The 57671-nt window shown below is 53.6% G+C and carries 51 protein-coding genes, 2 tRNA genes, 1 other RNA gene and 1 pseudogene (2 of these 55 only partly in view); 20 read left to right on the top strand and 35 right to left on the bottom strand.

What is annotated here, in order from left to right:
- Positions 1–1252, top strand: the 3' portion of a protein-coding gene (gene adhE / locus AC0XWG_RS17355; RefSeq protein ID WP_475680856.1) for a bifunctional acetaldehyde-CoA/alcohol dehydrogenase. Its footprint begins 1427 nt before the window's first position; only the last 1252 of its 2679 coding nucleotides appear in the window; its start codon lies off the left edge, out of view; its stop codon occupies positions 1250–1252.
- A gap of 64 nt (positions 1253–1316) precedes the next feature.
- Here adhE and tdk read toward each other — a convergent pair whose 3' ends face one another.
- Complete coding sequence (gene tdk / locus AC0XWG_RS17350; RefSeq protein ID WP_049006865.1) at positions 1317–1931, bottom strand: thymidine kinase; 615 nt, start codon at positions 1929–1931, stop codon at positions 1317–1319.
- A 550-nt stretch (positions 1932–2481) separates the two neighbouring features.
- Here tdk and hns point away from each other — a divergent pair.
- On the top strand, positions 2482–2895 hold the full coding sequence (gene hns, locus AC0XWG_RS17345) for a histone-like nucleoid-structuring protein H-NS (RefSeq protein ID WP_008502781.1): 414 nt from the start codon (positions 2482–2484) through the stop codon (positions 2893–2895).
- 199 nt (positions 2896–3094) lie between these two features.
- Here hns and galU read toward each other — a convergent pair whose 3' ends face one another.
- The 3 genes from galU to rssA all read right to left on the bottom strand — a co-directional run bounded on the left by galU (position 3095) and on the right by rssA (position 6211).
- Entirely contained in the window at positions 3095–4003 is a 909-nt protein-coding gene (galU, locus tag AC0XWG_RS17340) for a UTP--glucose-1-phosphate uridylyltransferase GalU (protein WP_108089737.1), read from the bottom strand.
- 200 nt (positions 4004–4203) lie between these two features.
- Positions 4204–5217 (bottom strand): two-component system response regulator RssB, encoded by a 1014-nt coding sequence (rssB, locus tag AC0XWG_RS17335; RefSeq protein ID WP_028018768.1) that lies wholly within the window; start codon positions 5215–5217, stop codon positions 4204–4206.
- Between the two features lie 91 nt (positions 5218–5308).
- On the bottom strand, positions 5309–6211 hold the full coding sequence (rssA, locus tag AC0XWG_RS17330) for a patatin-like phospholipase RssA (RefSeq protein ID WP_108089736.1): 903 nt from the start codon (positions 6209–6211) through the stop codon (positions 5309–5311).
- A gap of 114 nt (positions 6212–6325) precedes the next feature.
- Between rssA and AC0XWG_RS17325 the strand changes: the two genes are divergently transcribed.
- The 5 genes from AC0XWG_RS17325 to AC0XWG_RS17305 all read left to right on the top strand — a co-directional run bounded on the left by AC0XWG_RS17325 (position 6326) and on the right by AC0XWG_RS17305 (position 8213).
- Positions 6326–6784 carry a YchJ family protein gene (locus AC0XWG_RS17325; protein WP_128347578.1) on the top strand — a complete coding sequence of 153 codons (459 nt, stop codon included), beginning with the start codon at positions 6326–6328 and terminating at the stop codon, positions 6782–6784.
- 48 nt (positions 6785–6832) lie between these two features.
- Positions 6833–7675, top strand: coding sequence for a formyltetrahydrofolate deformylase (gene purU, locus AC0XWG_RS17320; RefSeq protein WP_023335983.1), 843 nt, complete (start codon positions 6833–6835; stop codon positions 7673–7675).
- A gap of 157 nt (positions 7676–7832) precedes the next feature.
- Positions 7833–7917 (top strand) — tRNA-Tyr (locus AC0XWG_RS17315).
- A 35-nt stretch (positions 7918–7952) separates the two neighbouring features.
- Positions 7953–8037 (top strand) — tRNA-Tyr (locus tag AC0XWG_RS17310).
- A gap of 45 nt (positions 8038–8082) precedes the next feature.
- Positions 8083–8213, top strand: a non-coding RNA gene (locus tag AC0XWG_RS17305) — RtT sRNA.
- Positions 8214–8264: 51 nt separating this feature from the next.
- On the opposite strand, the gene AC0XWG_RS17300 is transcribed toward AC0XWG_RS17305, so the two are convergent.
- Positions 8265–8708 carry an Lrp/AsnC family transcriptional regulator gene (locus AC0XWG_RS17300; protein WP_028018764.1) on the bottom strand — a complete coding sequence of 148 codons (444 nt, stop codon included), beginning with the start codon at positions 8706–8708 and terminating at the stop codon, positions 8265–8267.
- 108 nt (positions 8709–8816) lie between these two features.
- Here AC0XWG_RS17300 and AC0XWG_RS17295 point away from each other — a divergent pair, with 108 nt between their 5' ends.
- A complete protein-coding gene (locus AC0XWG_RS17295) occupies positions 8817–9713 on the top strand; it encodes a DMT family transporter (RefSeq protein ID WP_475681116.1) in 897 nt (298 codons plus the stop codon).
- Here AC0XWG_RS17295 and narI read toward each other — a convergent pair.
- From narI to AC0XWG_RS17270, 5 genes are all read right to left on the bottom strand, one after another.
- Positions 9710–10387 carry a respiratory nitrate reductase subunit gamma gene (gene narI / locus AC0XWG_RS17290; protein WP_108089734.1) on the bottom strand — a complete coding sequence of 226 codons (678 nt, stop codon included), beginning with the start codon at positions 10385–10387 and terminating at the stop codon, positions 9710–9712. The two genes, AC0XWG_RS17295 and narI, sit on opposite strands and share 4 nt — an antisense overlap.
- The gene (gene narJ / locus AC0XWG_RS17285; RefSeq protein ID WP_028018761.1) at positions 10387–11097 is read right to left on the bottom strand and encodes a nitrate reductase molybdenum cofactor assembly chaperone; all 711 of its coding nucleotides are present in this window, start codon (positions 11095–11097) and stop codon (positions 10387–10389) included. The genes narI and narJ overlap by 1 nt, the downstream gene beginning before the upstream one ends.
- Entirely contained in the window at positions 11094–12629 is a 1536-nt protein-coding gene (narH, locus tag AC0XWG_RS17280) for a nitrate reductase subunit beta (RefSeq protein WP_128347577.1), read from the bottom strand. The genes narJ and narH overlap by 4 nt, the downstream gene beginning before the upstream one ends.
- Entirely contained in the window at positions 12626–16369 is a 3744-nt protein-coding gene (locus AC0XWG_RS17275) for a nitrate reductase subunit alpha (RefSeq protein ID WP_475680855.1), read from the bottom strand. The genes narH and AC0XWG_RS17275 overlap by 4 nt, the downstream gene beginning before the upstream one ends.
- Positions 16370–16749: 380 nt before the next feature.
- Complete coding sequence (locus AC0XWG_RS17270) at positions 16750–18147, bottom strand: NarK family nitrate/nitrite MFS transporter (protein ID WP_049005094.1); 1398 nt, start codon at positions 18145–18147, stop codon at positions 16750–16752.
- Between the two features lie 309 nt (positions 18148–18456).
- Between AC0XWG_RS17270 and narX the strand changes: the two genes are divergently transcribed.
- Both narX and narL read left to right on the top strand, forming a co-directional pair.
- Positions 18457–20253 carry a nitrate/nitrite two-component system sensor histidine kinase NarX gene (narX, locus tag AC0XWG_RS17265; RefSeq protein ID WP_108089732.1) on the top strand — a complete coding sequence of 599 codons (1797 nt, stop codon included), beginning with the start codon at positions 18457–18459 and terminating at the stop codon, positions 20251–20253.
- Positions 20246–20896, top strand: a complete 651-nt coding sequence (narL, locus tag AC0XWG_RS17260; protein ID WP_028018756.1) for a two-component system response regulator NarL — start codon at positions 20246–20248, stop codon at positions 20894–20896. The genes narX and narL overlap by 8 nt, the downstream gene beginning before the upstream one ends.
- A 3-nt stretch (positions 20897–20899) precedes the next feature.
- Here the strand turns inward: narL and AC0XWG_RS17255 are convergent, their stop codons facing one another.
- Positions 20900–22306, bottom strand: coding sequence for a YchO/YchP family invasin (locus AC0XWG_RS17255; protein WP_475680854.1), 1407 nt, complete (start codon positions 22304–22306; stop codon positions 20900–20902).
- A gap of 177 nt (positions 22307–22483) precedes the next feature.
- On the opposite strand from AC0XWG_RS17255, the gene AC0XWG_RS17250 reads away from it, so the two are divergent.
- The 3 genes from AC0XWG_RS17250 to AC0XWG_RS17240 all read left to right on the top strand — a co-directional run bounded on the left by AC0XWG_RS17250 (position 22484) and on the right by AC0XWG_RS17240 (position 25179).
- A complete protein-coding gene (locus AC0XWG_RS17250; protein ID WP_049005091.1) occupies positions 22484–22837 on the top strand; it encodes a DsrE/DsrF/TusD sulfur relay family protein in 354 nt (117 codons plus the stop codon).
- A gap of 106 nt (positions 22838–22943) precedes the next feature.
- Positions 22944–24728, top strand: coding sequence for a methyl-accepting chemotaxis protein (locus tag AC0XWG_RS17245; RefSeq protein ID WP_028018753.1), 1785 nt, complete (start codon positions 22944–22946; stop codon positions 24726–24728).
- A 211-nt stretch (positions 24729–24939) separates the two neighbouring features.
- Positions 24940–25179 carry a DUF1883 domain-containing protein gene (locus tag AC0XWG_RS17240; protein WP_010432930.1) on the top strand — a complete coding sequence of 80 codons (240 nt, stop codon included), beginning with the start codon at positions 24940–24942 and terminating at the stop codon, positions 25177–25179.
- A gap of 30 nt (positions 25180–25209) precedes the next feature.
- Here the strand turns inward: AC0XWG_RS17240 and AC0XWG_RS17235 are convergent, their stop codons facing one another.
- Both AC0XWG_RS17235 and chaB read right to left on the bottom strand, forming a co-directional pair.
- Positions 25210–25905, bottom strand: coding sequence for a gamma-glutamylcyclotransferase (locus tag AC0XWG_RS17235; protein WP_028018752.1), 696 nt, complete (start codon positions 25903–25905; stop codon positions 25210–25212).
- 177 nt (positions 25906–26082) lie between these two features.
- A complete protein-coding gene (gene chaB, locus AC0XWG_RS17230; protein WP_114976998.1) occupies positions 26083–26313 on the bottom strand; it encodes a putative cation transport regulator ChaB in 231 nt (76 codons plus the stop codon).
- 270 nt (positions 26314–26583) lie between these two features.
- Here chaB and chaA point away from each other — a divergent pair, with 270 nt between their 5' ends.
- Positions 26584–27684, top strand: a complete 1101-nt coding sequence (chaA, locus tag AC0XWG_RS17225) for a sodium-potassium/proton antiporter ChaA (protein ID WP_024907071.1) — start codon at positions 26584–26586, stop codon at positions 27682–27684.
- Between the two features lie 48 nt (positions 27685–27732).
- Here chaA and kdsA read toward each other — a convergent pair whose 3' ends face one another.
- The 6 genes from kdsA to hemA are packed head-to-tail and all read right to left on the bottom strand — an operon-like array spanning position 27733 to position 33036.
- Positions 27733–28587: a 3-deoxy-8-phosphooctulonate synthase gene (gene kdsA / locus AC0XWG_RS17220; protein ID WP_028018750.1), complete on the bottom strand. Its 855-nt coding sequence runs from the start codon at positions 28585–28587 to the stop codon at positions 27733–27735.
- 36 nt (positions 28588–28623) lie between these two features.
- Complete coding sequence (gene sirB1 / locus AC0XWG_RS17215) at positions 28624–29433, bottom strand: invasion regulator SirB1 (protein WP_028018749.1); 810 nt, start codon at positions 29431–29433, stop codon at positions 28624–28626.
- Positions 29434–29436: 3 nt separating this feature from the next.
- On the bottom strand, positions 29437–29829 hold the full coding sequence (sirB2, locus tag AC0XWG_RS17210; protein WP_028018748.1) for an invasion regulator SirB2: 393 nt from the start codon (positions 29827–29829) through the stop codon (positions 29437–29439).
- Positions 29829–30656: a peptide chain release factor N(5)-glutamine methyltransferase gene (gene prmC, locus AC0XWG_RS17205; protein ID WP_028018747.1), complete on the bottom strand. Its 828-nt coding sequence runs from the start codon at positions 30654–30656 to the stop codon at positions 29829–29831. The genes sirB2 and prmC overlap by 1 nt, the downstream gene beginning before the upstream one ends.
- Positions 30656–31738, bottom strand: coding sequence for a peptide chain release factor 1 (prfA, locus tag AC0XWG_RS17200; RefSeq protein WP_475680853.1), 1083 nt, complete (start codon positions 31736–31738; stop codon positions 30656–30658). Before prfA ends, prmC begins: the two co-directional genes overlap by 1 nt.
- Before the next feature lie 41 nt (positions 31739–31779).
- The gene (gene hemA / locus AC0XWG_RS17195) at positions 31780–33036 is read right to left on the bottom strand and encodes a glutamyl-tRNA reductase (RefSeq protein WP_028018745.1); all 1257 of its coding nucleotides are present in this window, start codon (positions 33034–33036) and stop codon (positions 31780–31782) included.
- A gap of 201 nt (positions 33037–33237) precedes the next feature.
- Between hemA and lolB the strand changes: the two genes are divergently transcribed.
- From lolB to dauA, 4 genes are all read left to right on the top strand, one after another.
- Entirely contained in the window at positions 33238–33849 is a 612-nt protein-coding gene (lolB, locus tag AC0XWG_RS17190) for a lipoprotein insertase outer membrane protein LolB (RefSeq protein ID WP_475680852.1), read from the top strand.
- Positions 33846–34715, top strand: a complete 870-nt coding sequence (ispE, locus tag AC0XWG_RS17185; RefSeq protein WP_475680851.1) for a 4-(cytidine 5'-diphospho)-2-C-methyl-D-erythritol kinase — start codon at positions 33846–33848, stop codon at positions 34713–34715. The genes lolB and ispE overlap by 4 nt, the downstream gene beginning before the upstream one ends.
- 125 nt (positions 34716–34840) lie before the next feature.
- Positions 34841–35788, top strand: coding sequence for a ribose-phosphate diphosphokinase (gene prs / locus AC0XWG_RS17180; RefSeq protein WP_003856663.1), 948 nt, complete (start codon positions 34841–34843; stop codon positions 35786–35788).
- A gap of 124 nt (positions 35789–35912) precedes the next feature.
- On the top strand, positions 35913–37592 hold the full coding sequence (gene dauA / locus AC0XWG_RS17175) for a C4-dicarboxylic acid transporter DauA (RefSeq protein WP_028018742.1): 1680 nt from the start codon (positions 35913–35915) through the stop codon (positions 37590–37592).
- On the opposite strand, the pseudogene AC0XWG_RS17170 reads toward dauA, so the two are convergent.
- Together AC0XWG_RS17170 and ychH are read right to left on the bottom strand one after the other, a co-directional pair.
- Positions 37578–37706, bottom strand: a pseudogene (locus AC0XWG_RS17170) (MerR family transcriptional regulator); the annotation flags it as partial. The gene dauA and the pseudogene AC0XWG_RS17170 sit on opposite strands and share 15 nt — an antisense overlap.
- Positions 37707–37763: 57 nt before the next feature.
- A complete protein-coding gene (gene ychH, locus AC0XWG_RS17165; protein WP_028018741.1) occupies positions 37764–38039 on the bottom strand; it encodes a stress-induced protein YchH in 276 nt (91 codons plus the stop codon).
- A gap of 274 nt (positions 38040–38313) precedes the next feature.
- Here ychH and pth point away from each other — a divergent pair, with 274 nt between their 5' ends.
- On the top strand, positions 38314–38898 hold the full coding sequence (gene pth / locus AC0XWG_RS17160) for an aminoacyl-tRNA hydrolase (protein WP_023336005.1): 585 nt from the start codon (positions 38314–38316) through the stop codon (positions 38896–38898).
- 126 nt (positions 38899–39024) lie between these two features.
- On the top strand, positions 39025–40119 hold the full coding sequence (gene ychF, locus AC0XWG_RS17155; RefSeq protein ID WP_010432886.1) for a redox-regulated ATPase YchF: 1095 nt from the start codon (positions 39025–39027) through the stop codon (positions 40117–40119).
- 75 nt (positions 40120–40194) lie between these two features.
- On the opposite strand, the gene comJ is transcribed toward ychF, so the two are convergent.
- The 14 genes from comJ to tssH form a co-directional block, all read right to left on the bottom strand.
- The gene (gene comJ, locus AC0XWG_RS17150) at positions 40195–40677 is read right to left on the bottom strand and encodes a competence protein ComJ (protein ID WP_128347568.1); all 483 of its coding nucleotides are present in this window, start codon (positions 40675–40677) and stop codon (positions 40195–40197) included.
- The gene (locus AC0XWG_RS17145; protein WP_241659971.1) at positions 40677–45020 is read right to left on the bottom strand and encodes an RHS repeat-associated core domain-containing protein; all 4344 of its coding nucleotides are present in this window, start codon (positions 45018–45020) and stop codon (positions 40677–40679) included. Before AC0XWG_RS17145 ends, comJ begins: the two co-directional genes overlap by 1 nt.
- Positions 45021–45023: 3 nt before the next feature.
- The gene (locus tag AC0XWG_RS17140) at positions 45024–45464 is read right to left on the bottom strand and encodes a DcrB-related protein (protein WP_128347567.1); all 441 of its coding nucleotides are present in this window, start codon (positions 45462–45464) and stop codon (positions 45024–45026) included.
- A 69-nt stretch (positions 45465–45533) separates the two neighbouring features.
- Complete coding sequence (locus AC0XWG_RS17135; RefSeq protein ID WP_028018733.1) at positions 45534–46613, bottom strand: hypothetical protein; 1080 nt, start codon at positions 46611–46613, stop codon at positions 45534–45536.
- A gap of 2 nt (positions 46614–46615) precedes the next feature.
- Positions 46616–47122 carry a hypothetical protein gene (locus AC0XWG_RS17130; protein ID WP_241659970.1) on the bottom strand — a complete coding sequence of 169 codons (507 nt, stop codon included), beginning with the start codon at positions 47120–47122 and terminating at the stop codon, positions 46616–46618.
- Between the two features lie 201 nt (positions 47123–47323).
- Positions 47324–49246 carry a type VI secretion system Vgr family protein gene (locus AC0XWG_RS17125; RefSeq protein ID WP_028018731.1) on the bottom strand — a complete coding sequence of 641 codons (1923 nt, stop codon included), beginning with the start codon at positions 49244–49246 and terminating at the stop codon, positions 47324–47326.
- 65 nt (positions 49247–49311) lie between these two features.
- A complete protein-coding gene (locus AC0XWG_RS17120) occupies positions 49312–49785 on the bottom strand; it encodes a hypothetical protein (RefSeq protein ID WP_128347566.1) in 474 nt (157 codons plus the stop codon).
- The gene (locus tag AC0XWG_RS17115; RefSeq protein WP_128347565.1) at positions 49782–50549 is read right to left on the bottom strand and encodes an ankyrin repeat domain-containing protein; all 768 of its coding nucleotides are present in this window, start codon (positions 50547–50549) and stop codon (positions 49782–49784) included. Before AC0XWG_RS17115 ends, AC0XWG_RS17120 begins: the two co-directional genes overlap by 4 nt.
- 31 nt (positions 50550–50580) lie before the next feature.
- Positions 50581–51069 (bottom strand): hypothetical protein, encoded by a 489-nt coding sequence (locus AC0XWG_RS17110; RefSeq protein WP_238934221.1) that lies wholly within the window; start codon positions 51067–51069, stop codon positions 50581–50583.
- Positions 51045–51800 (bottom strand): ankyrin repeat domain-containing protein, encoded by a 756-nt coding sequence (locus tag AC0XWG_RS17105; RefSeq protein ID WP_134708086.1) that lies wholly within the window; start codon positions 51798–51800, stop codon positions 51045–51047. Before AC0XWG_RS17105 ends, AC0XWG_RS17110 begins: the two co-directional genes overlap by 25 nt.
- Before the next feature lie 14 nt (positions 51801–51814).
- Positions 51815–52531 carry an ankyrin repeat domain-containing protein gene (locus AC0XWG_RS17100; protein ID WP_128347611.1) on the bottom strand — a complete coding sequence of 239 codons (717 nt, stop codon included), beginning with the start codon at positions 52529–52531 and terminating at the stop codon, positions 51815–51817.
- Positions 52532–52572: 41 nt separating this feature from the next.
- A complete protein-coding gene (locus AC0XWG_RS17095; RefSeq protein ID WP_134708085.1) occupies positions 52573–53991 on the bottom strand; it encodes a Tle-like phospholipase domain-containing protein in 1419 nt (472 codons plus the stop codon).
- A 36-nt stretch (positions 53992–54027) separates the two neighbouring features.
- On the bottom strand, positions 54028–55449 hold the full coding sequence (locus AC0XWG_RS17090; protein ID WP_049008635.1) for a serine/threonine protein kinase: 1422 nt from the start codon (positions 55447–55449) through the stop codon (positions 54028–54030).
- Positions 55450–55473: 24 nt separating this feature from the next.
- A protein-coding gene (gene tssH, locus AC0XWG_RS17085) for a type VI secretion system ATPase TssH (protein ID WP_475680850.1) crosses the window boundary here: on the bottom strand, positions 55474–57671 show its 3' portion. Its footprint extends 418 nt past the window's final position; the window shows 2198 of its 2616 coding nt (coding positions 419–2616); its start codon lies off the right edge, out of view; its stop codon occupies positions 55474–55476.

The following is a 57671-nucleotide window of genomic DNA, read 5'->3' as shown; positions in this document are numbered from 1 at the left end:
TGATGGCCACAAACGTGCGCTCATCGTGACTGACCGTTTCCTGTTCAACAACGGCTACGCTGACCAGATCACCTCTGTTCTGAAAGCAGCTGGCGTCGAAACTGAAGTCTTCTTTGAAGTTGAAGCTGACCCAACCCTGAGCGTTGTTCGCAAAGGTGCTGAACTGGCGAACTCCTTCAAACCAGATGTGATTATCGCACTGGGTGGTGGTTCCCCAATGGACGCCGCGAAAATCATGTGGGTAATGTACGAACATCCGGAAACTCACTTCGAAGAACTGGCGCTGCGCTTTATGGATATCCGTAAACGTATCTACAAGTTCCCGAAAATGGGCGTAAAAGCGAAAATGATCGCCGTTACTACCACTTCCGGTACCGGTTCAGAAGTGACTCCGTTTGCGGTTGTTACTGACGATGCAACAGGTCAGAAATACCCACTGGCTGACTACGCACTGACCCCAGACATGGCGATTGTTGACGCCAACCTGGTCATGGAAATGCCGAAATCACTGTGTGCCTTCGGTGGTCTGGATGCGGTAACTCACGCTCTGGAAGCTTACGTTTCCGTACTGGCGTCTGAGTTCTCTGATGGTCAGGCTCTGCAAGCTCTGAAACTGCTGAAAGAAAACCTGCCAGCGTCCTACAATGAAGGGTCGAAAAACCCTGTAGCACGTGAGCGTGTTCACAGTGCAGCAACCATCGCCGGTATCGCGTTTGCTAACGCCTTCCTGGGTGTTTGCCACTCAATGGCGCACAAACTGGGTTCTCAGTTCCACATTCCTCACGGTCTGGCGAACGCCCTGTTGATCAGCAACGTTATCCGTTATAACGCGAATGATAACCCAACCAAGCAGACTGCATTCAGCCAGTACGACCGTCCGCAAGCACGTCGCCGTTACGCTGAAATCGCTGACCATCTGGGTCTGAGCGCTGCGGGTGACCGTACTGCTGCTAAGATTGAGAAACTGCTGGCATGGCTGGAAAGCCTTAAAGCTGAACTGGGTATTCCTAAATCTATCCGTGAAGCTGGCGTTCAGGAAGCTGACTTCCTCGCCCACGTAGATAAACTGTCTGAAGATGCCTTCGATGACCAGTGTACTGGTGCTAACCCGCGCTACCCACTGATCTCCGAGCTGAAACAGATTCTGCTGGATACCTACTACGGTCGTGAGTTCAAAGAAGGTGATTTAGCAGTGGCTAAAGTTGAAGCTCCTGCGGTAAAAGCTGACAAAAAAGCGAAGAAAAGCGCTTAACTGACAGTCTGATAAAAAACCCGCCAATGGCGGGTTTTTTTATGTCTGAAGAACACGGTGAAAATTATTTTCTGTTGTCGTGCTGAATCGCCGTCAGCGAGCCTACAGACAGCGCTTCTTTATAATGCTTACGGCAGACCGAAACATAGCGTTCATTTCCGCCTATCACCACCTGCTCACCATCTGCATAAGGCTTTCCGGCCTGGTCGAGACGAAGCACCATACTGGCTTTCCTGCCGCAAAAGCAGATAGTTTTGAGTTCGACGAGTTTATCTGACCAGGCAAGCAAATACTGGCTCCCTGCGAATAGCTCGCCACGGAAGTCTGTACGCAGCCCATAGCAAAGAACAGGGATATCGAGCTCATCTACCACCTCTGAAAGCGCATGAACCTGCTCACGCGTCAGAAACTGGCTCTCATCAACCAGAACACAATGAATAGGCTGCGTGGCATGCGCTGCGCGAATGTCCTCCAGCAGGTCAGTTTGCGGGTTAAACAGCCTGGCCGGAGACGAAAGGCCTATTCTGGAACTCACCTTCCCTGCACCAAAGCGATCGTCAATTTCAGCCGTATAAACAACAGTACGCATTCCACGTTCCTGGTAATTGTACGAGGATTGAAGCAGTGCTGTGGATTTTCCGGCATTCATTGCCGAATAGTAGAAATAAAGTTGTGCCATTGGCCGTAAAACCCTAATCAATGTGTAATATTCCCGATGATTGATTGTACCATATTTTGTCTGGTCAACAGCGACTCAGCGCACAGACGATGCGGTTCAGAGCGGAGTTAAGCACCCTCAGATTACGAAAATAATCCGTTAAAACAGAGAGTAAACGTAATCAATCAGGTCTATATGTTATAAGGTCAGTCAAACATAACACTTCATTTTATAGTGGAATCAATGTTCATTAAAATTCACTATTTATTAACTATTACTGTCTTAACATCGCTCAATGGAACTAATACAAAAGGCTGATATTTATCCGCAGCAACTATAATTCCTGCGGTAAATGTCACAAAAAAAGATGCAATCGAGCAGGTTGCGCAGGCTTACGCTGATAACAAGCGAGATTCCTGGGAGATGAAATTTAAGTTAGCGTAATTAATAATAGTGGCTTTATTTAGTATTTTTTGAATTCCTTACATTCCTGGCTATTGCACAACTGAATTTATGGCTCTATTATTAGGTCAACAAACCACCCCCCCATTATAAGTTTGAGATTACTACAATGAGCGAAGCACTTAAAATTCTGAACAACATCCGTACTCTTCGTGCGCAGGCTAGAGAATGCACCCTCGAAACGCTTGAAGAAATGCTGGAAAAATTAGAAGTTGTAGTTAATGAACGTCGCGAAGAAGAAAGCGCTGCAGCAGCTGAAATCGAAGAGCGCACTCGTAAACTGCAACAATATCGTGAAATGCTGATTGCTGATGGTATCGATCCAAACGAATTGCTGAACAGCATGGCTGCAGCTAAAACCGGCACCAAAGCAAAACGCGCTGCCCGTCCTGCTAAATATAGCTACGTTGATGAGAATGGCGAAACTAAAACCTGGACTGGCCAGGGTCGTACTCCTGCTGTTATCAAGAAAGCCATGGATGAGCAAGGTAAACAGCTGGATGACTTCCTGATCAAGGATTAATCAAGCCACATTCCATAAAATCCCGCGTAATGCGGGATTTTTTTTAACCACAATTTTATCACCAACATCCCCTTACACTCTGTCATAGAATCTTATTCGGCTATTGCCATCTCTTACATTCAAGCGGGATAACGAGTGTTATGGGCATAAAAAAACCGGTGGGCAACGCCTCACCGGTCTCAAACATTTGCTGCCTTGGTTATTTCTTAATACCCACGCTCTCTTTGAGCCAGGTTTTAAATTCTTCACCCAGGGTATTGTGGCGAATGCCATATTCAACAAATGCCTGCATATAACCGAGCTTATTACCGCAGTCATGGCTCTTACCTTTCATATGGTAAGCCTCAACGGTCTCTTTCTCGATCAGCATATCAATAGCATCGGTCAGTTGGATCTCATCACCCGCTCCTGGAGGCGTTTTAGCAAGCAGAGGCCAGATTTCCGCACTCAGGACATAGCGACCCACCACTGCCAGGTTAGAAGGCGCCGCGTCGGCTTTTGGCTTCTCTACAACGCCAACCATTGGCACGCTTTCGCCAGGCTCAAGGTTAACGCCTTTGCAGTCAACCACACCGTAAGCGGTTACGTCTTCAACTGGCTCAACCATAATCTGGCTGCTACCTGTTTCATCAAAACGCTTGATCATCTCAGCCAAATTATCCTGAGAAAGATCTGATTCGTATTCATCCAGAATAACGTCAGGCAGTATTACCGCCACTGGCTCATCACCGACAACAGGGTGGGCACACATAACCGCATGACCCAGGCCTTTAGCCAGCCCCTGACGAACCTGCATAATAGTCACGTGCGGAGGGCAAATAGACTGCACTTCCTGTAACAACTGACGCTTAACACGCTTTTCCAGCATGGCTTCAAGTTCAAAACTTGTATCGAAATGGTTTTCGATAGAGTTTTTTGATGAATGCGTAACCAGCACAATTTCAGTGATGCCGGCTGCGATACACTCATTAACGACGTACTGGATTAATGGCTTATCAACCAGAGGCAGCATCTCTTTAGGAATCGCCTTAGTTGCTGGTAACATCCTGGTCCCCAATCCCGCTACCGGGATAACGGCCTTTCTGACTTTCGAATTTAGGGCAGCCATTCAAATTCTCCTGAGCTGTTCAAGTTTTGAACTTTTATGCAATAAATAACGCGTTGAGTATATCAGCCTCGCCCCACAGTTCGGGTCTGAAAAGAACGCGTTGCCGATCAATTAGGATAAATACGCATGAATCTGGGCAGGGATAGTAGCACTCCCCACAAAACACAGGTAAAGCAATCTTAAAATTACGATCCAATTGCTTATTCCGTGGACAACATTAATCGTAACCGTCCCCCGGCACCCCAAATTTGGCACTGCCAGGAGGAGCAACGATGGCTAATTTGATTAAGATACGCTGTTCCCAGTGTCCCAAGCGGCACACCGTTGCTTACCTGAATATGATGTTCACCCGTATTCAGTGAGGCGTTGAGGCCCGCTGAAACGAGGATCAGATTCTTTAAACCACTATGGTAATAACCGACCAATAGCGGAAACTGTCCAGGCAAATTGGCCTGACGAAAAAGTTGGTTCACTTGTTTTAGTAAACTGCCCAGTTCCGGAAGCCGTTGCCCCTGATGCGATAGCTGCTCTTGCAAGAGACCATTAAATAGCGCACGAAGTAATAACGCCGCTAATACACCATTATCCCCTGCCCGAGTAACATCCAGGGAATAAAAAGCCAGGTCTGAATCAGACAGCGGTGCAATATCCAACACCAGCCCAGGTTGGTCCGCCGCAACCAGCTGGCGATAGTTTATCCGACAATGTGAAATAGTTTGCTGTACGGGCGGCTGAAGTTCCTGTAACAGTTTAGCCGCGGCAGGTGGATTACTTACCAGGGCATCCCAGTCCTGAAACAGACGTTCCTCTTCCTCTACCCGGGAATTAAACATGTTCGGATAAAGACAAGCTAACACCGTCTCTCGTAACCGGTTCAGGTCTTTGACAGGTTTAAGCAGGATATCCTGAACCCCAATTCGCAGCGCTTTGGCAATATCTGCCATATTCTCTGTGGCAGATATCACCAGAATCGGTGTCTGATTGCCTTCGTTACGCAGATGTTCAACCAGCTTCAGTCCGTTCATACGCGGCATCGCAATGTCACAAATCATCAGGTCCGGGGTGATGCTGACCATTTTTTCCAGTGCGTCTATGCCATCTTCAGCCAGCGAAGTGATTGCTCCCATTGAGGATAACCACGAATCCAGTAGCGATCGGAAAACGGCCTCGTCTTCAACAATCAAAATGTGTTTTCCGGCCAATGGCTGCGTCATGGTTCCTCCCCTGGCTGACAGTAATTAAATAGTGGCATGCTATCAGCACTACCGCCTGTCAGATTTTGCTGAAGTAATCAAAAAAAGGTGCTTAACGTGCTGTTCGCACAAAAGGCAACAGCTCATCCATTTTCTTTTCGACGGCTATCGAGCCCGCTGCGATGGCGGCCTCAGCTCGATGGAAATCAAGGGTAGATATTTGCGGACAGTACGGTTGAATCAGAATATCTGGAGGGTCGCCAGCCATGCGGTTTCGCTTAAGGCGATTCTCAAGAACCTGGATAGAGGTAGTCATAATTTCAATGGCCGTCGGCGCAGTCACAGAGCGTCGTGCGGCCATACGCCCGATTCGTCCACGCAAACGTTCATGCCAGGCCAGTTTCTCGCCTTCGGCATCTTCGCTCTGGAGATTCACCGGCATGAGATCTTGTTGCATCAGGTGGGCGTCATGCTGCAAATCCACGGCAATGACGATGTCGGCCCCCATCGCGCGCGTCAGGGAGATAGGGACCGGGTTAACAACGCCACCATCGACAAGCCAGTAACCGTTATGCGGAACAGGAGCCATTAGTCCCGGCATACTGCAGGAGGCACGAACGGCAAGATGAATATCACCTTCAGTAAGCCAAAGCTCGCGTCCCGTGCTGAGGTTCGTCGCAACAGCACCGAAAGGCATCTGACAGTCAGTGAAGTCTTCAAGAGGCATAACCTGGCGGAACTGGTTAAAAACGCGTTCGCCGCGCAACAGCCCACCACGCTGCCATGAGAGGTCCATCAGGCGCAGCACGTCCCAGTAGCTAAAGGAACGTACCCAGGTTTCAAGTTCCGGAAGCTTTCCGCACGCGTAAGCGGAGCCGACAAGCGATCCTATTGAACACCCTGCAACAATATCAACCTCAACACCCATCTGGTTTAAGGCATTAATCACGCCGATGTGTGACCATCCCCGGGCTGCACCTGAGCCCAGCGCCAGTCCAATTTTAACCTTTCTCATTAGCCCTGTTTTACGTCCCCTGGATTCCTGACATGACATCAACGCAACTGCTCAGTTAACATAGTGCTACCCGAAGCGTTTTACGCCCTTATTTTTTGTTCCAGGAAGAGAATCGTGTCTCAACTCTGCCCTTGTGGTAGCGCTCTGGAGTATAGCCTATGTTGCCAGCGATATCTTTCTGGCGATCAGGTTGCACCAGACCCGTCACACCTCATGCGTTCACGGTACACTGCTTTTGTGATCAAAGACGCAGACTATCTGATCAAAACCTGGCACCCGTCTTGCCATGCCGCCGATTTTCGCCAGGACATTGAAGCTGGCTTCGCCAACACGCAGTGGCTTGGACTGACCGTTATTGAAGCATCGGCCGGAAACGACGACAAGGAAGGCTACGTCAGCTTTGTTGCCCGCTTTATCGAGCGCGATAAAACGGCGGCCATTATCGAGCGTTCCCGGTTCTTAAAGGAAAGCGGGCAATGGTATTATATTGACGGAACGCGCCCACAGTTTGGTCGTAACGATCCCTGCCCATGCGGTTCAGGTAAAAAATTTAAAAAGTGTTGCGGGCAGTAATGCCTGACAACCCAGACTTCGCAAATACACAAACAGGATTTCCCGGCGATGCAATCACTACAACGTAAAGTTCTGCGCACCATCTGTCCCGATCAAAAAGGACTGATCGCACGAATTACCAACATTTGTTACAAACATGAACTGAATATCGTGCAGAACAACGAGTTCGTTGACCACCGTACCGGTCGTTTCTTCATGCGTACCGAACTGGAAGGTATTTTCAACGACACGACCCTGCTTGCCGATCTGGATAGCGCGCTGCCGGAAGGTTCCGTTCGCGAACTGACTCCCGCTGGCCGCCGCCGCGTCGTGATTCTGGTGACCAAAGAAGCACACTGTCTTGGCGATCTGTTGATGAAAGCAAACTACGGTGGCCTGGATGTCGAAATTGCTGCCGTGATCGGCAATCACGAGACGCTGCGCACGCTTGTTGAGCGTTTTGATATTCCGTTCGAACTGGTGAGCCACGAAGGTCATACGCGTGAAGAGCACGACGACCTGATGGCGCAGGCCATTGAAGCGCATAATCCCGACTACGTCGTACTGGCGAAATACATGCGCGTGCTGACGCCATCCTTCGTGGCGCGTTTCCCAAACAAGATTATCAACATTCACCACTCGTTCCTGCCAGCCTTTATTGGCGCACGACCTTATCATCAGGCGTACGAGCGTGGCGTGAAGATTATCGGTGCGACTGCGCACTACGTGAATGACAATCTGGATGAAGGTCCAATTATCATGCAGGACGTGATTCACGTGGATCACACCTATACCGCAGAGGACATGATGCGCGCGGGACGTGACGTTGAGAAGAACGTCTTAAGCCGTGCGTTGTATCAGGTGCTTGCCCAGCGCGTCTTCGTCTACGGTAACAGAACTATCATTCTTTAATCTTTCGGAAAATGAATTGATTAGCTTTGCACCTTTACGGATAAAAAGCAGCCAAACAACTTCATTTCCCTAAAGGAATGCTTTACAGGGGCGTCTCATTTGATATGATGCGCCCCGCTTCCGACAGGAAGCAGGCCAGTAAAAAGCATTACCCCGTGGTGGGGTTCCCGAGCGGCCAAAGGGAGCAGACTGTAAATCTGCCGTCATCGACTTCGAAGGTTCGAATCCTTCCCCCACCACCATCTCTCAGCAGTACCTCAAAATTTGAATTACCCCTGGTGGGGTTCCCGAGCGGCCAAAGGGAGCAGACTGTAAATCTGCCGTCATCGACTTCGAAGGTTCGAATCCTTCCCCCACCACCATCACTTTCAAATGACTCCAAATCTTCTGTTCGCACCCAGTATCATGTATTTCCGTAACGGGGAAGGATGAGAAGCTTCGACTAAGGTTCGATTCGAGCGCAGCGAGAAAGCGTTGCCGCAGGCAACGACCCGAAGGGCGAGGCGCAACGCGCCGAGTAATCCTTCCCCCACCACCATCATTTCCCAAAATCATAACAAAACCGAATCGACCACCTGGCGACAAACGACTACATCGGCGGCAAGCGTCTCTTCACCGGCGAACTCTTCACAATCGACGTATTGCACTGGGCATGTTCTGCCAAACCGTCCAGCAACCCATCAAGCTGCTCGATTGAACGCACCACCAGCCTAATCACAAAGCAATCTTCCCCGGTGACTTTGTCGCTCTCAATACACTCCGGCATCGCCTGAATGTATTTATCCACCTTATGCAATAACCCCGGTAAAGGCCGCACACGCACCAGCGCCTGCAGCGTATACCCCAGCGCCGCCAGATTAACTCGTGCGCCATACCCCTGAATCACACCACGCTCTTCCAGCCTTTTCAGCCGCTCTGCCGTGCTGGGTGAGGTCAGACCGATGCGTCCGCTGAGCACCTTCAAAGACATACGCGCATCCTCGACCAGACAGGCCAAAATTTGTCGGTCGATATCATCGAGAAGGAATTCCATCATTTTCACCTAATTTTAAAAAGCCATCACTGCATTTCACCTTATCTCATCCCTGTAAAACCCGACAGCGATTCTCGACAATAGCGTCATACAATCAGGAGGTGGATGATGCGTGATTTACATAAAGGCGTCTGGCAAATGATCCTGGCGATGTTAATTTCCGGCTCGATTGGCGCGTTTGTTTTACTTTCCGGTCTGCCAGTAACGGAAGTTGTGTTCTGGCGCTGCCTTATCGGAGCCATCGCACTGTTTATTTTTGTTCGGATGAGTCAAAAGCCGTTCAGTCCCCTCACCCGTACAACACTGTTACTGGCCATTCTCGGTGGTGTGGCACTCGTGGTGAACTGGCTCCTGCTCTTCGCTGCCTATGAACGAATCTCTATTGGTCTTTCTACTGTGGTGTATAACACCCAGCCGTTTATGCTGGTGCTGATGGGGATGTTTTTAGGTGAACGAGTCAGCCTGGTGAAATGGGGTTGGCTGTTCCTCGCCTTTGGCGGTGTGGTGATATTGCTTTCCAGTGAGCTGACCGGAGCGCATAGTGCCAACTGGCTGACGGGTATCGGTCTGGCAATGGCGGCAGCCTTCTTCTACGCAGTGACCGCCATTATCGCTCGTAAGCTACGATCCATTGCGCCGCAGCATATTGCCTTTATTCAGGTGCTGACCGGCGTGGTAATGCTTCTGCCTTTTGCCCACATGCTCTCATTATCAGGGGATTTTCCGTGGTCAATTTTGTTGACGCTGGGCATCGTCCATACCGGCATTATGTATCAGTTACTCTATAGCGCGATCCAGAAGCTGCCTACACCCATTACCGGCTCGTTGTCGTTTATCTATCCGGTGGTAGCGATTATTGTCGATAATCTGGTATTCGGACACTCGCTGAACCTGACGCAGCTGGCGGGCGGCGCACTGATATTGTTTGCTGCGGCTGGCAATAACCTGGGCTGGGGCGAAAAAAAACCCCGCGAGTGCGGGGTTGGGATCAAAACAGCAAATTAGCGACGGGCGCGTACAATCTGGTATTTGCGCGTCAGATACTCTACCGGCGCGCTCCAGATATGTACCAGTCGGGAGAACGGGAACAGCACAAACAGCGTCATCCCCAGCACCAGGTGCAGGCGGAAGATAAACGCCACACCGTCCAGATGCGACGACGCACCACCGTGGAAAGTCACCACAGATTGTGCCCAGCCGACCAGCTTCATCATTTCGCTGCCGTCCATATGCTGTGCTGAGAACGGAATGGTCAGCAGGCCCAGCGCGCACTGCACCATCAGCAGGGAAAGGATGAGGATGTCCGCTGCGGTAGTGGTCGCACGCACACGCGGGCTGAACAGACGGCGTTTCAACAGCAGTAAACCACCCACCAGCGTCATCACGCCGCAAGCGCCCCCTGCGATCATCGCCATCTTCTGCTTCACCTCAATGGGCAGCCACGCTTCATACATCCAGTGCGGCGTCAGCATCCCGAGGAAGTGACCGGCAAAAATCCCCAGAATACCGATGTGGAACAGGTTAGAACCCACATGCATCCCTTTCCGATCCAGCATCTGGCTGGAGGCAGCGCGCCAGGTGTACTGACCGTAGTCATAACGCAACCAGCTTCCCACCAGGAACACGGTGCCCGCGATATACGGGTAGATGTCAAAGAAGAACATATTCAGGAAGTGCATTATTGCCGTCCTCCGTTAGAGATATTCAAATATTGCGGGGCCACAGCGCCGGCAAAACGGCGCTGGTGAGCCGAGATTTCAGACTCGCCGCAGCTCTGGTCAGCAAAGAATTTCACCTGTTCTTCTTCCCAGACGGCATCCAGCGCCTGCGGCGTATCGTCGCGGGCTTCATCGGCGATTTTCTCCGCCACTTTTTCACTGTCGACAGATGCGTTAGCCAGTTTCACCAGCAACTCGAACAGTACCGCATAGCGGCTCTCGCGCTGCTGAAGACGCGCGCTGAGCAACGCCAGGATCGGCGCGATGTCCTGGAGACCACCGAGGGCCTCTTCTTTCGGCAACTGCGCCAGATACTCCAGATACAGCGGCAGATGGTCAGGCAGCTCGCGGCTGTCGAGTTGCAGGCCGTGCTGCTCATACTGCGCCATCAGGTCAACCATCGCCTGACCACGGTCACGGGATTCACCGTGAACATGTTCAAACAGCAGTAAAGAGGTTGCGCGACCCCGGTCAAACAGTTGGCTGTAATCCGCCTGCGCATCCAGAAGATCACGCGTTAACAGGTCCCGGAAGAAAATGCCCAATGTCTGGGCATCCTCTTTATCCAGGTTTTCAGATGCTGCGAGTGCATCGAAAAGTTCCTGTTGATGCTGCACAAGCGCAGCATCCGGGTACTCGAGCAAACGAGAAACGATAACAAGTTCAATCATGGGTGCGGCTCCGTTTTACTGGTCACATCCATGGCGTCGATGCGGCGGCTGTTGAACAGGTTGAATTTGCTGTCTGACCCGTGGCAACCGTCGCCAAAGGTAAAGCCGCAGCCGTTTTTCTCCGGGAAGGCTTCACGAGCCAGTTCACGGTGGCTGCTCGGTACTACGAAACGGTCTTCGTAGTTGGCAATGGCCAGATAGCGGTACATCTCCTGCGCCTGCGCTTCACTCAGACCGACCTCTTCCAGCGCACGGGTATCAATAACACCGTCTACCGTTTCCGCACGTTTGAAGTGGCGCATTGCCAGCATCCGCTTGAGTGCCAGCAGTATTGGCTGCGTATCACCGGCAGTCAGCAGGTTCGCCAGGTACTGAACCGGAATACGCAGGCTTTCCACGTCCGGCAGAATGCCGTTGCTGCCCAGTTCGCCCGCATCTGCAGCTGACTGAATCGGCGACAGAGGCGGCACGTACCAGACCATCGGCAGAGTGCGGTATTCCGGATGCAGCGGCAGCGCCAGCTTCCAGTCCATTGCCATTTTGTACACAGGAGACTGCTGTGCGGCGTCGATCACGCTCTGCGGTACGCCATCTTTCAGCGCCTGTTCAATCACTTTTGGATCGTTAGGATCGAGGAACACGTCCAGCTGACGCTGATACAGATCTTTCTCGTGCTCGGTGCTGGCGGCGTTTTCAATCGCGTCCGCGTCATACAGCAGCACGCCGAGGTAGCGAATACGACCTACACAGCTTTCAGAGCAAACGGTCGGCATCCCCGCTTCAATACGTGGATAACAGAAGATGCACTTCTCGGATTTCCCGCTCTTCCAGTTGAAGTAGATTTTTTTGTACGGGCAGCCGGTGATGCACATACGCCAGCCGCGACATTTATCCTGGTCGATCAGCACGATGCCGTCTTCTTCACGCTTGTAGATGGCGCCGCTCGGGCAGGTCGCCACGCACGCCGGGTTGAGGCAGTGCTCGCACAGGCGCGGCAGATACATCATGAAGGTATTTTCGAACTGGCCGTACATCGCCTTCTGCATGTTCTCGAAGTTCTGGTCTTTGGCGCGTTTCTCGAACTCGCCGCCCAGAATCTCTTCCCAGTTTGGACCGCTGGTGATCTTGTCCATGCGCTGGCCGGTAATCAGCGAGCGAGGACGGGCGATCGGCTGGTGTTTGCCTTCCGGCGCGTTGTGCAGATTCTGGTAGTCGTAGTCAAACGGCTCGTAGTAATCATCGATGCCCGGCAGATGCGGGTTAGCGAAGATTTTTCCCAGAAGCCAAGCGCGGTTACCCATGCGCGGCTGCAGCTTGCCGTTGATTTTACGGATCCAGCCGCCCTTCCACTTCTCCTGGTTTTCCCAGTCGGTCGGGAAGCCGGTGCCCGGCTTGCTTTCCACGTTGTTGAACCAGGCGTATTCCATACCTTCACGGCTGGTCCAGACGTTTTTACAGGTGACCGAGCAGGTATGGCAGCCGATGCATTTATCCAGATTCAGCACCATGCCGACTTGTGAACGAATTTTCATTTTACGCTCTCCTGTACCTGGTCATTACCTTCGCCGTCTAACCAGTTAATATTCTTCATCTTACGTACCACCACGAACTCATCGCGGTTCGATCCTACGGTGCCGTAGTAGTTAAAGCCGTAGGCCAGCTGAGCATAGCCACCGATCATATGGGTCGGCTTCGGCGTAATGCGGGTCACGGAGTTGTGGATCCCGCCGCGCTGCTCGGTAATTTCTGACCCCGGCAGATTAACGATACGTTCCTGCGCGTGGTACATCATGGTCATCCCGGCCGGTACGCGCTGGCTCACCACCGCACGCGCCGTCAGGGCACCGTTGCTGTTGAACACTTCGATCCAGTCGTTATCTTCAATACCCAGATCTTTGGCATCCGTTTCGCTCATCCAGACAATCGGACCGCCGCGCGACAGGGTCAGCATCAGCAGGTTGTCGCTGTAGGTGGAGTGAATACCCCACTTCTGGTGCGGCGTCAGGAAGTTCAGCGCCTTCTCAGGGTTACCGTTCGATTTCGCGCCCATCACGGCTTTCACGGAGCGGGTGTCGATTGGCGGACGGTACACCAGCAGGCTTTCACCGAAGTCGCGCATCCACTGGTGATCCTGATACAGCGACTGGCGGCCTGACAGGGTGCGCCATGGGATCAGCTCGTGAACGTTGGTGTAGCCCGCGTTATAGGACACATGCTCATCTTCCAGGCCTGACCAGGTCGGGCTGGAGATAATCTTGCGCGGCTGGGCCTGAATATCGCGGAAGCGGATTTTCTCTTCCTCTTTATTCGTCGCCAGGTGTGTATGGTCGCGACCGGTGAACTCGCTCAGGGCCGCCCAGGCCTTCACCGCCACGTGGCCGTTGGTTTCCGGTGCCAGAGTCAGGATCATCTCTGCGGCATCAATCGCCGTGTTCAGCATTGGCTGGCCTTTGGCCGGGCCGTCCGCTTTGGTGTAGTTAAGCTTGCGCAGCAGATCCATTTCGCTCTGGGTATTCCAGGCGATCCCTTTCCCGCCGTTACCAATTTTCTCCATCAGCGGGCCGATAGAGGTAAAGCGCTCCCAGGTTGCCGGGTAGTCGCGTTCAACCGCAATAATGTGTGGTGCGGTGACACCCGGGATCAGGTCACATTCACCCTTTTTCCAGTCCTTCACGTCCAGCGGTTGCGCCAGTTCGGCGGCGGAGTCGTGCTGGATTGGCAGCGTCACCACGTCGGTTTCTTTACCCAGATGCCCGACGCAGACTTCAGAGAATGTCTTCGCGATGTCTTTGTAGATATCCCAGTCGCTTTTCGATTCCCACGCAGGGTCAACGGCCGCAGACAGCGGATGAATAAACGGATGCATATCCGAGGTATTCATGTCGTCTTTTTCATACCAGGTCGCGGTTGGCAGCACAATGTCGGAGTACAGGCAGGTGCTGGACAGACGGAAGTCCAGGGTCACCACCAGATCCAGCTTGCCGTCCAGGCCGTTATCTTTCCATTCCACTTCTTCTGGCTTCACGCCGCCCTGCTTGCCCAGATCTTTCCCCTGAATACCGTTCTCGGTGCCCAGCAGATATTTCAGCATGTACTCGTGCCCTTTACCGGACGAGCCCAGCAGGTTGGAGCGCCAGATGAACAGGTTACGCGGATGGTTTTTACCGTTCTCCGGCTGTTCTGCCGCGAAACGAATGGAACCGTCTTTGAGAGACTTAACGGTGTAACCCACCGGCGACATGCCCGCTTTCTTCGCCTCTTCTGCAATGCGCAGTGGGTTGGTGCCCAGTTGAGGTGCCGATGGCAGCCAGCCCATGCGCTCTGCGCGCACGTTGAAATCGATCAGGTGGCCGCTGTAACGGGATTTATCCGCCATTGGCGAGAGCAGTTCTTGCGCGGTTACGGTCTCGTAACGCCACTGGCTGGAGTGATTATAGAAGTAGGATGTGCTGTTCATGTGACGTGCCGGACGTTGCCAGTCGAGGGCAAACGCCAGCGGCTGCCAGCCGGTCTGCGGACGCAGTTTTTCCTGGCCCACGTAGTGCGCCCAGCCACCGCCGCTCTGACCGACACAGCCGCAGAAGATCAGCATATTGATCAGGCCACGATAGTTCATATCGAGGTGATACCAGTGGTTCAGACCGGCACCGACGATGATCATGGAGCGACCGTGAGTCTTGTCGGCGTTTTCTGCGAATTCACGAGCGATACGGGTGATTTGTGCCCGAGGAACGCCAGTGATCTGCTCCGCCCACGCAGGGGTGTAGGCTTTCACCTCGTCGTAGTGAGTTGCGCAGTTTTCGTCGCCCAGACCACGTTCCAGACCATAGTTCGCCATGGTCAGGTCATAAACGGTGGTGACCAGCGCCGTGGAGCCGTCAGCCAGCTGCAGGCGTTTTACCGGCAGCTTATGCATCAGAACGTTCTGCAGCTCGACCTTGTTGAAGTGCTCGGAACCTTCACCACCGAAATACGGGAAGCCCACATCGGCGATCTCGTCCTGACTGCCCAGCATGCTCAGGCGCAGTTCCGTCTCTTCACCGGTCGTGCCGTTGCGTTGCTCAAGATTCCACTTACCCTTCTCGCCCCAGCGGAAACCGATAGAGCCGTTTGGCGCCACCAGCTCGCCGTTGCTGGTGTACGCAACGGTTTTCCACTCAGGGTTATTTTCCTGGCCCAGCGCGTCCACCAGATCGGCAGCACGCAGCGTACGGCCTGCAGCGTAGTAGCCATCACGCTCTTCCAGCATGACCAGCATTGGCATGTCAGTGTAACGACGCACGTAGTCGGTGAAGTACTGGCTAGGCTTATCCAGGTGGAATTCACGCAGCATGACGTGGCCCATCGCCATCGCCATCGCGGCATCGGTACCCTGCTTCGGTGCCAGCCACAGATCGCAGAGCTTGGCGATTTCCGCGTAGTCAGGGGTCACCGCTACGGTTTTGGTACCTTTGTAACGCACTTCGGTAAAGAAGTGCGCATCCGGCGTACGGGTCTGAGGCACGTTAGAGCCCCAGGCGATGATGTAGCTGGAGTTGTACCAGTCGGCGGATTCCGGCACGTCGGTCTGCTCGCCCCAGGTCTGCGGAGATGCAGGCGGCAGGTCGCAGTACCAGTCGTAGAAGCTCAGGCAGGTACCGCCGATAAGTGACAGATAGCGAGCCCCGGAGGCGTAAGAGACCATCGACATCGCCGGGATGGGTGAGAAGCCCGCTACACGATCCGGACCGTAGGTCTTAACGGTGTAGACGTTAGAGGCAGCAATCAGCTCGTTCACCTCTTTCCAGGAAGAACGCACAAAGCCACCGCGGCCGCGAGCCTGCTTAAAACTTTTCGCTTTGTCAGCGTCTTCGATAATCGACGCCCAGGCATCAACCGGATCGCTGTGCTGGACTTTCGCTTCACGCCACATTTTCATCAGGCGCTTGCGCATCAGCGGGTATTTCAGTCGGTTAGCACTGTAGAGATACCAGGAGTAGCTCGCCCCACGCGGGCAGCCGCGCGGCTCATGGTTTGGCATATCCGGACGAGTGCGCGGATAGTCGGTCTGCTGCATTTCCCAGGTCACCAGACCGTTCTTAACGAAAATCTTCCAGCTACATGAGCCAGTGCAGTTCACGCCGTGGGTCGAACGGACGACTTTGTCATGCTGCCAGCGCTGGCGGTAACCGTCTTCCCAGTCCCGGTTAGTCTCCAGAACCTGGCCGTGCCCATCGGCAAAGGTTTCGCCCTTCTGCTTGAAGTAGCGAAACCGGTCCAAAAATTTGCTCATCGGGTATCTCCTGTGTGGAGCCTGTGGCTCTCTAAATCGACATTGCTGATTTGCAGCGAAGGTAACGCCCTGAAAGAGGGGGAGAATTGATAACGATCAAGACGACGAGGGACTTTCAGGCGAGGTATTAGAGCGAATACCACCAAAGCGGTAGCTTTTTATTTTCCATATGGTGATGATTTATATGAATATTTTCATTTCTCCGTATAAAAAGAACAAGACGATTTAACATCCCAGGTATTAAGGGGTATAACCACCTGCAAAGCGATGGCGATCACAGTGTTACCCGCAGATTTCCTCTTCAAACCCGTCAGTATGTTGTAACTATTCACGAGCCAAAAAAAACGCGGCCCGAAGGCCGCGTAAACGGATAATCAAACTTACTTATTTTTCTTAGTATTACGGCCATATACCAGCCACGTGATCACAACGCAGGCGATATAGAAGACGAGAAAGACTTTCATTGCCCCCGCCGGAGAACCGGTCAGGTCAAGAGAGATACCGAACGCTTTCGGAATAAAGAAGCCGCCAATTGCGCCGATGGCAGAGATAAAGCCCAGCGCTGCCGCAGTGTCCGTCGCCGCTTCACGCATCGCCTGCTCTTCGGTTCCACCCTGCGCTTTTACGCGATCCATGGTCAGTTTACGGAAGATCACGGAAATCATCTGGAAAGTAGAAGCGCTGCCCAGCCCGGCAGTCAGGAACAGCACCATAAACACACCGAAGAAGGCGGTGAAGTTACCCCCCTGTCCGTCAGTTGGCAGCGTCAGGAACAGCAGCGCACAGAAGACAGCCATTACCACAAAGTTCACCAGCGTCACACGCGTCCCGCCCAGACGGTCAGACACCATGCCACCCAGCGAACGCGCCAGGGCACCAATAAATGGCCCAAAGAAGGCAAACTGTAGGATCTGAATGTCCGGGAACTGCGTTTTCGACAGCATGGCGAAGCCCGCAGAGAATCCGATAAACGAACCGAACGTTGCCAGATACAGCAGCGCCATTACCCACAGATGCCCGCGCTTCAGCACCGGCAACTGCTCGCTCAGTGACGCTTTTGACGCTGACAGATCGTTCATAAAGAACCAGGCTGCCAGAGTGAAGATCACCAGGAACGGAACCCAGATCCAGGAGGCGTTTTGCAGATACAGGGAAGATCCATCCGCTTGCTCAACGCCACCGCCGCCAAACGCTGCGAAAATGGAGACAGAGATCGCCAGCGGTGCAATCAGCTGCATCACGCTCACGCCCATGTTGCCGAGACCGCCGTTAATACCCAGCGCGCCGCCCTGTTTCGCTTTCGGGAAGAAGAAGCTGATGTTTGCCATACTGGAGGCGAAGTTCGCACCCGCAAAACCACACAGCAAGGAGATAATCACGAACACGCTAAACGGGGTAGACGTATCCTGCACCGCAAAACCGAGCCAGACACATGGTACGATCATGATACCGGTGCTGAATGCCGTCCAGCGACGGCCGCCAAACACCGGAACCATAAACGCGTAAGGCACTCGCAGCAATGCGCCGGATAAAGACGGCAGCGCGGTCAACATAAACAGCTGATCGGTTGTAAAGGTAAAACCGACTTTTGGCAGGTTTACCGCCACCGCACTAAACAACATCCAGACGCAAAACGCTAACAACAAGCACGGAACGGAAATCCACAGATTCCGGCTTGCTACACGATGGCCGCGCTGTTGCCAGAACGCCGGATCCTCTGGACGCCAGTCTGTAATAACGGCACCATTTTCCCTTTCGGGAGCGGATGAGTGACTCATAGACACCTCTGATTCTCGAATGATGCTGCAAACATTAGGGTTTTAGAGCGGCGGTAAGTTGATATAAATCAAAGGAAAAGTGGGAGGATTTGCGGCGCAAAAAAAGCTCTCATCCTTAATGAGTAGGTTATTACGGTAAAAAAGATGTGGTTTTTCACGGTGCTGACGTTTCCTTGCTACCCCCACCCCCTTCCCGTTACTCCGTTGGCAATTTGGGAGTAATCCTTTATTGGTATGGGTATACTCCAGGGTATGCACCAGAATAGCGCCATTCCTGCAAGCAGGCCACGTCAGGAGCACGGCAACTCTATGTTAAAAAGATGTTTATCTCCACTGACACTCGTGAATCAGGTCGCGCTGATCGTTTTGCTGTCCACCGCCATCGGCGTGACGGGCATGGCGATCTCTGGCTGGCTGGTACAGGGAGTACAGGGTAACGCGCATGCCATCAATGAGGCAGGCTCGCTACGTATGCAGAGTTACCGTCTGCTGGCATCGGTTCCTCTGACGCAGGGCGATCAGCACCTCATCGATGAAATGGAACGCACGGCGTTCAGCCCGGAACTGGAAAACGCCGCCATTCGCGCCGGTCAGCAATCTCAGCTTAAAGCACTCCAGGGTTACTGGCATAACCAACTGCAGCCAGGGCTGAAGCAGGCGCGCAGTCCAGAAGCGGTTGCGCATGACGTTGCAGGTTTCGTATCACGCATTGATTCCCTGGTCTCCGCATTTGACCAAACCACCGAATTACGGATTGACCGGGTAGTGATGATGCACCGTGCAATGGCGCTGTGTATGGGGCTATTACTCATCTTCACGATTGTCTGGCTGCGTGCACGGCTGCTGAATCCCTGGAAACAGCTGCTGGCGATGGCCCGAGCGGTCACCGCACGCGATTTTACCCAGCGCACGCATATCAGCGGGCGCAACGAGATGGCGATGCTCGGCCAGGCGCTCAACACCATGTCGGCAGAGCTCTCCGAAAGCTACGCGGTGCTGGAGCAGCGCGTTCAGGAAAAAACGGCCGGACTGGAGCAGAAAAACGAGATGCTCTCCTTCCTGTGGCAAGCCAACCGTCGTTTGCATATGCAGGTACCGCTCTGTGAGCGTCTCTCACCGGTACTGAATGGTCTGCAAAATCTGACCTTACTCCGTGACCTGGAGCTTCGGGTCTACGATGTTGAAGATGAGGAAAATCATCAGGAATTTACCTGTCAGTCCGATATGTCCTGTGATGACAAAGGCTGCCATCTTTGTCCTCGCGGTTTGCCGCCGTTGACGTCAAGCGGCACCACGCTGAAGTGGCGGTTGACGGACAACCACACCCAGTATGGCATTCTGCTGGCAACCCTGCCGGCCGGGCGTCATCTGAGTCACGACCAGCAGCAGCTGGTTGATACGCTGGTTGAACAGTTGACGGCCACGCTGGCGCTCGACCGTCATCAGGAAAAACAGCAGCAGCTGATCGTCATGGAAGAGCGCGCAACCATCGCCCGCGAGCTTCACGACTCCATCGCCCAGTCGCTCTCCTGTATGAAAATGCAGGTGAGCTGCCTGCAAATGCAGGATACGGAGATGCCGGAAAGTAATAAACAGCTGCTGAGCCAGATCCGCAACGAGCTGAATACCTCCTGGGTGCAACTTCGTGAACTGCTGACCACTTTCCGTCTGCAGCTCACTGAACCGGGCCTGCGCCCCGCCCTGGAATCCAGCTGTCACGAATTTAGCGCCCGATTGGGGTTCCCGGTGAAGCTGGATTACCAACTGCCGCCACGGTTTGTTCCGTCGCATCAGGCCATTCATTTACTGCAAATCGCCCGTGAAGCGTTGAGTAACGTGCTCAAACATGCCAGCGCGACGGCGGTAACCGTCACCGTCAGCCAGCACGCCAATCAGGTCAGGCTCACGGTTCATGACAACGGCCGCGGCGTGCCGGAAAATGCCGAACGAACTAACCACTATGGTTTAATCATCATGCGAGACCGCGCCCAAAGCCTGCGCGGTGATTGCCAGGTTCGCCGGAGAGAGACAGGTGGCACGGAAGTTGTTGTCACCTTTATTCCCGAGAAACCGCTCACTACTGCTCAAGGAGAAACCCATGACTAATCAGGAACCGGCATCAATTCTGTTGATCGACGACCATCCGATGCTGCGTACTGGCGTGAAACAGCTGGTCAGCATGGCACCCGATATCACCGTCGTAGGCGAAGCCAGCAACGGTGAACAAGGCATTGAGCTTGCCGAAGCGCTTGATCCCGATCTGATCCTGCTTGATCTCAATATGCCCGGCATGAACGGTCTGGAAACCCTCGACAAGCTGCGGGAAAAATCCCTTTCCGGTCGCGTGGTGGTCTTTAGCGTGTCGAACCATGAAGAAGATGTGGTCACAGCGCTGAAGCGTGGCGCGGACGGCTATCTGCTGAAAGATATGGAGCCGGAAGATCTGCTTAAAGCGCTGCAACAGGCTGCCGCAGGTGAGATGGTGCTGAGCGAAGCATTAACGCCGGTACTGGCCGCCAGCCTGCGCGCCAACCGCGCCACCTCCGATCGCGACGTCAGTCAGTTAACGCCACGCGAGCGCGACATTCTCAAGCTGATTGCTCAGGGTCTGCCAAACAAGATGATTGCCCGCCGCCTGGATATCACCGAAAGCACGGTCAAAGTACATGTGAAGCACATGCTGAAGAAAATGAAGTTAAAATCCCGCGTTGAAGCCGCTGTGTGGGTACATCAGGAACGGATTTTTTAAGCATTACTCATCCGGCAGCAGCCTCCAGCGCGGGTCGTCGCTGGGTAATGCGACCAGCGGTTGCACCACGATAAGCGTGATCTCATTGGAAGAGACGCGCTGGCCTTTCTCATCTTCTACCACTGCCGACAAGTGCCAGCGGTTAGTTGCCCCTTCCCGGCTATCCCAGGCAGGCATAATCACACTCCAGCCATCGCCGCTGTTGCTGTTCGCCGGTGATGTCAGGCTCAATGCCTGGGTATCACCCTGCCAGTGGATCTGACGAATACCATGCGTGCTGCGAATTTGTAGCTTCAGCATCACGGTCTCGCCCCCTTTCAGATCCCACGGTGGCGTAGCCAGATACACCGATAACGTTTTGCGCTGGCGGAACTCCATAACAGGCAGGTTGTCCCGCTCCGGCGAGTCGTAGCGGCTCCCGCGCAGGGAGCGCGTGGCGGCGACTTCTCCGGCAGAGACCTGCTTTATAAGCGGTACGCCGAAGCGATAGTTAAGCTTCAGCCCGAGATTATTTTGACTGACGCCACTCTCTCCCTGCTTATGGGCGGCCGTCAATGTGACCAGCGGAACAGGGGTATAGTTGAGCCCCAGATTTACCGCGACAGGGTTGTGATAGCCGGTTCCGGTATTGAACAGGTCGACGTTATCGCCAAAGTATTGCTCGAAGCTAACGCTGGTGTTCAGATGATGGAACCACGGCAACCAGGCTTTGGCGGTGACATCATACCCACGCGCCATGCGCTGCTCCTGTACGTCCGAGCTGTCACGCCAGCTGGCAAACGGCTGATAGTAGTTAGCAGACAGACGCAGATTTTCACCCCACGCTTCCGCGCCCAGCCCGGCACGCTGCAGGTTTTCATCCAGCAGGTTATCGTAAAACGTGTTGTAGCCCAGCAACCACTTGCCGGCGATCCAGCGCTGACCTACCCAGGCGTTACTGACCAGGCCATCCGTCTGCTGCGTCACGCCAAACTGACTCCAGCTCAGGTAACGGTTGTTATCATTCCAGGGGATAAACCAGCTCCCGCTACTGCCGTTAAATTTACCGTCGTCATTCACCAGCAAGTTTACGCTGGCGTTACCCCACGGGGAGAGCCAGGATTCAATCTGCTGGTTCACTTCCCCACTCACCGCATCACGTACCTGACCAAACGCAAACTGGCGCGCCTGCTCGCCCGTGGTCAGACCGTTATCGGTCATACTGGCTTCACCAAACGCTTTTGCCATTTCGGCCAGGTGTTTTTCTCCCTCGCCAGTTGGGGGGGCCATACCGAGATCGGGCAAACTATCCCCGTTGTTATCAAAGGGATTTTCTGCCTGATGCATAAAGGAATTCGGGGCACCGTGAACGGCTCCCGCCGTAAGAAGGGGGAGTAATAACAGAAAGCGAATGCAGGACGATACAGCCATCAACGTCGGGTTTAGCGCCTGGGTTTTGTTAAAGACGCTCTTACCTTAACGCTATTAAGAAAGAATTGCAGCCTTACGGGAAATTTCAGGAATATCCTGAAGTTTATTGTCGGCTGTAGACGGCGTAAACTTGGTAAACCCTATATTATTCGTGCCTTTTTAAGAACAGGAGTCAACATGCAGAAGATAGTGATCATCGCCAACGGTGCGGCTTACGGCAGCGAATCCCTTTTTAACAGCCTGCGTCTGGCTATCGCACTCCGCGATAAAGAGAGCGAACTGGAGTTACGGCTCTTTTTAATGTCGGACGCGGTCACTGCCGGGCTGAAGGGACAGAAACCTGCAGAAGGCTACAACATTCAGCAAATGCTGGAGATCCTCACCGCGCAAAATGTGCCGGTGAAGCTGTGCAAGACCTGCACCGACGGCCGCGGCATTACCGGGCTGCCGCTGATTGATGGTGTAGAGATTGGTACGCTGGTTGAGCTGGCCGAGTGGACGCTGTCCGCCGATAAAGTATTAACTTTTTAATAATAAACCCGTAAAAATATTATTTTCTTATGGACGCGGTTTCAGCATCAAGTTTACCTGCAAGGTTGCCGATAGGCATGGAAACAACACAGCAGGTATTTCACTTATGTTCAGATCGATTCGTGCACGCATCATCGCCGCGACGGCAGGCTGTCTGGTCGTCGCCCTTCTCCTTAATACCGTTATCAACTTCCAGGTCACGCGTCAGGATAACCAGCAGTCACAGCGCGATATCCTGACCAGCACCAGCGCCAGCCATAACATGGCGATTGCCGACTGGGTAAAAAGCAAAATGACGGTGATCGCCTCCGCTCAGACCGTGGCGCTGAGTGACGATCCGGTTCCGGTATTCAAACAGCTTGCGCAGGCGGGGGGATTCACCAACGTCTATGTTGGCTATGCCAGCAAGACAGCCAAATTCTCTGACCCAGCGGGCGTCCCCGCGGATTATGACCCGACCATTCGCCCCTGGTATCAGCAGGTGGTAAGCCAGGACGCCCCGGTCGTCACCGCACCTTACGTAGATGCCGGTACCGGGAAGCTGGTGGTGACGTTCGCCGTGCCGGTGAAAGAAAATGGCACCCTGAAAGCCGTGGTAGCAGGCGATGTGGCCATGGATAGCGTAGTCGCTAACGTGCGCGGGATCCATCCGACCCCGGCAAGTAGTGGATTACTTCTGACCAGCGATGGCACCGTGATTGCTGCCAATGATCCGGCGCTGACGCTTAAACCGTTTGCCGAGACGATCAAAGGTATCGATTTTGCGGCGCTGAAAAGCGGTAATCCGGTTGACGGCACATTCGATGACAAAGAAAAAACCTTTGTTGCGACGGCCGTGCCAGGCACTAACTGGATGTTAGTTGTCGCCCTCGACAATGGCGATGCGACATCCGGCATGCGTTCCCTGCTTAAAGCGTCGGCTATCTCGCTGGTGATCCTGGCTCTGCTGAGCGCCGCTATTGTTCACTTCCTGATTGCCCGTCTGCTGAAGCGACTGTCTGACATCCGCGACGCGATGCACAACATTGCTAACGGGACTAACGACCTGTCGCAGCGCCTGCCGGATGATGGTGAAGACGAAGTCGCGCAGATTGCACAAGCGTTTAACGCCTTCAGCGATAAGCTCTCCGTCGTCATGGTACAGCTCCGTGATGCCAGCGCATCGGTAAAAAATGCCGCGCAGGAAATTGCGGCTGGTAACCAGGATCTTTCCGGACGCACCGAACAGGCGGCATCCAGCCTGCGCGAGACCGCCAGTGCCGTGGAGCAGATCACCGCCTCCGTGACCCAATCGAATGAGTCTGCCGCAGAAGCCAACGACCAGGCGAGCAAAGCCTCAGCGGCCGCGGCGCGCGGTGGAGAGGTGGTATCGCAGGCAATCAGCACCATGCAGTCCATCGAAGTGGCATCCGCAAAAATTGGCGATATCACCAGCGTAATTGACGGCATTGCCTTCCAGACCAATATTCTGGCGCTGAACGCCTCGGTGGAAGCAGCACGAGCCGGGGAACAAGGGCGTGGGTTTGCCGTGGTGGCAGGAGAGGTGCGTAACCTGGCAAGCCGTAGCGCTCAGGCGGCGAAAGAGATCAAATCGCTTATCGATTCCACCACTGACAGCGTGGCAACGGGCTCCCGTTACGTGCATCTGGCAGGGGAAAGCATGAATGAAATCCGCGCCAGCATCGGCAGCGTCTCGGGCATCATGCGTGAAATCTCCATCGCCACCAGCGAGCAAATGAAAGGTATCCATGAGATCAACCATGCGGTAACCCATCTCGACAGAATGGTACAGCAGAACGCCGAGCTGGTTGTGCAATCCGCCGCCGCCGCGGGCGCCCTGCAGAGCCAGGCGGGTGACCTTGCTGAAACCGCCGGACATTTCCGCATTTAATTTTATCCCGGCGCGCGTTTAGCGGGTAAAACGCGCGCCAGCTGAAATTTTTAGGGATTTTGTCATTTTTGTTTAATCGTTATGCCATTTTTTGATCAAAATCAGCATCCCGGCCCCTCCCCTTTGGTGTTATGCAATGAGTGAATTGTGAACAACATCACGCTCGGATATGGCTGCAGGGAGAGCGTTGTTTAAGACTACGGGGTAAAAAATGGCACTGGTAAAAACAAGTTTGAAACTGTTTGGCGGGGATACGGTAGTGGTTCGTTGTTCAGAGCGCTGCCGTATTCATCTGATGAGTTCAAAAGCACAAAAACAATCGCAGGCAGATATTCTGACCGTGCAGGATGATAAAGCCTGGCTTACGGTGCCCTATACCGGCACATGGGATGTCCTGATTGACAGCCACAGTCAGTCACTGGAGCATTCTGTCAGCTACGTAGCAGCATAACATTAAACGCCCGGCGAGCCGGGCGTATTCTCAGGCAAAACCCGGTCGCAGCGAGCTGTTGAGCGGGTTCCCTTCCAGAAGTGCCTTCACCTTCACCACCAGTTCGTTCAGACAGTCGTCCTTCATACCGAGGCGTGTCAGCTCGTCATCAAGAGAGAAGAGATACTGCGCGTTAGTACCCAGCGGGCCACTGGCGGCAGCAATCAGCGGGGCAATTACCTGCGTACGGGTATCCGCTTCATACAGCGGATGGCGCGGATCCATAATAAAGACCAGCGCATTGACGGTACGTCCGTCGTCCAGTTCCAGCTTGCACCAGCTCGGCATATAGCAGCCGGTAATCATCTCGCGCTTCCAGAGCAGCGTGAGCTCCTCTTCCAGCGTGGCATCCGGGAGGCGATAAGCCACGCCCGTGGTGCGTCCGCCCTCTTTCAGTGCAAGCATGCGCCCAGGTTGACACGCACTGCCACGCCCGGCCGTCAGACGCAGGCAAAATGCGCGGTGCCAGCCCGGCAGCGTTCCCGTTGCCGATTCGACAAATTCCAGAGCCGGGTTCCACATCAGAGAGCCGTAGCCAAAAATCCATACCGGGCCATCATCCGGGCGGCAGGCAAGCGTGGCAGCGAGTGACGCCGCACGTTGTTCAGCCGACCAGAGAAGCGATTCCTCAATAGCACCAAATGCCGTCTTACAATCTGCCTTCATTAAGAAATCACGCGTTAACACTTTACACCTCCGCCACTGCATGCTTCCTTGCGACATCTGTAATTCGCCTTCCCGGCCTTAGGTGCTGGTCATTTTGCCAGCAGTTAAATAACGATAAGCAATTAGCGGACCAGTTGCAATACAACGGAAGTTCAACCGCCTGAAAAGTCAAAATGAAGGCAGCGAATAATTTCACGGCTATTTCTTTTTATGCCATTTATCGTCGTCTCCTTTCTCATATTCATGTTTTACTGCGGCCCAGGCGACTTTGTGCGCCGTCTCTTCACGGCTCGCATCATCCCGGCGATCTTCTTTATCTTTGTATTGTTCCCAGGCGCTATTAAACGCTTCTTTGTAGATATCCTGCGCATGCGCGGGCAGCACGTTTTGCACGTTATCAGGTAATTCGCGTTTCGTTTTATAGGGCATCGCTAACCTCTCTTTTAGTTAAAGAGATAAGTGTGGATGACGATATGTCTTGGTGCCAGTCGGTAAAAGTTTCTGAAGACATTACATTCATAATGCAATGATATTTAAAATATATTTAATGAAGATCGCATCTTATATGCATCAAAGATAAAAATTATCACAAAGGGTAAAACTAAGTAAAAATTTAGGGGTATTTAACAGAGATCTGTTAGTTTAATGACCTCAAAAATCTATCTATAATTACAAGCACCTGCATTGATGGAGAAGCACATGACAGCAACACACGAGGCGGTAAAGACCCGCCACAAGGAGACGTCACTCATTTTCCCGGTTCTGGCACTGGCTGTGCTGCTCTTCTGGGGAAGCAGTCAGTCACTGCCAGTGGTGGTTGGTATCAATATTCTTGCTCTGGTTGGTATTTTAACCAGCGCCTTTAGCGTCGTTCGCCATGCCGACGTATTAGCCCACCGTCTGGGCGAGCCGTACGGTTCGTTAATTCTTAGTCTTTCCGTTGTTATCCTCGAAGTTAGCCTGATCTCTGCGCTGATGGCGACCGGTGATGCCGCACCGACGCTGATGCGCGATACGCTCTACTCAATCATTATGATTGTGACAGGCGGTCTGGTGGGCTTCTCGCTGTTATTGGGTGGTCGTAAATTCGCGACCCAGTATATGAACCTGTTCGGCATTAAACAGTATCTGATTGCCCTCTTCCCGCTGGCGATTATCGTGCTGGTGTTCCCGATGGCGCTGCCGGGCGCGAACTTCTCCACCGGTCAGGCATTGCTGGTTGCGCTGATTTCTGCGGCCATGTACGGCGTATTCCTGCTGATTCAGACCAAAACGCACCAGAGTCTGTTTGTGTATGAGCATGAAGACGACAGCGACGATGACGACCCGCATCACGGTAAACCGTCGGCCCACAGCAGCGCGTGGCACACGGTTTGGCTGATCGTGCATCTGATTGCGGTTATCGCGGTCACCAAGATGAACGCCAATCCGCTGGAGACGCTGTTAACCGAGTTGAACGCGCCGGTGGCCTTTACCGGCTTCCTGGTAGCGCTGTTGATTCTGTCCCCTGAAGGACTGGGCGCGCTGAAAGCGGTACTGAATAATCAGGTGCAACGCGCAATGAACCTGTTCTTCGGCTCCGTGCTGGCGACGATTTCGCTTACCGTACCAGTGGTGACGCTGATTGCCTTTATGACCGGTAATGAGCTGCAGTTTGCGCTGGGTGCGCCAGAGATGATCGTGATGGTGGCATCACTGTTGTTGTGTCAGATTTCGTTCTCGACCGGACGTACCAATGTGCTGAACGGCGCGGCGCATATGGCGTTGTTTATTGCGTATCTGATGACGATATTTGCGTAGTCTTTTTACCATGCCCCATAAAAAAACCCGCCGAAGCGGGTTTTTTTATTAGTTGCTGGTATCCAGCTCGTCGAAGCTCTTCACCAGATCGTCAATCGCTTTGATCTGTTTCAGGAACGGCTCCAGTTTATCCAGCGGCAGCGCGGATGGACCGTCGCATTTCGCGTTAGCCGGATCCGGGTGCGCTTCGATAAACAGACCCGCCAGGCCGGTTGCCATACCGGCGCGCGCCAGCTCGGTAACCTGGGCACGGCGTCCGCCGGAGGCAGCACCAAACGGATCGCGGCACTGCAGTGCGTGCGTCACGTCGAAGATCACCGGAGACTGATTAGAGACGTTCTTCATCACGCTGAAGCCCAGCATGTCCACAACCAGGTTGTCGTAACCGAAGTTTGAACCACGATCGCACAGAATAACTTTGTCGTTGCCACCTTCGATAAACTTATCGACGATGTTGCCCATCTGACCCGGGCTCACGAACTGTGGTTTTTTCACGTTGATCACCGCACCGGTTTTCGCCATCGCGGCAACCAGGTCAGTCTGGCGAGCCAGGAACGCCGGCAGTTGGATAACATCTACCACATCGGCCACAGGCTGCGCCTGAGCGGCCTCATGCACGTCGGTGATCACTTTCACGCCAAAGGTCTGTTTCAGCTCCTGGAAAATTTTCATTCCCTCTTCCAGGCCCGGGCCACGGTAAGAGTTGATGGAGGAGCGGTTGGCTTTGTCAAAAGAGGCTTTAAACACGTACGGGATACCCAGTTTCTGGGTCACAGTCACGTAGTGTTCGCAGATACGCATAGCGAGATCGCGGGATTCCAGCACGTTCATACCGCCAAACAGCACGAACGGCAGGTCGTTTGCCACGTTGATATCACCAATGCTAACCACTTTTTGTTTCATAGGATCGCCTTATTCAGGTGTGAATCGGAATTAAGATTAATGCAGTGTAATTTGTTTGTGCGAGATCGCGTTGATCTGCGCGCGAATCATTTCGCTAATCGGATCTTCCGGACATTGTTCCACGAAATAACTCAAATCATTCAGCGCGACGTGTTCACAATCGAGCTGAGCATAAATAAGCCCACGGTCGCGAATTTCATACGGATCTTCCGGATTAAACTGCAGCAGCACTTCACTGGCACGCAAAGCCAGTTCCATCTGACGCTCTTCCATCAGCGCTGATTTCAGCGTATCCAGCAGCTTGCGGATCACTTCTGAGTTATCCGCCTCGTCGAGATCTTCGTTAAAAAGCTCGGCCACCGGGCTGATATTGCCTTTCAGCCAGACGTCCAGCGTATGCTCATCCAGCGTGTCGCCGTTAAACGGATTAATGAGCCACATCTCACCATCCAGCCACTCGGCACGCAGGATCATCTGCGTCGGGAAGATGACCGGCACCAGTGGAATATCCAGACGGTGTGCGACCCACAGCAAAATAGAGCCCAGCGCAACGGCACTGCCCTGACGATTTTTTAAGACCTGATCCAGCCATAATGCGTCAGACAGGCGATACACGCCACGCGTGTCGCAGAAACCCCATTCGCCGTAGAAAAGTTCCAAAAGCTTCTCTAATTGCCAGTCCTGCGGACGCGCCTGATTAATCTCTTCACGCGCCAGGCTGACCAGATTTTCCAGCTCATCGTAGACATACTGCGACGTAAAATCGTCACGGATCATCTCCGAAATCAGGATCATGCCATCGCAAAGCGGCACTTTATTAAATTCGAAATCGGCTAAGGACTTCATGACTTACCCCAGTAACGGTATTCTTGTGGTGGCGAGTTTAATGATGATGTACAGCACCACCAGACCCAGCAGAAAGGCAATAAATCCCACCTGCTGGCTGCGCGGACGACGACGCCCAAGCGCGATAAAACCCAAAACGATATAGATGATAACGCCAAACAGCTTTTCAGTCAGCCATGCGCCTTTATCAGTAAATGGCAGATAGCCGGTCTTCCACATGAGTCCGGCGCCAGTCAGGAACAGAACCGTATCGATACAGTGCGGTGCGACACGCACCCAGCGGGCATCCATCAGCGGATTGTTGCTGTAACGCCACCAGTAGCGCACGATGAAAAAACCGATGGTCAGCGCAACGGAAATCAGGTGAGCGGAAATAAGCACAGTAAACAGGCTCATCACCACTGCCCCAGCGTCAGACGTTCGTTGCCGCCGTAGTCGCGGCAGGTTTCCACTGCGGTGTAGCCTGCTTGCGTAAACAGCGCCCGCACGGCTTCTCCCTGCGTCCAGCCGTGCTCCACCAGCAGCCAGCCGCCGCGAACTAAATGCTTCCGTGACGTTGTCACAATGTGATCAAGATCGGCCAGTCCCTCGTTAGCGGCGACCAGGGCCGTCAGCGGTTCGAAACGGACATCTCCCTGCGCAAGATGCGGATCATGTTCGTCAATGTAAGGAGGGTTGCTGACAATCATCCCAAACGTGTGATTTTCCAGCGCGCTAAACCAGCTGCTGTGCAGTACGGTGACATTAGTCAGGCCGAGCCTGTCCACGTTACGCTTTGCCAGCGCTACCGCGTCTGGCATCACATCCACTGCCGTCACATCACAGTCCGGGCGTTCACTGGCAATCGCCAGTGCAATAGCGCCCGTGCCAGTGCCAAGATCGAGGATTCGACTGGCGCTAGCCGGTAAACGCGCCAGCGCCTGCTCGACCAGACACTCGGTGTCCGGGCGTGGGATCAGGGTCGCTGCCGAAACGTACAAAGGTAACGACCAGAATTCCCGCTCTCCAACCAGATGCGCCACCGGCTCACCGGCCTTACGACGGGCAAGCAGTATGGCGAGTTGCGCCTCCTGCTCAGAAACCAGCTGTGTTTCCCCAAAAGCCAGCAGATACGTGCGCGGTTTCCCCGTCACATGCTCAAGCAAGATTTCGGCGTCGCGTTTTGGACTCTCACTTTCTGAAAGCTCACCGACGGCCTGGCGTAACCAGCGCTGGAAATCCATTATTCCTGCTCGGACAGCGCCGCCAGCTGATCGGCCTGGTATTCCTGCACAATAGGCTCAATCAGCATATCCAGCTTGCCTTCCATCACTTCGTCCAGACGGTAAAGCGTCAGGTTGATGCGGTGGTCGGTCACGCGCCCCTGCGGGAAGTTGTAGGTGCGGTTACGGTCGCTGCGGTCGCCGCTGCCCAGCAGGTTACGGCGGGTAGACGCTTCTGCCTGCTGGCGTTTTGCCATTTCTACCGCGTGGATACGCGCACCGAGCACGGAAAGCGCTTTGGCTTTGTTTTTATGCTGCGAACGTTCGTCCTGACATTCAACGACAATACCGGTCGGCAGGTGGGTAATACGGATGGCGGAGTCGGTGGTGTTTACGTGCTGACCACCCGCTCCGGAGGAACGGAAGGTATCAATACGCAGGTCCGCCGGGTTGATGTCCGGCAGTTCCGCTTCCGGCAGCTCCGGCATGACCGCAACGGTACAGGCTGACGTATGAATACGCCCCTGCGATTCGGTGGCAGGTACGCGCTGTACACGATGACCGCCAGATTCAAACTTGAGACGACCGTATACGCCGTCGCCGCTGATCTTCGCGATCACTTCTTTAAAACCACCATGCTCGCCTTCGTTGGCGCTCATGATCTCCACACGCCAGCGGCGCGATTCAGCGTAGCGGCTGTACATGCGGAACAGATCCCCGGCAAACAGGGCCGCTTCATCACCACCGGTACCGGCGCGGACTTCCACAAATGCGTTACGTTCATCGTCCGGATCTTTTGGCAGCAACAGCACCTGGAGCTGCTGTTCCATCTCTTCCGAACGCACTTTCGCATCCTGCAACTCTTCCTGCGCCATTTCGCGCATTTCAGGGTCATCAAGCATCATCTGCGCAGTTTCAATATCTTCCTGAACCTGTCGCCAGTCAGTAAAGCATTTAGAAACATCACTTAACTGCGCGTATTCGCGAGAGAGCGCGCGAAAACGTTCCTGGTCCGCAATGGTCCCGGCATCACCGAGCAGCGCCTGTACTTCCTCATGGCGCTCGTGCAGAGCTTCCAGTTTAGCGACGATAGAAGGCTTCATAGGCGTAAGTGCACCTTGTCTTAGAAAATGGGTATAGGGCGCTATTCCAGCCCGAGGCTGTTGCGCAGAATAGTCAGGCGTTCATCATCCCCGTCACGGGCAGCCTGCTGAAGAGATTTGGTTGGGGCATGGATCAGGCGGTTGGTCAGTTTCCATGCCAGATCCTGCATAATAGCGTGTGCGTCGCCGCCCTGTTCCAGGGCCGCTAACGCTTTGGCTGTCAGGTCATCACGCACCTGCTCCGCCTGCCCGCGGTACTCGCGGATGGTCTCGCTGACGCTTTGCGCGCGCAGCCAGGCCATAAACTCACTGGTTTCCTGCTCAACAATGGTTTCAGCCTGCACTGCCGCCGCTTTACGCTGGGCAAGGTTGTGCGAAATGATACTTTGCAGGTCGTCCACGCTGTAAAGATAGGCGTTAGCCAGTTTACCGACTTCTGGCTCAACATCGCGCGGGACGGCGATATCCACCAGCAGCATCGGCTGATTACGACGGGATTTCAGCGCACGCTCCACCATCCCTTTACCGATGATCGGCAGTGGGCTGGCGGTAGAGCTGATAATAATGTCCGCCTCTTTCAGGCGTTCATCAATGTCGCTTAACGCCACCACCTCTGCGCCCACTTCGTCCGCCAGCACCTGAGCACGTTCGCGGGTACGGTTGGCGATAATCATCTTTTTCACTTTATGTTCGCGCAGATGGCGCGCGACAAGTTCGATGGTTTCGCCCGCACCCACCAGCATCACGGTAACGGTCGACAGGGATTCAAAGATTTGGCGTGCAAGGGTGCAGGCCGCGAAAGCAACAGAAACCGCACTGGCACCAATGTCGGTTTCGGTTCGCACACGCTTAGCCACGGAGAATGACTTCTGGAACATACGTTCCAGCTCACTGGCCTTCAGATGCCCTTTTTGCGAATCTGCAAACGCTTTTTTCACCTGCCCCAGAATTTGCGGCTCGCCGAGAACCAGCGAATCCAGCCCGCTGGCCACGCGCATCAGATGGCTGACGGCATCATTGTCCTGATGCCAGTACAGGCTATTGCGCAGTTCGTCTTCGTTGAGATTGTGGTAGTCGCATAGCCAGCGGATCAGCGCCTCGTGCAGGTTATCCTGCTCTTCCACACTCAAATAAAGCTCGGTACGGTTGCACGTCGAGAGCACCACGCCACCCTGCACCATAGGTTGTGCAAGCAAGCTGTCCAGCGCCAGGTCAAGCGTGTCTGGCGAAAACGTTACGCGTTCTCGCAGCGAAACCGGGGCTGTTTTGTGGTTAATGCCGAGTGCTAATAAGGTCATGTTGAGCGGGAGTAGTACCAGCGTTAATAAGGTTAGCAGAACGCATCATACAGGATGCGCGAGATCAATAAAAGAGACTGCACCCTTTCGGAGTAATAGGTTACATCGCGCTTTGAGATAATTTGAACGTAGACGGTGGGCCCCTTCAACGCTAGCATTAACAGTTATAACTGCAACGTATCTCAAGGATTTGTCCTCATTATGACCCGACTGATTCGCCTGCTGCCGCTGGCCGCACTGGTTCTGACCGCCTGTACTGTCACCCAACCAAAAGGCCCAGGCAAAAGCCCTGACTCTCCGCAGTGGCGTCAACACCAGCAGGACGTCCGTAATTTGAGCCAGTACCAGACTCGCGGCGCTTTCGCGTATCTCTCTGACGAACAAAAGGTTTATGCGCGTTTCTTCTGGCAGCAAACAGGCCAGGACAACTACCGTCTGCTGCTGCTGAACCCGCTGGGCAGCACCGAACTGGAGCTTATCGCAAAACCGGGCGAAGCGCAGATCACCGATAACAAAGGCCAGCATTACACCGCGACAGATGCCGAAGAGATGATTGGTAAGTTGACGGGAATGCCTATCCCGCTCAACAGCCTGCGCCAGTGGATCCTTGGCCTGCCGGGGGATGCCACCGACTACCAGCTTGACGATCAGTACCGTCTGAGCCAGGTGAATTACGCGCAGAATGGCAAAACCTGGAAAGTGGTGTACAGCGCCTATGACAGCAACAGTAAACCTTCTCTGCCATCGAATATGGAACTGACCCAAGGGAACCAGCGTATCAAGCTGAAAATGGACAACTGGATCGTTAAATGATGACCCACTGGCCCTCTCCGGCAAAACTAAACCTGTTTTTATACATCACCGGCCAGCGTGCTGATGGCTATCACACCCTGCAGACGCTGTTTCAGTTTATTGACTATGGTGACACGATCTCGATTGAGCTGCGTCAGGACGGGCAGGTTTGCCTGCTGACGCCTGTCGAAGGTGTGGCGCATGAGGACAACCTGATTGTCCGCGCTGCGCGCCTGCTGATGAGAGCGGCAACTGACTCCGGACGACTACCGACAGGAAGCGGCGCAGATATCCGCATTGAGAAACGTCTGCCAATGGGTGGCGGTCTCGGTGGAGGCTCATCCAATGCCGCAACCGTGCTGGTTGCTCTGAACCATCTCTGGGGTTGTGGGCTGTCGACGGACGAACTGGCAGCCTTAGGATTGACGCTGGGCGCGGATGTACCGGTGTTTATTCGTGGTCATGCGGCATTTGCCGAAGGTGTAGGTGAGATCCTCTCTCCGGTCGAGCCGCCGGAAAAATGGTATCTCGTTGCCCATCCCGGCGTGAGCATTCCGACCCCGGTCATCTTTAAAGATCCTGACCTGAAAAGAGATACTCCGGTTCGGTCAATAAAAACGTTATTAAATTGTGAATTCAGCAACGATTGCGAGGATATCGCAAGAAAACGTTTTCGCGAGGTTGATGCGGTGCTTTCCTGGCTGTTAGAATACGCGCCGTCGCGCCTGACTGGTACAGGGGCCTGTGTCTTTGCTGAATTTGACACCGAATCCGCCGCTCGTCAGGTGCTTGAGCAAGCGCCGGTTTGGCTGCATGGTTTTGTAGCGCGTGGGATGAACACGTCTCCCCTACAGCAGGCCATTCTGGCGCAGACTGAGTTTCGGTGACAACGTCACCCTGTTCCAGACGTTGCATCGCGCTCTTTAATACACCGCCTGGGTAGTATTCGCCTGGCCCGCACAGTTTGCGGCGAACGCTATCCACCACTGGACGCATGCCTGAGGTTCTTCTCGTGCCTGATATGAAGCTTTTTGCTGGTAACGCCACCCCGGAACTAGCACAACGTATTGCCAACCGCCTGTACACTTCCCTCGGCGACGCCGCCGTAGGTCGCTTTAGCGACGGCGAAGTCAGCGTACAAATTAACGAAAATGTACGCGGTGGTGATATTTTCATCATCCAGTCCACCTGTGCTCCAACAAATGACAACCTGATGGAACTGGTTGTTATGGTCGACGCGCTGCGTCGTGCTTCAGCAGGCCGTATCACTGCTGTAATCCCTTACTTCGGCTATGCCCGTCAGGACCGCCGTGTTCGTTCTGCACGTGTACCTATCACCGCCAAAGTTGTCGCTGACTTCCTGTCCAGCGTCGGCGTTGACCGCGTACTGACCGTTGACCTGCACGCAGAGCAGATCCAGGGCTTCTTCGACGTCCCGGTTGATAACGTATTCGGCAGCCCTATTCTGCTGGAAGACATGCTGCAACTGAACCTGGACAACCCAATTGTGGTTTCTCCGGACATCGGCGGCGTGGTACGTGCTCGTGCTATCGCGAAGCTGCTGAACGATACCGATATGGCGATCATCGACAAACGTCGTCCGCGCGCTAACGTTTCTCAGGTGATGCATATCATCGGTGACGTAGCTGGCCGTGACTGCGTGCTGGTTGACGACATGATCGATACCGGCGGTACGCTGTGTAAAGCTGCAGAAGCACTGAAAGAACGTGGTGCCAAGCGCGTATTCGCTTACGCAACTCACCCGATCTTCTCCGGTAACGCGGTAAACAACCTCCGTAACTCCGTCATTGACGAAGTTGTGGTGTGCGATACCATCCCACTGAGTGACGAAATCAAAGCGCTGCCAAACGTACGTACTTTGACCCTGTCCGGGATGCTGGCCGAAGCGATTCGTCGTATCAGCAACGAAGAATCCATCTCAGCTATGTTCGAGCACTAATCGAGCACGGCCAAAAAACCCGCTGCGGCGGGTTTTTTTGTCTTTAATATTTATTTGTATGATCAATGCCTCCTTCACCTGCCATTCACATGACAGATGATGCGCATCTGGAAGATAGATAATTGTGAAAAACGTAACCTCCTCACATGTTCTGCCCTTTCGCGCCCTCATCGACGCTTGCTGGAAAGAGAAGTACACCTCGTCACGCTTTGTACGTGACCTGATAGCCGGGATCACCGTCGGCATTATCGCCATTCCGCTGGCAATGGCGCTGGCGATTGGCAGCGGCGTTGCACCGCAGTATGGCCTTTATACTTCGGCCGTTGCCGGGATCGTTATTGCCCTGACCGGTGGTTCACGCTTTAGCGTCTCTGGACCGACCGCTGCCTTTGTGGTGATCCTCTACCCGGTTTCCCAGCAGTTCGGCCTGGCAGGCCTGCTGGTTGCCACCCTGATGTCCGGCGTCTTTTTGATTTTGTTTGGTCTGGCTCGTTTTGGCAGGTTGATTGAATACATCCCTCTTTCCGTGACGCTGGGGTTCACCTCCGGGATTGGTATCACCATCGGAACCATGCAGATCAAGGACTTCCTGGGCCTGCAGATGGCTCACGTACCTGAACACTATCTGCAAAAAGTCGGTGCGCTATTTATGGCGCTGCCGACCGCCAACCTGGGCGACGCCGCCATCGGGATTGTGACGCTGGGTACGCTGATTGTGTGGCCTCGTCTGGGCATTCGTCTCCCTGGCCATCTGCCCGCACTGCTGCTGGGCTGCGCGGTAATGGCCATCGTCAATATGTTCGGTGGCCATGTCGCTACTATCGGCTCGCAATTCCACTATGTTCTGGCGGACGGTTCACAGGGAAGCGGTATTCCGCAGCTGTTACCGCAGCTGGTGTTGCCGTGGGATATGCCCGGTTCCAGCTTCACGCTAAGCTGGGATTCCCTGCGCGCCCTCCTTCCCGCGGCCTTCTCAATGGCAATGCTGGGGGCCATTGAATCTCTGCTCTGCGCGGTGGTACTGGACGGCATGACGGGAACGAAGCATAAAGCTAACAGCGAGCTCGTTGGTCAGGGTCTGGGTAACCTTATCGCACCGTTCTTTGGCGGCATCACTGCAACGGCAGCCATCGCACGCTCCGCGGCAAACGTGCGTGCCGGGGCAACATCCCCCATTTCGGCAGTGATCCACTCCGCGCTGGTGATCCTCGCCCTGCTTATCCTTGCTCCGCTGCTCTCCTGGCTACCGCTTTCTGCCATGGCCGCCCTGCTGCTGATGGTGGCCTGGAACATGAGTGAGGCGCATAAGGTGGTGAACCTGCTGCGTCGCGCACCGAAAGACGACATTATCGTGATGCTGCTTTGTATGTCGCTGACCGTGCTGTTTGATATGGTCATTGCCATCAGCGTCGGGATTGTGCTGGCGTCCCTGCTGTTTATGCGTCGTATTGCGCAGATGACGCGTCTTTCCCCGGTGAACGTCGAAGTGCCTGACGATGTGCTGGTTCTGCGCGTGATTGGCCCGCTGTTCTTTGCCGCCGCGGAGGGGCTGTTCAGCGATCTCGAATCCCGCATCGCGGGTAAACGGATTGTGGTGCTTAAATGGGATGCCGTTCCGGTGCTGGATGCCGGTGGCCTGGATGCCTTCCAGCGCTTTGTGAAACGTCTGCCGGAAGGCTGTGAGCTGCGCGTGAGTAACCTGGAATTCCAGCCTCTACGCACCATGGCGCGCGCGGGCGTGCAGCCAATCCCTGGCCGACTCTCCTTCTACCCTAACCGTGAAGCCGCATTAGCGGATCTGTGAGTGGCCTGATGCAGAATAACGTCTCTGCATCATCACCCGGGTGGCCTGCTGGAGCGATGCAAGCACGGCAGGCACCATCCATATTCCCTTCATCATATGCGGTTCCTGCTTCATGTCCGTGCAAAAAAAACGACTCCCTCGGGAGCCGTTTCGGTGTTCTTTATCGTCGCACTAACTGTGCTTGTGCTGGTCGCGACGACAGCGCTTGTCGTAGTGGCGCACCCACCAGTATTTGTCACACACTTCCTCACGGCCGCTCATGCGAGCCCCTGCCAGCCACAATACCGCACCAATGAAGATGCTCAATATCGCGCCGTGCGCGAAGTATTGCGGGAGGTCAAGCTGCGGCAGTTGGTTTAAAATTGAATAACCCACGCCGGCTACCATCACGAACAGTCCCAACCCCATCAGCACGTTACCGAATAACGAAGCGTTTTTGCGTTTCATGTGTCACCTCCGGAACTTTGGGTTGTCAGGGGAAAAGCCCCTAATCCTTGTGTGTAAAGTATAGACAACGCCTCTTTTATGAGTTGCGTGAATGATCACAATTACCGATCACATCCAAACAAAAGTTTACAAATAAGACGTTGAACAGCTTGAAATTCTAATTGTTCAAATAAGAAATTATTCGTATTCCGCTGTGAAGATCGCAGAATTTTGTCAAGCGGCTCGTCAGACAGTAAACTACGCGCCAGATCTGGAACCCATTAGGAATTGAATCGTGACGATTAAACTGATTGTCGGCCTCGCCAACCCAGGCGCAGAGTATGCGGCAACACGCCATAATGCCGGGGCATGGTACGTCGATCTCCTGGCCGAGCGGTTACGTGCTCCTTTGCGTGAAGAACCTAAATTCTTTGGCTATACCTCACGTATCAACCTTGCTGGCGCTGATGTTCGTCTGCTGGTGCCAACCACCTTTATGAACCTGAGCGGTAAAGCCGTGGCGGCGATGGCAACGTTTTATCGTATCAACCCGGATGAAATTCTGGTGGCACACGATGAGCTGGATCTCCCGCCTGGTGTGGCAAAATTCAAACTGGGCGGCGGGCACGGTGGCCACAACGGTCTAAAAGATATTATCAGCAAGCTGGGCAATAACCCGAATTTCCACCGTTTGCGCGTGGGAATCGGTCATCCGGGCGATAAAAACAAAGTTGTTGGTTTCGTACTCGGTAAACCCCCGGTTTCTGAGCAGAAACTGATTGACGAGGCGGTAGACGAAGCGGCTCGCTGCACTGAAATCTGGCTGAAAGATGGGTTAACCAAAGCGACAAACCGCTTACACGCTTTCAAAGCGCAATAATCCGCCAGATCCGGCTTTTTTACCGCGCGTCATGCGGGTTACGTGTATAATAGGCGTAGTTATTTACTTTTCATCAATCGGTTATCATTAACGGATTGATTATCAAGATATTAAGGTGATTTAGAAATGGGATTCAAATGCGGTATCGTCGGTCTGCCAAACGTGGGCAAATCCACCCTGTTTAACGCGCTTACCAAAGCGGGTATCGAAGCGGCGAACTTCCCGTTCTGTACCATCGAACCTAACACCGGCGTTGTACCAATGCCGGACCCGCGTCTGGACCAGCTCGCGGAAATCGTGAAGCCGCAGCGCATTCTGCCAACCACCATGGAATTCGTGGATATCGCGGGCCTGGTAAAAGGCGCGTCCAAAGGTGAAGGTCTGGGTAACCAGTTCCTGACCAATATTCGTGAAACCGAAGCGATCGGTCACGTTGTGCGCTGCTTCGAGAACGACAACATTATCCACGTAAACAACAAAGTGGATCCGGCTGACGACATCGACGTTATCAACACCGAGCTGGCGCTCTCTGATCTCGACACCTGCGAACGCGCAATTCACCGCGTGCAGAAGAAAGCCAAAGGCGGCGACAAGGACGCGAAAGCGGAACTGGCTGCGCTGGAAAAATGTCTGCCACAGCTGGAAAACGCGGGCATGCTGCGCGCGCTGAAAAATCTGACGGAAGAAGACAAGGCGGCAATCAAATACCTGAGCTTCCTGACCCTGAAGCCAACCATGTACATCGCCAACGTTAACGAAGACGGTTTCGAGAATAACCCGTACCTGGACAAAGTCCGTGAAATCGCAGCGGCTGAAGGTTCTGTGGTTGTGGCGGTTTGCGCTGCCGTTGAATCTGACATCGCCGAGCTGGACGACGCTGACCGTGAAGAGTTTATGGCTGAGCTGGGTCTGGAAGAGCCGGGCCTGAACCGCGTGATCCGCGCAGGCTATGAGCTGCTGAACCTGCAGACCTACTTCACCGCTGGCGTGAAAGAGGTGCGAGCGTGGACGATCCCTGTGGGTGCGACTGCACCTCAGGCGGCCGGTAAGATCCACACCGACTTTGAGAAAGGCTTTATTCGTGCGCAGACAATCGCGTTTGAAGACTTCATCACCTACAAGGGTGAGCAAGGCGCGAAAGAAGCGGGCAAGATGCGTGCGGAAGGTAAAGATTATATCGTTAAAGATGGCGATGTGATGAACTTCCTGTTTAACGTCTGATTCGTCTTGAATGAAAAAAATCCACGCCCTGGCGTGGATTTTTTTCCGCGATAAATTCCCCGGTTAATATTAAATTTAAAAAATCCCTTCTTTGAGAGGATGATCTTTTATTCCTCCCCAAGGGTCATCTAGCAAAAACTTAGCAGCAATAGCTTCTTTTGCCGGCACAAGAGTGAAATTATAGTAAATTTCATCTCCTTCACAAATCTCATAAAAGAGTGAATAAACCTTATCGTTCACATCTATATTTAAATCGAATTTCTCAGTTGCAGAAGCGATTTGCAGCTTATCTTTATCCGTAATGAAAAATGGCACAACAATACAGCGCTGAGCATTTTCATCCATTTTAAAACCATTCTCTATTTTGATATTGACGTTTGCTCCAAACGCGTCCTCAGGTAATGGATCGAATATAACATAATCCTTGTGTAGAACAGCACCTTGAGAAACATTGCCTTTTCCCCACTGACTCAGCTTTTCGTCATAATCTCGGGATCGTAACAATATTTGACTATGCGAAATAAGTAGATCTACTGTTTGCATGCTCTTATCACTCATTATATTACCTCGACTTTTATTCTTGTTCCATCTGGCAGTTCTGATAAAACATTACCAATACTTGAACCTGCACCACGGTTATCACTAGGATCTATATATCTTACGCTAGCGCCATCACCGCCTTCTTTAAACATCGCCATAGGCCATTCATCACGATCATAACCTGGCTTAGTTTTGATATTTTTTAGACTCGTTTTCCTGTTAGCTTTCGCAGTGCCTCGTTGAATTGTTACAACCTTTGCATGTCCTAAATCGATCGCGTCTGATATGTGGCCAAACGTTGCAGGATATTCAGATCGTTTCAATTTCAAAACGTATTCGTAATTTTTTGACTTCGATTTTGTTAAAGTGCAACCAGCTAAACCCAGAGGATCTATCCAGGTAAGAGGGTTAACAGTATATTTATATAAGTTAATCCCCCCCGCCAGCCCTATCGGGTCCTGCTGCGTAAACCTTCCGCAGTCCGGGTCGTAATACCGGAACAGATTGTAGTGCAGCCCTGTCTCACGGTCCAGGTATTGCCCCTGCATCCGCAGGTTCTGAGAATATCCTGATAGCTGCGTCTCGCTTTCCCGCAGCAGCTTGCCCCAGGCGCTGTTCACCCCTTCCCAGCGCACCTGCCCCTCGATATCCGTCATCCGCTCCGGCGTACCGTTGGGCTGGCAGTGGAACCAGAAAATCTCCGGCGCATCCACGCCGTCAATACGTGCCAGCGGGTCGTAGCTGTCCTGGTCGCTGTAGACGTAGGTCAGCGGCACATCCCCGTGCACTTCCTGCAGCAGGCGGAACCCTTCCCAGACAAACCGGGTGGTGACCGGCTTGCCGACTGGCTGTCCGCCCAGCATCTGGCGGCGCGTTTTGCTGTTGCGGCGTCCGAGCGGGTCGTAGCGGAAGCTCACCTGCGTCTGCGGTTTATTGCGGTCCCGCGGCTGGCTGATGACTTCCGTCAGGCGATGCTCACCATCGTAGCGGTAATGCCAGCGGGTCTGGCCGTTATCCTTCTCCACGGTGCGGCCGTGAATGTCATAACGCCAGCGAATGCCGTTCAGCTGCGTCAGGCGGTTGTGCGTGACCTTCTCAGCAGACCCTTCGATCGGGTTACCAGCCGCATCCCAGCGCCACTGCTCCTGGCCGGGCAGCGTGCCGTCCTGAACTAGCAGCCGTCCGGCGCTGTCGTACTGCCAGCGGTACCAGCTGAACGGGTTATCGTCCCGCTCTTCCCGCACCAGGTTATTGCGGTAGTCGTAATCCCAGCGGCGGGACCAGCGGCGCGGCGACGGGCGCTGAGCGTTGCCGGTAAAGACGTCCCGGCGATGCAGTCGCCCAAGACGATCGTATTCGCTGCGGGTGGTCAGCAGCCCCTGGGTGCGACTGGTCTCCCGGTGAAGTTCGTCGCGGGTAAAGTCGGAGACCGACAGCTTATCGAGGGCAATGCTGAGCAGATGCCCGCTGCCGTAGTAGAACTGCTTCAGCTCGCGGCCATCCGGCAGCGTGATGGACGTGCGGTTGCCCAGCGCGTCATACTCCCACGCCAGCTCGCCGTGCTCGCCCGCCTCGCGCGTGACGCGACCGAGCGCGTCATATTCAAAGGCAAGCTCCTGCTCTGCCTCGGTGCTCCACGCGTGCGCTGAAAGCGCAGGGTGCAGTCCAATCCGGCTTAACAGCCCGGACGGGGTGTAATGGTAGCGGGTCTGCCCTTCCGGCGTGGTGCGGGCGACCAGCTGACCGCTCGCGCTCCAGGCAAAGGCGTGAGTAATGGCTTCGGGATGACCGGCGGCAAAGGTACGCGCTATCGTGCGCCCGCAGGCGTCGTAGCGATACTGCGAGGCCACCCCATCGAGCCCCACCTCTTCCAGCAGCAGCGAGTCTGCGCCCCAGCGGAACTGATACGCTTCGCCGTTTTCGTTTTCCAGAGCAATCAGACGCCCGCGGCTGTCCCAGCGGCGGCGAACCTCTTCGCCCCGGGTATTGCGGGTGGCAGTTAAGCGCCCTGCCTCATCGTATCTGAACTCACTCTCTTTCCCGTCGGCGCCAGCATGCTTCACAGGCAGGCCACGTTCGTTCCATTTGAGCGACTCTGTCCAGCCTTCCGGGCGATTGAGCTGCACCGGACGCCCTGTAGCGTCATAGCGGTAATGGGTCTCTTCACCGTCAGCGCTTATCTCAGTCGTCAGCCAGCCCAGCGGATGATAGTGATACCGGGTCGTGCGGCCAGAGCAGTCCGTCGCACGCACCACTTGTCCGGCCTCGTTGTACTCCTGGTAGCGGTTGTTCCCGGCGGCGTCCACCTCTTCAACCACCTGACCGAACTCATCCCGTCGCAGCTGCGTGGTCTGCCCCATCGGGTCCACCACGCGCTTCAGACCGTGATGTTCGTCGTACCAGAACCGGGTGGCACTGCCGTCGGCTTCAATGATGGCTGACGGCAGCGCACGGTGCTCCAGCCAGGTCGTGGTACGGGCATTGCCGTCGGCGTCGATCTCCTGCACCCGATTGCCCATGTCGTCGTAGACGAAGGTGACGACGTTCCCGAGCGGATCGATGCGTTGCGTGAGGAGCTCGTTGTCATCCCACGCGTAGCGCCAGTTCTCGCCGCGCTCGTCAACGTAGCGGACGATCAGATTTTGCGCGTTCCAGTAGTGCTGACGTTTCTGACCATCGTAGTGTTCAACGCTGGTCAGCCCGGCGTCCAGATCGTAGGTGAAGCGACAGCCATCCCCTGTGCTGGTGCGGTTTTCCACCACGCGCCAGTGGTCAAATTTTTTCCAGCGGTATTCACTTTCCAGACCGCCCGGCAGGCGATGCCAGACCATCAGGCCGTGGTCGTTATAGCGGTATTCACGCGTCACCACGCCGGAAGCATCCGTCGCGCTCGCCAGCTGTCCGCGCGCATCGTAGCGCCACTGCATCAGCGGCCATGTCTGGTTACCGTCAAAATGGCTGGCAGCGGTAACTCGCTGCGGGAAACGTTCATCTTCATAGCGCAGGGTGACATCTATCGCCCGCAACTCATCGTGCAGACCGACCAGCCTGCCGTGCTCATCCCACTCCGTCAGCAGCGCGTTGCCGTATTCGTCGCTGAGAGAGGCCAGACGCAGGATAGATGGCTCCGCCCGGGTTGGTTTATACAGACGCCACACCGCGCCATCATCGTCGGCAATCGCCACGTCGCCGCTCTCATTACGGCGGATAATGATGCCTTCGCTGATGCTGTAAAACGCGCGGTCAACCGACGGCAGCTCAAAAGTCAGCTCTCGTCCGGTTTCATCGAACCAGGTGGCGTTGTTCTCTTCCAGCGTCAGATAACTGTCAAAGGTAGTTGCCCAGCCCAGACCGAACAGCCCTTCGCGGGTGGTCAGGCTGTTATAGCTGCGCTGCCAGCGAAGCGGGAAACGCCCCGGCAGCGAGAAGTCGAGCTCGTCGTCGTCATTCAACACCTTCACGCCGGTGGCGGCGTGAACCGGATGCGAGGAGCCAAACACGGCATTGACGGCCATATCGGCCAGCATCCCGCCTCCGGCTGCCGCCAGCGCACAGGGCATGTTTTTCAGGATCTTGCCCGGACGCCCGCGCAGCAAGGATAGCGCAATCATCCCCAGCGCCAGCCCAGGCGTTTTGCCGCTTTTGATATCGCGGACCGTCAGCGTTTCGCCGCCGATGATCACGTTCGGGGAGACATCGTCGGAAACGGTGCCTTCGCAGGTGGTGCGATCTTTCGCACGCACAGCGGGTTGTCCGTTGATGAAGACGCTTTTGGAGCCTTCTGCCAGATACTGCGGCCCGGAGTGTTTTTCGCACGCCACCTTGTCTTCTTCCAGCGGCGAAGTCCCCGCAGCGGCAGATGCCACACTCGGCTGCCACATTTCACTGCCGAACTGTCCGGCGGCGGAAAGCAGCATACCCGCGTAATCGGCAAAGCTTCCCGGAGACTGCGGTTCGGGTGAAGGGGTATCCGCGGGCGTCAGCGTGCCCGCCGCGCGTGCAGCAGGGATCGCATTCGTCAGAACATTATTCGAGCCGGTGGTGATTTTACCCGCAGGCGATGGCGGGAAAAGTGCATTACCCAATCCCTCCGCAGCGTTGCTGATATCGTCGGTGATGCCCGCCACGTTTGCCAGCACACCGCCAATGATGCCGCTCAGCAAGCAGCTGGAACCAATCGCCGCCACGCCTGCGGCAGCAGCCCCCGCCCCCAGCAATGGTGCAGCCACGGTGGCTGCCGCGCCCACCGCCGCACCGATCACCGCATAGGCGGCACCTTCCGCCACAATGCTGGTGATGTCAGCAAAAATGCTGGAGTGAATAATCTCGTCGCCCTTACGGGCCGCGTTGTTATCGCTCATGCCTTACACATTCCGGTTGTCGTTTAGCGTCAGACTCTGCTTAAGCGCGCTCCAGCGCACCTCGTCCTCTTCGGTGAAGGCTCTGAGTGCCGAGAGGGTAAAAATCATCAATACCGGTTTGCCCGGTGTCTGAACGGCCAGCTGTTTTTGCCACAGGCGCTGGCCATTACGGTCAAAGGTGGTCTCGACTTCCAGCCCGTTAATTTTTCCGTCAGGCCCGGCTTTTACGTTGCGGAATTCGCTCTGGGCAATCTCACCCATCTGAGGACGCAGCGCATCCCACTGGCGGTGGAACTCTTGTTCGTAGTCGCTGCCATCCGGGATAACGCCGCGGCTGACCACCACGGACAACCCGCTTTCGTCATCACGAATAATGTTCATGCTGTTATCCTGCCAGGCAGCAGGGAATAGGGAAAATGAGCCTTCCTGAAGGGTGTATTTCATAAGTGAACTCGGGATGATGACTATTGAGAGAGGAATGGCCAATCCACGCTGGCCTGTTGGCTGGCTATTTTATTTTGTAAGCCAATGACCTGACTGGTCGACTAAAATATGGCTGCCTTTGCTGACAATCAATTTCGCGGGTGAATACGTCACGGTGTAAACGATTTCGCCATTGTTGTACGTTGAGCCAATAACTTTACCTGCGGGATCGCGCAACGTTTTTCCCTTTAAAGAGATCGTACTGTTATCACTTTTCCGTACGCCGAGGTAATACATCTGGTCACATTCACTATCAAACTGACCGCATTTACTTACCAGTGAAATAGCGAATTTTTCGGTATCCAGTATTCTGGTTTCAGCGTTATGAACCGAAGCGGCTTTACGTAACGTATAACGCTGCGGAGCATAATAATTTCCATTTTGAGGAGGAGTAGCTAAACGCCATTCCATTTCACTCCCCTTTATTTCCAGAACAGCATGTCCGCCCGTACCGCCAAACGATGAGTTGAACTCAACGTTCGCACGATTGCCAGCGATTGTACCGCTAAGATTACGCTCATCATCTTCCGGGCAATCTATGCGATTTCCCTGCCGGGAGATATAGCAATAAGAGCCAGTGATACGGTTGCCTGATTCAGCCAAACGCAGGGTTAACGTCGAATCGTTCCCGATTTCGCCAGCCCAATCCCCATCAAAAGCGAGTTTTGAATGGCTGTTCGTTGCAAAATGCATCGTCTTGAATCTGGCGGCCCATTGCTGAATATCGGCATGAATATCCGGACTATTATCAGATGACCGATATTGTATAACGTCCGACTCCGGAACCACCCAGGCCGCAAAGATTTTGCCGTCAGGATTGATGACCAGAGCTGATGCGTTCTCCTGATAAAGATCTTTTAGCCAGCCTTCAACAAACAATCCGCCACCTGGGGTGGTATGCGGTTCACCAAAGACATCAAAGTTATCAATAAACGTCTCATAATCTCGGCCCAGCGCCTTCCTGAGATTGTCTGTCACTGCACTGTCGTCAACGATGCGACTTACCGTATCGAGGTTATTGTACTGTGATAATTCAAGTGCAAATGACGGTTCAACAGTGCCAGTCAATAAAGCTGCGAGCAAGGCAGCTGCCAAATATTTTCTGGTCATAATCACTCTGAAGTACCATTATCGTAATTCATTGTTATTTTTGCGATCTTGCTGTCTTTAATCTCAAAAGAGAGCAATTTCTTACCCAATTCATAGGAAACCCACCGTTCCCCGGAATCATTTTCGACCAGACCGTCACCGTATGCTTTATTCAGTTCCGTCGTCGTTGAACCCACATGGATACCACGCGGCGTTTTGATATCCGCTACCGTCAGCGTAATCTGCGACACGATATAATCATCAACGCGTCTTTCCGCTTTATCCCACCAGAGATTGGAACTGAATATTTCTAACCCAGCCCTTTGATGCTGGTAGAATTTATAATTGGTTCCGTCAAAAGGAACCTCACCAACAAAATTCCCTTCAACCGGCACCTCGATTTTACGCGCAACGTCATGAGTCCACCTGTCGCCCAATGCGACAGTATGGTCTTTTACCTGCACAGAAAAATCCTGTTTTACTAAAACCTGTTGAGCCAATACTTCATAACTGCTCAGACAGGTCAACATCAGGGCACAGCAGAGATATGTTGGGATGCACTTTTTCACGTTATTTGTCATTTAAGGAATGTGTATTGCGTTTCTCACCACTGGAGAAAAATGAAGACTAAAGCAAGAGAGTCAGGTTTTTTCATGGTGAAACCGAAGCGGTGCAGCACTCAGATTCATAACGGATAACGTTTTAAGTGAGCGGCAAGCACCGCTCCTGCCTTACTCACCTTTGGTCGTAAATTTCTCCTGCACCGCCGCATCAATATCCCCTTTATGTCCCGCTCCCGGTGCCGTGGTACCTGGATTTGTACCGGAGGTATTCAGATGCAGCTTACCGCCTGTGGTGATATAACCATCGCCCTCAACAAAGAAGTTAAACTCTTTGCCGATCAGGTTAATCTTGCCGTTAGCATTCAGCTCAATAGCGCTTTCACCTGAGACCAGCCGCAGCTTCGTCCCGGAAGCAATGACATACTGCTCTACCGCCGCATCCAGCTTGCCTTTACCCGTCAGGATTTCGGTTCCGCCTTTTACGGCCTGGATTTGGTTTGCTTCCACCCGATGCAATTCATTTTTCTTAACATAATGGCTGCGCTCCCCGCCGACGCTGTGCGTTTCATCGTTTTTAACGCTGGTATCCATATTGCGCTCGGCCTGGATCCACACCTGCTCTGCACCTGCTTTGTCCTCAAAGCGCAGAGCGTTTGCGTTGTCGACGGAACCGTCTTTCGTGCGGCTCATAAAGCCCATCTGCGTAGCCGCAGCCGGTAGCGCCCACGGCGGCATGCTCGCGTCGTTATACACGCGGCCGGTAATAATCGGACGGTCCGGGTCGCCGTTGATAAAGTCCACCACCACCTCATCGCCGACGCGCGGGATTTGTACCCCGCCGTAGCCCTGGCCCGCCCACGCGCTCGACACGCGTACCCAGCAGGAGCTGGTGTCATCGCCCTTCGCCAGACGGTCCCAGTGGAATTTCACCTTCACGCGGCCATATTTATCCGTCCAGATACTTTCCCCCTGCGGTCCCACCACTTTCGCGGTCTGCGGCCCGTAGGTGCGTGGCCATGCCGTGGACTGCGCCGGACGGTAGACCACCGCCGACGGGATGACCGTGAAATCGGTACGGTGAATGGTTTCCCCCTCGCCGCTGGCATAGCGGTTCTCTTCGAGGTGGTAACCTGCGGCCGTCACCAGATACTCACCGTTATCGCTGAAGAACGGCGCGTTGGTTAACGTGAAGGTGTGGCCTGGCGCAATTCCTGCCGCCGTCGCGGTGGCCTGAATCTGCTGATGCTCCACCTGCCAGCGCTCCTGGCGTATACGGGCATAGAACTCCGCATGCCCTGTTTCCACAAAGCGACCCGGCCAGTCGTAGACGTCGATGCTGCCCGGTTTCGGTGACGCCGGGTTCTGCTGAGCCTGGAACAACCACGCATTCGGCTTGCGGAAGTCATAATCGTCGAGGCTGTAAATCCCCGGCGTGACGCTGTCCTCCAGCGCCCACTGGCTGATTCCCTCTTCGTCCGTACTGCCGCCGGACGGAGTCTGGTGGTAAGGAATCACCTCATAGCCACTGAACGGCTGATGCTGCGTCGCGGCGTCGGTCAGCACCAGCGTATGTTTGTCCGCTTCGTGATTAAAGTGATACGCAATCCCTTCCAGCTCCATCAGACGGCTGATGAAGTCCAGACTGGACTCCTGATACTGCACGCAGTAATCCCACACCCGGTAGCTGCCGGTGAGTTTATCCTCAACGTTGACCTGATGCTCACCCAGCAGGGTTTTCACAATCTGTGGCACCGTCTGGCCCTGGAAGATTCGCAGGTTACGGTCACGTTTCATCGGCCACAAATCTGGCTCTACCGTCAACTGATAGACCGCATAGCGGGTGCCCGTCAGTTCCACGGCGCTGACCCCCACACGTGTGACTTTGCCGTTGATGTAGCGGGAAGTGAGCAGATTCTGCGTCGGAATGGTGACCGTGACCGGCTGCCCCAGCAGTTTACTGCGGTCAATGCGCGCATCCGTGCCGAGCAGCGTCAGCGTCAGGGCGAACGATTCGGACATCGCCTCTCGGCCAGAAAGTTTCCAGAAAAGAAGCCCCTCGACCGGGAGCTGAACGGTAATTCGGTTGAGCATAATCGTTAATCCATATGGCTTATGCGATGTAGATAATTACGGCAATAAACGTACGATGATAATGGCTATTCTGAATCAGACTTGATATTCACAGAACAATATTTTTTCATTACAAATATGAGCGAACCAATTTTCACTATTTCAGAAAAAACAAACAGCGTGATATTGAGAGGGATAACACTCATTCCAAGACCGACTATAATCATCGGGAACAAGGTCACCGAACAACTCATGGTGAGCAGGCGCAGTACTTCCTGCGCCAGAGCAAACCGGACGGCATATCGGTGCGTTGTGAAAAAAAACCAGGCAGAGAAGCATAATGAAACCGGCCACAGAAGGTAAACGAGGTAAAAAAGCCCCGCCAATAAACCGTTTACCCCTCCTGCTATCAGCATAAAGATAATAACACCAAAGTTTCCGCCTGTAGAATCCCACCATGACTGAAGCAAGTGGTATGGGCCAATTGAATAAAACACAATACCAATGACATCCATAATGCCCCAGAAATAGAATATTTTATTTTTCGCGGTTATATTCACTCAATCCCTCTTTTGACCGGCTCTGGTGGCCACTTACCACCATGTCGAATAAGTGATTCTTTAATAGCAATAAGGTCTTTATACTCGTCGCTGTCTTTTTTTGTTTTTCTCAGAAAACGCTGCAACTGATTTCCTAATGTCCAACCATTATCAGCACGAATGTCAGGATCAGCCCCACGCTCCAGTAAAAGGAAAACATGATCGTAGGAATGAAAATCGAAAGCATCAATGAGCAGCGTATTACCAAGTGAATCCGTAATGTTGATATTACCGCCCCGGTCAAGCATCACTTTCAGCGTCTCGGTGTTTTTTGCTTCAATTGATTGAAAAATAATGGGTTTATCAAAAACGTAATCTTTTGCATTCGGGGATAAACCACCATCCAGCATCGCCTTTATCCACTCCCCACTGTCTGCCATAAGAACAAATTCTGCCGGGCTACTTTTTCCATTAGGCCTTGGTTGAAGCGGGTCGGCTCCAGCCCTTATCAGTTCCGTCACAATCTGTAGGCGCGGTTGCGTTTTCTTATCATAGAGCGTATTCATCAGCGCCCAAAAGAGCAGCGTCATGTCCTCTTTACCAGGTTTGTTGAGTTCAGTTGTTGCCACAAGTTTTTTTACATGACTCGTATCGCCACGCTCAATTGCCTCAGCCAGAAAAAGCTGTGAACCACTGAAATAATCCCGGGGGCCCTTCTCTACATCCCAATTGCACCCTGGTAAAAGGATTACTATTACTAACACGAAAAAATTTCGAAGAATCATTCGCCCCTCAGTGCTTGATAAAAGCACTATTTTACGCAGAAACTCCCTTCTGCACATATTTATAATATTTTAGGGAGTACAATTTTAGCGTTTCGGAGATTATGAATAAAATAAGATTAACCCAAACATTCGAGATACCAGTAACGCCCACCAGCAACGGGAATAATGAAACGGAACAACGGAATGATATCAATCGAAAAACTTCTTGAAACAGAGCAAACTTAACTGCCCAGTGCTTCCGTTTAAAGAAAAGAATTGCTGAGACAACAAAAGAAAGCAGAAGTCCTAGATCCAGGATAAAAAGGATCATTACGAATATGCCTGGCACTACAGCGTTGTGTGCATACCATAGATCAATAAATGATTGGGTATCCGAAATGACAGGTATTCTTCCCATTCGTACTGAGTTCACACAATAGAGTATGATGGCAAGAATATCCATACCACCCCAGAAAAAGAAAACCTTATCTTTTCCAGTCATGTCCTGCTTATCTCTTATTTTACTGGGACTGGTGGCCATTTACCGCCGTGCTTAATTAATTTTTCCTTTATCTTATTTAGGATTTGATAGTGCTCGTCATCTTCTTTTGTGTCAGTTAAAAGACGCTCAAGTTGATTACCTAAAGTCCAGCCACCTTTGCCAGGAATTGTAGGATCCGCACCACTATCCAGTAATAACAGTACATGCTCGTATTTACCGTAATCCATTGCATACATCAGTAAAGTATCTCCGAGCGAGTCAGTGACGTTGATATTTGCTCCTCTGTCAATCATGACCTTTAGTGTCCTGGTATTTTTTGCTTCAAGCGTGTTGAATATTATTGGCTTATTGAAAGTCTTATCTTTAGCATCAGTCGATAAGCCACCATCTAGCATTGCCTTTATCCATTCACCATTATCACTTTTCAGAACAAATTCAGCCGGGCTGCTATCACCTTTCTGAGTTTGCTGGAGTGGATCCGCTCCACTCTTTACCAGATCAGTTATTATTTTTAATTTCGAGACAGAATTTCGATCATTTATTGAGCATCCAACAGCCCAGAACAGCAGAGTCATATCATGTTGCCCTGGTTTGTTGAGCTCGGTTTTTGGGGCAAGTTTGTTAACTTCTTCGAACTTGCCACTTTCAATAGCCTGAGCCAGAACCAGTTGCTGGCCACCGAAGTAGTCTTGCGGATTTTGATTTGTGTTCTGTCTACATCCCTGTAACAAAACGATAAAAATCAGCATCAGACGAACAGCGAGATGCATATGCTATACATATCCTATTTAACTGGAGTCGGTGGCCATTTCCCGCCATGTTGAATAAGCGCCTCTTTAATTTCGTTGAGCTTCTTGTATAACTCGCTCCCCTCTTTCGCTCTATCCAGTTCGAGCTGCAATTGATTTCCCATCGACCAGCCACTTTCAGCTTTTATCTCAGGGTTTGCTCCACGCTGCAGCAAAAGAAGTACATGATCATAGGCTCCGTAATCAAGGGCATCAATCAACAGCGTTTTTCCTAATGAATCAATCACATTAATATTGCTTCCTTGATCAAGCATCGCTTGCAGCGTCTCTGTATTTTTTGCCTCAATAGTTTGAAATATAATTGGCTCATCAAAAATTTTATCTTTTGCATTCGGAGATAAGCCACCGTCAAGCATAGCCTTAATCCAGACACCGCTATCTGCTTTTAGCACAAACTCAGCCGGGCTACTCCCTCCATTTGGTCTAGGCTGTAAGGGGTCTGCCCCTGACTTAACCAGGATAGTAATTATTTTCAAATGGTTTGCCGTTTTTTTATCGTTTATTGAATTCATGACAGCCCAAAATAATAATGTCATATCTTCTTTGCCAGGCTTGTCTAAATCAGTCTCTGAAGCTAATTTCATCACCTCATCGACCTCACCATTCTCGATTGCACGGGCTATTGTTAGCTGTTGCCCGCTAAAATAATTGTCTGGTTTTAAATCCATATTTTGTTTACACCCCTGAACCATTAAAATGAAACTAAGCACTACCCAGCCTGTTAAAAATGATTTCACGCGCGGCTCCTGATAATAGAAATGTCTTCATCCTTCTGCTGTTCTATGCAGTCTATTGCCTGACCAATCCCATGTCGATCCAGCGGACCGCCTGTCCCACCGGGAAGATCGTGTACAACACCGGCAGCGTTAGGCATAATGGCAGAGATTTCTTCTTTGGCTATAAGTGTTGGGATGTGACCGTTCAACATTTTATAGTCTTCCACAAGATTCACTTCCTGAATTTTAGTCAGCAGTTCGCCTTCAACACGATAAGCCTGAATATTATCCTTATTACCGAGCAAGCTTCCGCCATACTTTTCAACAGTGCTTGAATGCAAACCGGCCGCATTAAAGGTCCATCCTGCTTGACCGCTCGCCACAGATGTAGCTGAAGCTAAACCACCTCCCAGAGAGTGCCCCGCAATATCTATTTTTTGACCTGATCTATATATTTGCTTACCAATTTGAACGGCTTTTCTATAATAATCAGATTCCATTCCTAATCCTTGAGCGGCATTATTTTTCCAGTCAGCCATGTTTTTCATTGGGAAAAACTCTGGCTCCCTCGAGCCTCTAAAGACTAAAGTGGGATTCATGTCTTTACCGAACACTTTGGGATCAGGCTGATAAACACGTGAAAGAAAATCAGGTGAGTTGGCCTTATCATAGAGCATGTTGCTTTTGAGACCTAATTTGTCTAACGCACTCGCATCATTACTAATATCCTTCCACCCCTCAGGCACCCCAGGCGTGGTTTCCAGCGGGTTCACGGTCTTATACACATTCTCCGCCAGTTTCGCTTTTTCTACCGCGATATTATTCGCCGCCAGGCGTTTAGCCGCAATCTGCGCGTCGGGATACACGCTATTGCTTCCCTTCGCAATCAGATCCTTACGTGCCTGCCAACGCTCTGCCTTGGTCATCTCCTGCAGTTGCGCCGCGTAGGTTTTACCGTCTTTGCCCGGTGTCGGCTTATCCGGCATCTGTGCCGTTTTGGATTTCACAACCTGCTTCGGCAGCACTGTTGGCGCAGGGCGAGAACCATAGGTTCGCACCATCGTTTCGTAACGATCGACAATGGTACTTACCGGGTACCAGCCCAGACCGTTCAACGAGGCGGCCTGCAGACGGCCATCGGCATTGATATAAAACATCTCCGTCACCGACGACCAGTTGCGATAGCTCTCGTCGATAGCAACGACCCTGCCCATATCGAGATCCTGCACAATCAGCTTACGGGTATCACGCCCTGACTGATAAGGATTCGCGCCTGTGATGGCGTGCAGCAAATCGTAGCGTGTGAACAAGGAGCGCAGCGAATTGTCAGGAACCGACATAATCCACTGCCCGGCAACGGACGGGCGGATAATTTTCGCAAAAAGCGCTGGCGAGACATTCTCATTGAAAAGATAGACAAACTTAATGTTATACATTCGCTCCGTCCTGTTACCTGTCCCTGTCTACCTTACTTATGGATTCACCAGCCAGGTGCCAGGCTTCGCAATATCCAGCGTCTGGCTACGCGTTCTTCCGTTGCCCTGCAATTCAATCTTCACTTCACCAGCGGGCAGCTTGAGCGACGCATAGCCGTTGGTTGCCGGACGCAGCGCTTTTGTCTCGCCGTTTACTCTCAGCGTTTCGCCGTCGAGAATACGGATATAGACCAGGGCAACCGGGCTGGCGTCGACGGGCGGTGGCACCTGCTGCGCCGTCGCCTGTTCATTAACCTTCGCCGTTTCTGGCTTCACGTCTGGCGTGTTCGCGGCGGTTTCTGTCGGACGTGTTTCTGCCGGTGCCTGTGCAGCCTGCTCAGGCGCATCATGGCCGCCGCTAAACAGCATCGCTCCGGCGACAACGCCCACCAGCACACCTGCGGCAACCATCCCAGGGATCTTGTAGCGACGCCAGTCGAGTACAGAAGCCGGTTTTTCCTCTTCCACCGGAACCAGCATCGTGCCAGGTTTTTTCGCCGTCAGCACATCGTTGATACCGGCGACCGGCATCTCAATCAGCGCGGCGAACTCGTCGATTGACTGCGGACGGTCCTCCATGTGCAGCGCCAGCGCGCGGTCAATGGCCTGCAGCAGCGGAATGGAATAGCCCTGCGGCATGATTTCTACCAGCGGTTTGCAGGTGTCCTGGATAGAACGCACCACGCTGACCGGCGGCGGCGATCCCACAATTAGCGTACGCAACACCGCGCCGAGGGCGTAAATATCCGTCCACGGGCCCTGCTCGCTTTCGTTGTCGTCGGTGTACTGCTCAATCGGCGCAAAGCCAGGGCGCAACATGGTTTCCGTTTCGTCAGACAGGTTACCAATAGTGCGACGTGCGGAGCCGAAATCGAGCAGTACCGGCAGACCGTTCTCCTGAATTTGAATGTTATCCAGGGAGATGTCGCGGTGCAGATAACCCTCGTCATGGATGGTCTTAATCGCGCCAAACAACATCGGCAGCGTACGACGGATCCAGGCCTCGTTAATCAGCTCCGGCTTTTCTTCACGCAGGCGAGAAAGCGTGGTACCGCTGTAAAACAGCGTCCCCATATAGGCAGTGTCGTTTTGTACCCAAAAACGCAGCACATGTAGCAGGTTCGGGTGGTTAAAACGCGCCAGCAGACGGGCCTCCTGAATAAAGCTGTTCAGGCCTGCGGAAAAGGCTTTGCCAAAGCGCTCACTGCGCAGCACGAGGGTCATGTCATCGCCACGCACGGCGAGCGAAGAAGGCATAAATTCTTTGATAGCGATAGTGCGTTCGAGCTGATGATCCCACGCGCGATAGACGATGCCGAATCCGCCGCCGCCGATCACCTCTTTGATTTCAAACTCGTTGAAGCGATACCCGACCGGGAGCGCGTTTGGAACAGTCCGATTGTTATCATTATCCGTCATCTTTTACAGTTCTCTTGATGATTATTACGCGGCAAACTGACAGTGAAACTCGCCCTGCTCGCAGGTGACATGCAGACGTCGATACTGCTCGTCGCTGCGGCTGGCGGTAAGTAAGATCTGGCTCATCTGAGGCAGCAGGGTATTGGTCAGGATAGCGTCCACCATGCGACCACCAGACTCCACCTCGGTACAGCGCTGAACAATTTGTTCCACCACGCTGTCGTCAAACTCAGAAATAATGCTGTGATTCTCTTCCAGACGACGCTGAATGCGCTTGAGCTGCAGGCGAACAATCAGCCCCAGCATCTCGTCACTGAGCGGGTAGTACGGCACCACCAGCAGGCGGCCCAGCAGCGCTGGCGGGAATACTTCCAGCAGTGGCTGGCGAAGCGCGCCGCTCAGGGCGTCTGGCTCCGGCATCAGATCCGGATCGGCACACATGGCGCTGATCAGATCGGTGCCAACGTTAGACGTCAGAATAATTATGGTGTTACGGAAATCAATGTGGCGACCCTCGCCGTCTTCCATCCAGCCTTTGTCGAAGACCTGGAAGAAAATCTCGTGTACGTCCGGGTGCGCTTTTTCAATTTCATCCAGCAGCACCACGCTGTACGGACGACGGCGGACCGCCTCGGTTAACACCCCGCCTTCACCATACCCTACGTACCCCGGAGGCGCACCTTTTAAGGTGGAAACGGTGTGTGCTTCCTGGAACTCACTCATGTTGATAGTGATAACGTTCTGTTCACCGCCGTACAGCGATTCGGCGAGCGCCAGTGCGGTTTCGGTTTTACCGACGCCAGACGGGCCACACAGCATAAAGACCCCGACCGGTTTGTTCGGGTCGTCGAGTTTCGCCCGTGAGGTTTTGACGCGACGGGCAATGAGCTCCAGACCGTGACGCTGGCCAATAACGCGCTGGTTGAGCGTGTCGGCGAGGTTCAGCACCGCGTCGATCTCGTTTTTCACCATCCGGCCCAGCGGGATGCCGGTCCAGTCAGAAACCACTGCAGCGACCACGTTTTCATCCACCGCCGCGAACAGCAGCGGTTCATCACCCTGCAAGGCGTTCAGCGCCTGCTGCTGTTCCGCCAGTTGGCGGCGAAGCTCAGCGTTATCGTCGTCGCCCGCTGCAAACAGCGCGGCACGCAGGCGGATAATCTCCTGCACCAGGCTGCGTTCCTCTTCCCAACGCTGGGCCAGGGCTTCGCGCTTTGTTTCATACGCGTCGCGATCTGCAAGTAATGCCGTCACGCGATCGACGTCACCTGCCCCCACGCGGGCTTCGCGTTCCGCTATCTCAATTTCCACGTCCAGCGCGGCAAGGTGGCGCAGGCAGTCTTCCAGCTGCGCAGGTGGCGCGCTTTGGCTGACCGCGACGCGGGCACAGGCGGTATCAAGCAACGCAACAGCTTTATCCGGTAGCTGACGCGCCGGAATGTAGCGATGCGACAGCTTCACCGCCGCGCTGACCGCTTCGTCCAGCAACAGGACCTGGTGATGGGTCTCCAGCGGCGAGACGGTGCTGCGCAGCATCAGAATGGCTTTGGCTTCATCCGGCTCGTGAACCTGTACCGTCTGGAAACGACGGGTCAGCGCCGGATCTTTCTCAATGTATTTTTTGTACTCTGCCCAGGTCGTGGCCCCAATGGTACGCAGTTGCCCGCGAGCCAGGGCAGGCTTGAGCAGGTTCGCCGCATCACCGGTCCCCTGCTGGCCACCAGCACCAATCAGGGTGTGGATCTCATCAATGAACAGAATGATCGGCGTAGCGCTGGACTGCACTTCATTGATTAACGCCTGCAGACGTGCTTCGAACTCGCCTTTCATGCCTGCACCGGCCTGTAGCATGCCGATATCCAGCAGCCAGAGTTGAATATTTTGCAGCGGTTCCGGCACGTCGCCGTCGGCGATACGCAACGCCAGTCCTTCCACTACCGCCGTTTTCCCGACCCCGGCTTCTCCGGTCAGCAGCGGATTGTTCTGACGGCGGCGCATCAGAATGTCGACCATCTGGCGGATCTCTTCATCACGCCCGACCACCGGATCAATTTTCCCTTCACGGGCACGCGCAGTCAGGTCCTGACCATACTGGGCCAGCGTGCCCTGTGCAGCCGGTACCGCACCGGCTGGCACATCCGCCGCGGCAGCAGCCTGCTGCGTCTCTTTGCTGTTGGCGCAAATAGCGTCGAACTGCTCAATCAGCACCTCGACGTTAAGGC

The sequence above is a fragment of the Enterobacter sp. DVT3837 genome, from assembly GCF_056238685.1.
The sequence above is the reverse complement of the archived record's forward strand: the minus strand, read 5'-3'. Positions and strand labels throughout refer to the sequence as shown.

What these genes read in the sequence shown, in the direction of transcription:
- tdk (WP_049006865.1), bottom strand. Translation starts at nt 1,931, where the DNA reads ATGGCACAACTTTATTTCTACTATTCGGCAATGAATGCCGGAAAATCC.
- hns (WP_008502781.1), top strand. Translation starts at nt 2,482, where the DNA reads ATGAGCGAAGCACTTAAAATTCTGAACAACATCCGTACTCTTCGTGCG.
- galU (WP_108089737.1), bottom strand. Translation starts at nt 4,003, where the DNA reads ATGGCTGCCCTAAATTCGAAAGTCAGAAAGGCCGTTATCCCGGTAGCG.
- rssB (WP_028018768.1), bottom strand. Translation starts at nt 5,217, where the DNA reads ATGACGCAGCCATTGGCCGGAAAACACATTTTGATTGTTGAAGACGAG.
- rssA (WP_108089736.1), bottom strand. Translation starts at nt 6,211, where the DNA reads ATGAGAAAGGTTAAAATTGGACTGGCGCTGGGCTCAGGTGCAGCCCGG.
- purU (WP_023335983.1), top strand. Translation starts at nt 6,833, where the DNA reads ATGCAATCACTACAACGTAAAGTTCTGCGCACCATCTGTCCCGATCAA.
- AC0XWG_RS17300 (WP_028018764.1), bottom strand. Translation starts at nt 8,708, where the DNA reads ATGGAATTCCTTCTCGATGATATCGACCGACAAATTTTGGCCTGTCTG.
- AC0XWG_RS17295 (WP_475681116.1), top strand. Translation starts at nt 8,817, where the DNA reads ATGCGTGATTTACATAAAGGCGTCTGGCAAATGATCCTGGCGATGTTA.
- narI (WP_108089734.1), bottom strand. Translation starts at nt 10,387, where the DNA reads ATGCACTTCCTGAATATGTTCTTCTTTGACATCTACCCGTATATCGCG.
- narJ (WP_028018761.1), bottom strand. Translation starts at nt 11,097, where the DNA reads ATGATTGAACTTGTTATCGTTTCTCGTTTGCTCGAGTACCCGGATGCT.
- narH (WP_128347577.1), bottom strand. Translation starts at nt 12,629, where the DNA reads ATGAAAATTCGTTCACAAGTCGGCATGGTGCTGAATCTGGATAAATGC.
- AC0XWG_RS17275 (WP_475680855.1), bottom strand. Translation starts at nt 16,369, where the DNA reads ATGAGCAAATTTTTGGACCGGTTTCGCTACTTCAAGCAGAAGGGCGAA.
- AC0XWG_RS17270 (WP_049005094.1), bottom strand. Translation starts at nt 18,147, where the DNA reads ATGAGTCACTCATCCGCTCCCGAAAGGGAAAATGGTGCCGTTATTACA.
- narX (WP_108089732.1), top strand. Translation starts at nt 18,457, where the DNA reads ATGTTAAAAAGATGTTTATCTCCACTGACACTCGTGAATCAGGTCGCG.
- narL (WP_028018756.1), top strand. Translation starts at nt 20,246, where the DNA reads ATGACTAATCAGGAACCGGCATCAATTCTGTTGATCGACGACCATCCG.
- AC0XWG_RS17255 (WP_475680854.1), bottom strand. Translation starts at nt 22,306, where the DNA reads ATGGCTGTATCGTCCTGCATTCGCTTTCTGTTATTACTCCCCCTTCTT.
- AC0XWG_RS17250 (WP_049005091.1), top strand. Translation starts at nt 22,484, where the DNA reads ATGCAGAAGATAGTGATCATCGCCAACGGTGCGGCTTACGGCAGCGAA.
- AC0XWG_RS17245 (WP_028018753.1), top strand. Translation starts at nt 22,944, where the DNA reads ATGTTCAGATCGATTCGTGCACGCATCATCGCCGCGACGGCAGGCTGT.
- AC0XWG_RS17240 (WP_010432930.1), top strand. Translation starts at nt 24,940, where the DNA reads ATGGCACTGGTAAAAACAAGTTTGAAACTGTTTGGCGGGGATACGGTA.
- chaB (WP_114976998.1), bottom strand. Translation starts at nt 26,313, where the DNA reads ATGCCCTATAAAACGAAACGCGAATTACCTGATAACGTGCAAAACGTG.
- chaA (WP_024907071.1), top strand. Translation starts at nt 26,584, where the DNA reads ATGACAGCAACACACGAGGCGGTAAAGACCCGCCACAAGGAGACGTCA.
- kdsA (WP_028018750.1), bottom strand. Translation starts at nt 28,587, where the DNA reads ATGAAACAAAAAGTGGTTAGCATTGGTGATATCAACGTGGCAAACGAC.
- sirB1 (WP_028018749.1), bottom strand. Translation starts at nt 29,433, where the DNA reads ATGAAGTCCTTAGCCGATTTCGAATTTAATAAAGTGCCGCTTTGCGAT.
- sirB2 (WP_028018748.1), bottom strand. Translation starts at nt 29,829, where the DNA reads ATGAGCCTGTTTACTGTGCTTATTTCCGCTCACCTGATTTCCGTTGCG.
- prmC (WP_028018747.1), bottom strand. Translation starts at nt 30,656, where the DNA reads ATGGATTTCCAGCGCTGGTTACGCCAGGCCGTCGGTGAGCTTTCAGAA.
- prfA (WP_475680853.1), bottom strand. Translation starts at nt 31,738, where the DNA reads ATGAAGCCTTCTATCGTCGCTAAACTGGAAGCTCTGCACGAGCGCCAT.
- hemA (WP_028018745.1), bottom strand. Translation starts at nt 33,036, where the DNA reads ATGACCTTATTAGCACTCGGCATTAACCACAAAACAGCCCCGGTTTCG.
- lolB (WP_475680852.1), top strand. Translation starts at nt 33,238, where the DNA reads ATGACCCGACTGATTCGCCTGCTGCCGCTGGCCGCACTGGTTCTGACC.
- ispE (WP_475680851.1), top strand. Translation starts at nt 33,846, where the DNA reads ATGATGACCCACTGGCCCTCTCCGGCAAAACTAAACCTGTTTTTATAC.
- ychH (WP_028018741.1), bottom strand. Translation starts at nt 38,039, where the DNA reads ATGAAACGCAAAAACGCTTCGTTATTCGGTAACGTGCTGATGGGGTTG.
- ychF (WP_010432886.1), top strand. Translation starts at nt 39,025, where the DNA reads ATGGGATTCAAATGCGGTATCGTCGGTCTGCCAAACGTGGGCAAATCC.
- comJ (WP_128347568.1), bottom strand. Translation starts at nt 40,677, where the DNA reads ATGAGTGATAAGAGCATGCAAACAGTAGATCTACTTATTTCGCATAGT.
- AC0XWG_RS17145 (WP_241659971.1), bottom strand. Translation starts at nt 45,020, where the DNA reads ATGAGCGATAACAACGCGGCCCGTAAGGGCGACGAGATTATTCACTCC.
- AC0XWG_RS17140 (WP_128347567.1), bottom strand. Translation starts at nt 45,464, where the DNA reads ATGAAATACACCCTTCAGGAAGGCTCATTTTCCCTATTCCCTGCTGCC.
- AC0XWG_RS17135 (WP_028018733.1), bottom strand. Translation starts at nt 46,613, where the DNA reads ATGACCAGAAAATATTTGGCAGCTGCCTTGCTCGCAGCTTTATTGACT.
- AC0XWG_RS17130 (WP_241659970.1), bottom strand. Translation starts at nt 47,122, where the DNA reads ATGTTGACCTGTCTGAGCAGTTATGAAGTATTGGCTCAACAGGTTTTA.
- AC0XWG_RS17125 (WP_028018731.1), bottom strand. Translation starts at nt 49,246, where the DNA reads ATGCTCAACCGAATTACCGTTCAGCTCCCGGTCGAGGGGCTTCTTTTC.
- AC0XWG_RS17115 (WP_128347565.1), bottom strand. Translation starts at nt 50,549, where the DNA reads ATGATTCTTCGAAATTTTTTCGTGTTAGTAATAGTAATCCTTTTACCA.
- AC0XWG_RS17110 (WP_238934221.1), bottom strand. Translation starts at nt 51,069, where the DNA reads ATGGCCACCAGTCCCAGTAAAATAAGAGATAAGCAGGACATGACTGGA.
- AC0XWG_RS17105 (WP_134708086.1), bottom strand. Translation starts at nt 51,800, where the DNA reads ATGCATCTCGCTGTTCGTCTGATGCTGATTTTTATCGTTTTGTTACAG.
- AC0XWG_RS17100 (WP_128347611.1), bottom strand. Translation starts at nt 52,531, where the DNA reads ATGGTTCAGGGGTGTAAACAAAATATGGATTTAAAACCAGACAATTAT.
- AC0XWG_RS17095 (WP_134708085.1), bottom strand. Translation starts at nt 53,991, where the DNA reads ATGTATAACATTAAGTTTGTCTATCTTTTCAATGAGAATGTCTCGCCA.
- AC0XWG_RS17090 (WP_049008635.1), bottom strand. Translation starts at nt 55,449, where the DNA reads ATGACGGATAATGATAACAATCGGACTGTTCCAAACGCGCTCCCGGTC.